Here is a 56,551-nt window from a genome sequence, read left to right as displayed (position 1 = left end):
GACCGGCAGGCTGGTCAGGTACATCCCGGCGAGCAGGATCAGCACGCCGGCGCCCTGTCCGACCAGGCCCAGGGTGAGCTTGGCGCTCGCGGTGAGCCGGCCGGTCAGCGCCTGTGCCACGGCGGCCGCGCCGAAGACCGCGAAGACCAGGCCACCGGCCAGCGCCCGGGACGGGTGGTGCAGGGTGCCGGCCACGAAACCGGGTGCGACCGAGGTGAACAGGCCGAACACCGCGAACGCGGCGAACCCGGCGGCGAGGTAACCGGCGACGGCGCGCTCCGCGGTGATCCGCTGCGGGCGGTAGGCCGGCTTGACCGGGCGCTCCAGCACCGTCTCCGGAGTGAGCGCGACCGCGACCATGGCCACCACGAGCAGGACCGCGAAGACCACGTACGGCGTACGCAACGGGGTGTGCACAAACGAAGCGAGCAGGCCGGCGACCAGCGATCCGGCACCGAGACCGCCCGTGTTCGCCGCGGTCGAGACCACCTCGAAGCGCTGACGCGACGCCCCCGGCCGATGCGCCGCGTGCAGTTCGTGCAGGTACGCGGTGGCCGTCGCGGTGATCATGCCGACGCCGAGCCCGGTCAGGAACCGGGCGGCGAGCAGCACCGGCAGCGTGGTGCCGGCCAGGAAGAGCGCCGCCGCGGCGAGTTCGAGGCCGAGCGCCGGGATCAGGATCTTCTTGCGGCCGACCCAGTCCGAGACGTGCCCGGCGAGCAGCAGGCTGATCACGACGCCGACGGCATAAACGGCGAAGACGACGGTCACGGTGAACGTAGAGAAGCCGTCCCGGGCCACGTAGAGCGGGTAGAGCGGTGTCGGGACGGTGGAGAACGCCATCGCGATCAGGAACGCCGCGGCGATCATCCAGAACCCGGCGCCGTGCCGGGTCTTCACAGGTGTCGCGGTGAGACGCGGAGCGGAAGCCAGAAGTGTCATGCCTTGAGCATCCGCACCAGCAAGCATCACGTCCAACGAAAGAATCAGCTAGCAATCATCAGTATCGGTGATACTTGCGGGCGTGGAGCTACGCCAACTCGAGTACTTCGTCGCGGTCGCCGAGGAACAGCACTTCTCCCGGGCCGCCGCACGCCTGCACGTCGTCCAGTCCGCGGTCTCCGCCGCGATCAAGACCCTGGAACGCGAGCTCGGCGCCCAGCTGCTGGACCGCAACGCCAAGCGGGTGCTGCTCACCGACGCCGGTGCCGCCCTGCTGCCCCGGGCCCGGATCGCGCTGGACGCGGCCCGCGACGCCCGGGACGCGGTCGACGAGGTGCGCGGCGGCCTGCGCGGCACGCTGCGGCTCGGCGTGCTCACCTCGATCCGGCTGCTCGACCTGCCCGCGCTGCTCGGCGAATACCACCGGCGTCACCCCGGCGTGCTGCTGCAGACCAGCGCGGCGCCGTCCGGGTCGGCCGGGCTGGTCGCGGCGCTCACCGAGCACCGGCTGGACCTGGCGTTCGTGGCGCTGCCCGGCCCGCCGCCGCCCGGCGTCCGGCTGATCGACCTGGCCCGGGCGCAGCTCGACCTGGTGGTGCCGGCCGATCATCGGCTGGCCGGGCGGACGACGGTGCCGATCGGGGAGCTGGAGGGGCTGGACTTCATCGACTCGCCGGTGGGGTTCGGAAATCGCGGGGTGGCGGATCGGGCGTTCGCGGCGGCGGGCGTGCGGCGGCGGGTGACGATCGAGATCAGTGACATCGGGACCGGGGTGGCTTATGCGGAGCATGGGCTGGGGATCGCGCTGCTCCCCCGGTTCTTGCTCGCCGAGGTGACGGGGGTGGCGGTGCTGTCGGTGACCGGGGCGGATCTGAGTTGGCCGCTGTCGCTGGCGATCCCGGCGGATCGGGCGGTGGGTGCGGCTACCCGCGCCTTGATCGACCTGGTGCTGGCGGTGTTCCAGATCAAGGGGTAGTCCTGGCACTACCTTTTATCGTGAGGCTGGCCGGATCGAAGTTGATCACTGGGGTGCCTAGCGTTTCTCCCATGCGGACACTTCGACGAATCATCGCGGCGGGACTGCTCACCGCCGTCGCGGCAGCGACCATCGGCGGCCCGGCCATCGCCGCTCCAGCACCCACCCGGGGCTCGCTCCTGGCAGAAAACCCGCTGGCGACGTATGCCACCCCGGGCGAGGTCGACACGCTGCTGGCGGACGGCAAGTTCGATCCGGCCACCGACCGCTACGGCGTCAGCCTCCACCAACTGATCTACCGCACCATCGACACGCGCGGAAGACCCACCACCGCCAGCGGCCTGCTCGTGCTCCCGATCAACGGCGACCGCCGGCTGTCCACGGTCTCGTTCGCCCACGGCACCTCGGTCTACCGCGGCGACGCCCCGTCACTCGGCGAGGACACCTTCCTGACCGGTCCCGCGATCACCTTCGGCTCCGCCGGTTTCGCCGCGGTCGCCCCCGACTACCTGGGCCTCGGCACCGGCACCGGGCCGCACCCGTGGATGGACGTGCCGAGCGAGACCAGCGCGTCGCTCGACCTGCTCCGGGCCGCGCGCACGTTCGCCGCCCGGCAGGGGCGCACGCTGGACCAGGACGTCTACGCCTCGGGCTTCTCGCAAGGGGCGTCGGCGGCGCTCGGCCTGGCCCGGGCGCTGCAGGAGGGCGCCGACCCGTGGTTCCGGCCGGCTGCGGTCGCTCCGATCAGCGGGGCGTACGCGATCCGCCGCGCCGAGATCCCGGCCGTGTTCACCCCCGAGGTGCAGCCGAGGTTGGCGTCGATCTACATGGCGTATCTGCTGACGTCGTACGACCGGCTGCACGACATCTACCGCGACCCGGCGGACGTGTTCCAGAAGGACTACGTCGGGATCGGTGACCTGCTCGACGCCAGCCACCCCGGCGTGGAGGTGCTCGAGGGCGCGCCGCCGACGGTCGGTGACCTGCTCACCGAGCGGGGGCGGGAGTTGCTGTTCCACCCGACACCCCGGTTCGCGGCCGCGCTGCGCGAGGCGGACAGCGTCTGCGAGTGGCGGCCGGGCGTGCCGGCTCGGCTGTACTTCAGCCCCGGCGACGAGCAGGCCGTGAACGCCAACACGACGGCCTGCCGGGACTCCTTCGCCACGCACGGCGTCCAGGTTCCGGTGGTGGACGTGGGGGTGGACACGTCGTACAGCGGCATGGTCCACGAAGGGTCGGAGCTGCTGGCCGTGCCCCGGATCACCCGCTGGTTCACCGAGCTGGCCGGCTCACGCTGACGGACTACCGGCTGTCCACCGGTGGGATTAGATCCCTCGGGTGGACAGCCCTATCAGCACCTTTAACCTGCCCCGCCGCGACCCGGCGCCGGTGGGCGTTCGTCCTGCTGCTCGCCACCACCGCCCTGCTCGGCGACGTCCAGAACGCCGTGTCCACCCCGCACACACCCCCGGCGACCAGCGCCGCCCCGTAATGTGAGTCCATTCCGGATTCGGGGTGGGGGCACGCATGGGTTACGACCTGCACATCAGCCGGGCGATCTTCGATCCGTACGCGGAGCGGTACCCGATCGCCATCGAGGAGGTCCGGCTCCTGGTCAGCCGGACCCCCTGGCTCTCCATGCCGAACGGCACGGTCATCGTGCCCGACGGCAGCGACACGCTCTGGATGTGGCACTTCAACGGCCAAATCTCCGCCAAGAACCCGTCCGATCACCTGAAGCGCCGCATGGTGGAGATGGCCGGTCTCCTCGACGCGTGGGTCACCGGCGACTACGGCGAGCTCTACGAACTTCACGACGGCGAGGTCACCACGCGGGAGGCGACCCCCGACGAGCGGTTCGGGCCGTCGGGCTGTATCACCCGGGGCCGCGGCATCCCCGGCATCACCGAACAGGAGTGGCTGCGCCTGGTCGCCGCCCAGCCCGACTTCACGCTGATGACCACGATCACGGCTCGGCTGCCGTCCGGCCCGAAACAGATCCCCTGCCCACCGGTGCCCTGCTGGACCGCCCACCCGTCCGGCCAGCCGATCCCGTTCTTCTACGACGACCCCGACATCCAGGTCCACCGCCCGGACCCGCCGATCATCCGCCGCATGCGCGACCTGGCCACCCACCTGAACGCCCGCGCCGTCGACGACTGGGACCACGACCTCACCCCTTGACCGCTGTCACTCCCGGTCAACCCGTTTGGCGCCCACTCCCGGTCAACCCTTTTGGCGCCCGCCCGCAGGCCACAAACCAAGCCCCGCCCGGGAGGCCGCGCAACACCGCCCCCACTCGCGGCCGCCACGCGCCTCCCGCCGGCCGGCTGGCTCCTGGGGGTGCCTCACCACGCCGGACACACCCCTGACAACCAGCCCACCGCCGGCGGCTGCCTACAGGCTCGGCGGCTTGACGACCAGCTGACCACCGGCGGCTGGCTTCTGGGGGTGTCTCACGGGGACGGAGGCACCTCTGGCAGCCAGCTCGCGGGTGGGGGCTGGTTGTCAGGGGTGTGTCCGGCGTGGTGAGACACCCCTGGGGACCAGCCGGGGGGTGAGAAGGGTGCGGCCGGGAGCGGGCGGTGGTCTGCGTGGCGGGCGGTGGTAGAACGGCTTGGTGGGTTATGAACTGCACATCTGCCGGTCGGTGAGTCACAGTCACTCGCTGCGTTATCCGATCTCGGCCGCCGAGGTGGAAGCCCTGGTCCAGCGGTCGCCGGATCTGGGATTCACCGACGACCGTCAGGCGATCACGGTGGCCGGGACTGACCGCGTGCTGCACTTCTGGGAGAACTCGCTGGAGGCCAAGCACCCGCCGGATCACCTGATCCGGCGAATGGTGGCGATCGGCGAGGAGTTGGACGCCTGGGTCACCGGGGACGAGGGCGAGATCTACTCCTGGAACGGGCAGGAGATCGAGACCCGGGACCCCGACGAGGACGACGAGCCCGGCGAGGGCGCGGCTTGGATCACCCGGGGTTGCGCGGCGGCCGGGCGCAACGACTTCGCGCCGATCGTCGAGGCGGAGTGGCTGGCGTTCGCGGCCGAGCTTGACGGCTTCGAGGTGCGGAGCGAGATCGGGGCGCGGTTGCCTTCCGGGCCGCGCCCGATCCCCTGTCCGCCGATCGCGATCTGGACCGGTCACCCATCCGGCGAGCCGGTGCCGTTCTGGTTCGACGAGGACCTGCTCGAGATCGACGTCCTGGACGAGCCCACCCTGCGCTGCATGCTGCTGGTCGCCGCCGGGCTCGACGCCGAGGTCCAGGACCGCGACGACCAGCAGCTCACGGTCTGAACGCCGGTCGGGCGCTGGTTACGGCCCGCGGCCCGGCCGGCCGCAGGTCACGATCCGCGGACCGGCCGGCGGTGGGTCATGGGCGGAACACCCGGGCGGGGTCGCCGCGGATCAGGTCGTCGTGGATTCGCCAGCGGGCGGTGATCGTCTCCTGGCCGGCCGCCGCGTCGCCGGCTTCCAGTTTGCGGCGGAGCAGCTGCATGGCCAGGCTGCGGTTCAGGGTCAGCTGGCGTTCGGTGTCGACCACCACCACCAGCCCGGACGGGCGATGCGTGGCACGGACCGCGGTGCTCGCCTTGTTGCGGTGCTGGCCGCCCGGACCACCGGTCCGCACCGCCACCACCTCCACGTCGGACTCGGCGAACGTGGTCCGCGGTGCACCGAACGAGCAGGGCTGCGCCGTCACATACCAGTTCTTGCGCCCCGGCCCGGTCCGATACGGGCTCGGCGCCTGCCAGCACAGCGTCCCGGTCCAGGACGCGGCGAACGCCTCCGCCTCGTCCCCGCTGATTCGCACCAGCACGGAACGGAACGTGCCGGGCCGCTCCCCCGCGACGGTCTCCACCCGCTCGACCGTCACCGAGCGACCGCGGGCGTCCGCCTCCAGCCGCTTCGCCAGCTGGGCGAGCGCCCACGAGCACTCCTGCGGCCCCCGCCCGGCCGACATCAACAGATGCACGCTCATCGCCGACGCTTCCGATCCCGCGACGCGAGATCACGCGGCGCGAGGTCACGCGACGCAAGATCGGGCGACGCAAGGTCACACGACGCAAGATCGGGCGCCGCAAGATCGGGCGACGCAAGGCCGGGCGACGCAAGGCCGCGCGATGCAAGGCCGCGCGACCCAAGACCGCGCGGGGCAAGGCCGCGCGACGCAGGGCCGCGCGGGGCGAGGTCGGCCGTTTTGTACGTGACCAGCGGGACCGTGCTGGCCACCCGGGTCGCCAGGCCGTGGTCGACCAGGTCACCGACCACCTGCTCGATCCGTTTGTACGCCGTCGGCGCCTCCTCGAACAGCAGCTGACGGTCCCCGCAGACGACCAGCGACCCCACCGGCGTACGACGAAGCTCCTCGACCGTGTGTTTGGCCTTGCCGCGCCGCAGGGCGTCGGACCGGGACATCTTGCGTCCGGCCCCGTGCGCGACCGAGAATCCGGCGTCCGAACCGGCGTGCCCGGCCACCAGGAACGACGGCGTGCCGCGGGTGCCGGCGATCAGCACGTCCCGCCCGTCGCCGTTCGCGGCGCCCTTGCGGTGCAGGTAGAAACCGTCCCGGATCTCCACCGAGTTGTGGCACTCGTCGACGATCGGCGCCTCGGCAGGAGCGCCCAGCGCGTCGGCGACCCGGGCGGCCATCAGCCGCCGGTTGAGCGAGCCCCAGCGGACCGCCTCGTCGTGCGCGGCCAGGTACGCCGCCGGGTCGGCGGCCGGCCCCGCGCCGTGCACTTCGGTGTGCGCGCGCAGGATCCGCTCGCCGAGACCGCGCGAGCCGCTGTGCACGATCAGCACGAGGTCACCGGCGCCGAGCCCGAGCCGCTCCGCGTGCGTGGAATCGAAAACGGTCGCGACCCGCGCCAACTCCACGAAGTGGTTGCCGCGGCCAACGGTGCCGAGGCTGTCGGTGTAACCAGCAGGGATATCGACGTCCAGCGCAGCCGGGTCCAGCGGGACGTCCAGATCGGGGAAGCGGGCGGCGATCTTCTCCGGTACCGCGCGCTTGAGACGGAAAGGGAAGACCGCGATGCCACAGCCGATGTCCGAGCCGACCAGGAACGGGTACAGCACGGACGAGGTCATCGCCGCGCCGATCGGTGCGCCCTTGCCGGGGTGCAGGTCGGGCATGCCGGCGACGTGCCGCATGCCAGGCAGCGCGGCGACCTGGTGGCACTGGTCGAGCGCGCTGGACTCGATCCAGCTGGACGGGGAGGCAAAAACGGACACAGTCGCGGAAGGGGACTGATCGGAAGTAGACGGAAAAGACAAAACGAATGCTCCAGGGTGAACCGGCGGCGGGCACAAGCCATCGCCGACAGAGAGAAACAGGACCCGGGGTGGAGACATCAGTAATTCGTCATGCCCGGAAGCCTGCCGGACCGCCGCAATAATCGGCAACCGATTTAGCGCCCATGGGCCAGAATCGATCCCATGGAAAACGCCACCCGGTTCACCGACCCCGGCTACGGGCTGTGGCCGTTCACCGCGGAGATCCTGGTGCGCTGCCCGGCCTGCGAGGGTCTCGCCACGGTCACCAAGGCACCGGATAGCGACAACGGCCGGACCCGCCGGCTGACCTGCACCGGCTGCGGCCACAACACGTCCTGGACCGCACCCACCCTGCCCGGCGGCAACGGCTGGTCGATGCCGGGCGCGCGCGGCCCCTACGATCCGTATTTCCACCGTCCGGTGTGGCTGCGGGCGGGCTGCGGCGGCGGGCACTCGCTGTGGGCGTACAACGTCGCGCACCTGGACCTGCTGGACCGCTTCATCGGGGCTGAGCTGCGCGAGCGCGGCCAGTGGGCGAGCTGTGGCGAGTGGACACTCATCGAGGCGCTGCCGCTGTGGATGAAGGCGGCGAAGAACCGCGACGAGCTGGTCCGGACGATCCAGCGGCTGCGCGCCACACTCCCGGGGTGATCGATTCAGGTCGCGCTCAGCAATCCCTGGCATGATCCACACATGCCGTTGCTCGCAGCGCTGCTTCAGGACGCCGACCTGGCCGACTTCGTCGTCACCCCGGACCGGCGGATAGGCCGCCACGAACTGCTCGGCTGGGCCTGCGGGCTGGCCGCCGAGATAGCCGGGCGGCGGATCGTCGCGGTGCACGCCGCACCCGGGTTGCCGACGATCGTGGCGGTGACCGCCGCGCTGCTGGCCGGGGTCCCGCTCGTCCCGATCCCGCCGGACGCGGGCGCGCTGGAACGGGCGCACATCCTCGACGACTCCCGCGCCGAGCTGGTCCTCACCGACGATCCCGCGCCGTATCGCGATCACGGCGTACCCATCATGAAAATCAGCGGAGTGCGGCCCGGCAGCGTGCCGCCGGACCCCGGCCCCGAGCGGCCCGGTCTGGTCCTCTACACCAGCGGCACCACCGGCGCGCCGAAAGGCGTGGTGCTCTCCCGCGCCGCGCTCGCCGCCGACCTGGACGCGCTCGCCGCGGCCTGGCTCTGGACCCCGGACGACACGCTCGTGCACGGCCTGCCGCTCTACCACGTGCACGGCCTGGTGCTGGGGGTGCTCGGCCCGCTGCGGCTCGGTTCGCGGCTGGTGCACACCATCAAACCAACCCCTTCGGCGTACGCGGGGACTGCCGGCAGCATGTACTTCGGCGTGCCAACGGTCTGGTCCCGGATCGCCGCTGCCCCCGCCGAAGCCCGCGCACTGGCGCCGGCCCGGCTGCTCGTCTCCGGCAGCGCACCCTTGCCGGTACCGGTCTTCGACGCGATCGCCGAGCTGACCGGCCAGTCACCGGTCGAGCGCTACGGGATGACCGAAACCCTGATCACGGTCAGCGCCCGTGCCGACGGTGACCGCCGCGCCGGCCAGGTCGGCCTGCCCCTGGACGGTCTGCACACCCGGATCGTCGACGACATCGGCAACCCGCTGCCCGACGACGGGGTGAGCATCGGCAACCTGCAGGTCTGCGGCCCCACGCTGCTCTCCGGATACCTGCGCGACGGCGAGGTGCGCCCGCCCGAGCTGGTCGACGGCTGGTACCCGACCGGCGACGTGGCCACCATCGGCCCGGACGGCTGGCACCGGATCGTCGGCCGCGCCTCCACCGACCTGATCAAGAGTGGCGGGTACCGGATCGGCGCCGGCGAGGTCGAGGACGCGCTGCTGCTGCACCCCGCGGTGCACGAGGCGGCCGTGGTCGGCACCCCGCACATGGATCTCGGTGAGCAGGTCACCGCGTTCGTGGTGGCCGACCCGGTCACCGCGGAGGAGCTGATCGCGTTCGTGGCCGAACGGCTGGCCGCGCACAAACGTCCCCGTCTGGTGCACCTCGTGCCCCGCCTGCCACGCAACGCCATGGGCAAGGTCCAGAAAAAGCTGCTCACCGCCGGTTAGCGTTTGGCCCGTGAGTCTTACGGTCGACGAGTTCAGCGAGTGGAACCAGAAGCTCCTCGCCAGGCAGCCGGTGACCCGGCGGTCGCTGCTGCTGGTGGCGATGGCGGCCGGCCTGGGCGGGTGTGCGGACCAGCAGCACCGGCTGGCCGAGCGGGCCTTCACCGCCGGTGGTGGCACACCCGGCAAGACCGGCGTGGTGATCTCCGGGCGGCACCTGTCGTTCGTGCCGGGCGCCCGCGACGTGCCCCGGCACGCGATGGCGGTGACCGCGCAGCTGGCCAGCAAGACCGGGTCGCTGCCGGCGAAGCTGCGCGCGTTCGTCGACGTCGGCGACGCGCCGGGCACGTACGGCACCCAGGTTGAAGCCGGCATCAAGCACCTGGTCGGGTTGTACGCGATCCCCGGGGGCCCGGCCGGCAGCCAGTTCTACGCCAAGGCGAAGCTCACCGGGCTCAAGCCGGACACCGTCTACCACTACCGGGTCCGGCTCTCCGACGGCACGGTCAGCGGCGACGCGCACTTCACCACCGCGCCGGAGACCGCCAAGGCGTTCACGTTCACCGCGTTCGCCGACGTCGGCACGCACACCGCGCCGACCGACCCGAAGGCCGCCTGGCACGCCGACCCGGCCACGGTCACCAAGGCCGGCGGCAAGTGGCCGAAGGGGATCTTCGACAACAACGAGTACAGCGCGAGCGACCCGATCGGCGGCAAGGGCGGCACGGATCGCAAACCGGCGGCCAGCATGACCAAGCTGATGAGCACCCAGCGGCCGGCGTTCACCCTGCTCGCCGGGGACATCTGTTACGCCAACCCGTCCGGGACCGGGCTGCCGGCCGACGACACCACGGCGCTGACCACCGGGCGGGCGCCGGCCGGGAAGAACCTGTACAACCCGTACGTCTGGGATGTGTTCCTGAATCAGATCGAGCCGCAGGCGGCCTACACGCCGTGGATGTTCGCGACCGGCAACCACGACATGGAGCCGATCTACGGCGACACCGAGTACCTGGGCGGCAGCCCGGCACACGGGTACGGCGGGCACGTGCAGCGCCTGGACATGCCGGGCAACGGGCCGAAGGGCTGCCCGTCGGTCTACAAGTTCGCCTACGGCAACGTCGGGGTGATCTCGCTGGACGCCAACGAGCTGTCCTGGGAGCTGCAGTCCAACACCGGGTACTCCGGCGGGGCGCAGCTGACCTGGCTGACCGACACGCTGCGGGACTGGCGGGCGGGCGGGTCCGGTGTCGACTTCATCGTGGCCTTCTTCCACCACTGCGCGTTCTCCACCGCGCACAACCACGCCTCGGACGGCGGTGTGCGTGCCGCGGTCGAGCCGCTGTTCACGAAATACCAGGTGGACCTGGCCGTGCAGGGGCACAACCACCTGTTCGAACGTACCGACCCGATCCGGCACGGCAAGCGCACCAAGGCCGCCCCGGACGGCGCGACCGTGCACCCGGCCGAGGACGGCGTGACGTACATCTGCGTCGGCTCCGGCGGCCGGCCCCGCTACCCGTTCCGTCCGGCGCCCGGCGCGGAGGCACCGGCGCCGGCCGGGGTGGTGCCGAAGGGTGAGCAGAAGCTGCGCGAGGGCCAGCGCTATCGCGGCTACCAGCCCGACGGCAAGGAGAACACCGGCTCGACCGTGGTGAACAGCTACTTCTGGGAGAAGGAGAAGGACAAGCCGAAGAAGGGCAAGGGCGCGCCGACCGGTCAGCGGGTGGCCGAGGCGGTGGAGTGGTCCCAGGTGCGCTACGACGGGTACGCGTTCATCGCCGTCGACGTGGCACCGGCGCTGGCGGCCGGGGGCAACACCACGATGACGATCCGCACGCTCGCGGACGCGCTGCCCGGGAGCACCGAGCCGTACACCGAGATCGACCGGATCACGCTCAAGCGCCAGGCCGGGCTGGTGGTCGCGCGCTGAAACGGCCACAGCGGCGACATTGGATCTTCACAACCGCGTCCCGGATTCCTACCGTGTCAGCATGACGCGCACGGCAGAGGTCAACGGGATCACGGTCAGTTTCGACGACACGGGCGACGGGCCCGCGTTCGTGCTGGTGCACGGCCACCCGTTCGACCGTTCGATGTGGTGGCCGCAGGTGGCGGCGCTGACCGCCGAGGGCTACCGGGTGGTCACCGCCGACCTGCGCGGCTACGGCCGCAGCACGGTGGTGCCCGGGCTGACCACGCTGGAGACGTTCGCCCGGGACACGTTCGCCCTGGTCGACCACCTGGAGATCGACGACGAGGTGGTGCTGGCCGGCTTGTCGATGGGCGGGCAGATCGCGATGGAGTGCTACCGGCTGTTCCCGGAGCGGATCGCCGGGCTGGTGCTCGCCGACACGTTCCCCCAGGGCGAGACCCCGGCCGGGCACGCGCACCGCAACCAGGTCGCCGACCGGCTGCTCGCCGAGGGGATGGCCGGGTACGCGGCGGAGAACCTGCCGAAGATGATGGCCGCGTACAACGTCGAGAAGATGCCGGAGGTGGCCGAGCACGTGCACGCCATGATGGCGCACACCGCCCCGGAGGGTGCCGCGGCCGCGCTGCGCGGGCGGGCCGAGCGGCTCGACTACCGGGAGCTGCTGACCACGGTGGCGGTGCCGGCCCTGGTCGTGGTCGGCCGCGACGACGAGTTCACCCCGGTCGCCGACGCCGAGCTGATGCACGGGCTGATCCCGGGGTCGCAGCTGGCCGTGATCGACGGCGCCGGGCACCTGCCGAACCTGGAGCAGCCGGCCGCGTTCAACGCCGCCCTGCACGACTTCCTGGACCAATGACGGTATGGTCCCTCGATCATGAGCGAATCTCCTGACCAGCCGGCCGCGGCCGCCCGCTCCCGCCGCGGTGTGCCGCCCGCCCTGGCCGCCGTGGTGGCGCTACTGGTCGGCGCGGGTGGCGCCGCCGGCGGGCTCTACCTGGCCGGCTGGCGGGAGGTCCCGGAACAGTCCTACAACGTGATGGTCATCCTCAAGCAGGAGGCCACCCCGGAGCAGAAGGCCGCGGTCAAGGCGGTGCTCGAGAAGCTGCCCACCCCCACCGGCCTGCACCTGGCGACCCGGGCCGAGGCGTACGCCGAGGCCAAGCAGGCCTACGCCGGTGTCGACTCGGAGGCCGTGGACGCGCTCACCGAGGAGAGCATGCCGGAGTCGTACCGGGTGACCACCTCGAGCCGGGACTTCGACTGCGCGCCGCTCAAGCCGCTGACCAGCCTGCAGGGCATCTCGAAGCTCTCGATCGTGCGGCCGAACACCGCGGACTCCCCCGGCGCTCAGATCATCTGCTGAGCCCGGGGATCGACCCGGCGCGCCACCGCGGGCGCGCCGGTCAGATCACTTGCGGTCAGACCTCGTCGCCGACGGCCTTGAACAGGGCCGCCTTCTCCGCGTTCGACAGGTGCCGGAAACCGCCGGGACGCAGGTCACCGAGGCGGATCGGGCCCACCGACGTGCGGATCAGGCGGGTGACCGGGTGACCGACCTCCTCCATCATCCGCCGCACGATGTGCTTACGGCCCTCGTGCAGGGTGATCTCCACCTGCGCGGTCTTGCCGATCGCGTCGATCAGCTTGAACGTGTCGACCTTCGCCGGGCCGTCCTCCAGCTCGACGCCGCTCTGCAGCCGCCGGCCGACGGTGCGCGGCAGCGGGCCGACGACCTCGGCCAGGTAGGTCTTGGCGATCTCGTAGGACGGGTGCATCAGCTTGTGCGCCAGGGTGCCGTCGTTGGTGAGCAGCAGCAGACCCTCGGAATCGGCGTCGAGCCGGCCGACGTGGAACAGCCGCTGCTCGAAGTTGACCTGCAGGAAGTCGGCGAGCTCGGAACGGCCCTTCTCGTCGTCGAGGCTGGAGACGACCCCGCGCGGCTTGTTCAGCGCGACGTAGACGAGCTTGGTGTTGGTGATGATCCGTGAGCCGTCGACGTAGATCTCGGCAGTGGCCGCGTCGACCTTGTCGCCGAGCTTGGCGACCCGGCCGTTGACCATCACGCGCTTGCGGAAGATCAGGTCTTCGCAGGCACGGCGGGATCCAACACCGGCCAAGGCCAGGACTTTCTGGAGGCGTTCGGCGGTGTCAGCCTGAGGCATCGAGTACTTCTTCCACATCGTCGGGCAGGAACGGAGCGAGCGGCGGCAGCTGATCGACCGAGTTGAGGCCGAGCTTCTCCAGGAACAGAGCGGTGGTCCGGTACAGGTATGCCCCGGTTTCCGGCTCGGTGCCACACTCCTCGATCAGGCCGCGAGTGACCAGCGTACGCATCACGCCGTCACAGTTCACACCGCGGATGGCCGAGATGCGCGACCTGGTGACCGGCTGCTTGTACGCGACCACGGCGAGTGTCTCCAGCGCGGCCTGGGTCAACCGCACCGACTGGCCGTCCAGGACGAACCGTTCGACGTACTCGGCGTACTCCGGACGGGTGTACAGCCGCCAGCCACCGGCCGCGCGCCGCAGATCGAAGCCGTGCCCGGCCGCGGTGTAGCGCGCGGAGATGTCGTCGAGCGCCCGCGCCACCCGCTCCACCGGCTGCTCCAGCACCTGAGCGAGCTGAAGCTCGCCGGTCGGCTCGTCGACGACCAGCAGGATCGCTTCCAGGGCCGCGGTCAGCTCGGCGTCGTCAAACACCTTTTCGGTACGGTCGGAGTCGTCCGTGACCGGCTCCGCGGCGCGCTCCTTGGCACGCTCCTTGGTGCGCTCCTTGGTGCGCGGACGGACTGCCTGCACGGGCACCGCCGGGGCGGGCGGTTTCTCCGGCGTGACCTCCGCAACGTTCCCGCCGAGCGCGACGGCCGTGTCCGCGTAACCGGACAGACGGGCCGTCGTCTCGGCCTCGGTGCTCTGCTCGATCGGGGCGGACTCGTCGATCGGGGCGGGCTGCTCGATCGGGGCGGGCTCGTCGATCGGGGCGGGGGCCTCCCCCGGCTCGACCGGCGCGGCCACCGGGGCTTCCTCGATCGGCTCGGGCAGCGGCACCTCCGGCTCGATGTCGAGCTCGGCCGGCTCCACGTCGTCACCCGGAATCTCGAGCGGGGCGTCGATCGCCTCCGGAGCGCGCTCGGCCGCCGCCGTCGTCTCCTCCTCGGCTTCCGTCGCGTCCTGGAACTCGCGGTCGGGCTCGTCGCGCTTGCGCTCCCACGGCGGCACCCACGCGCCCATCTGCGAGGCCAGGGACTCCGAACGCTCGTCGCTCACTGCTTCTCCTCCAGGTCCACCGGCTGACCAGCCGTCGCACCCTCGTCATCGTCGGACCCGGCACCCTCCGGACGGTCCGGTTTGTCGGTGATCTTCTCGGGGCTGCCCTCGTAGTCGTCGACCTCGATCTCGGCCGCCACGTCCTCGCCGCCGATCCACCGCACGGTCAACTCGTCCAGCGACACCGGCTGCTCGAAGTCGATCAGGTCCTGCCGGTACAGCTCCAGCAGCGCCAGGAACCGGGCCACCACCTCGAGGGTGTTCTCACAATCCGCGATGAGCAGGCTGAACGTGGCGACACCGGCCCGGCGGATCCGCTCGCGCAGCAGCTCGGCGTGCTCCCGGACGCTGACCCGGGTCTGGTGGATGTGCGCGATCGACACCTGCGGCGGCCCGGGCCGCGGGCTGAACTGCCGGAGCGCCAGCTTGAACAGCCGCTGCGGCCCGATGCCGAGGACCAGCTCGGGCAGCGCCTCCGCATACTGCGCCTCCAGGGTCACCAGCCGTGGCCAGCGGCGCGCGCCGGTCCCCTCCAGCTCGGAGAGGTGCGCGGCGGCCTCCTTGTAGGCCTTGTACTGCAGCAGGCGGGCGAAGAGCAGGTCACGGGCCTCCAGCAGGGCCAGATCCTCCTCGTCCTCCACCTCGGCCGAGGGCAGCAACCGAGCCGCCTTGAGATCCAGCAGCGTCGCCGCGACCAGCAGGAACTCGCTCGTCTCGTCGAGATCCCAGTCGTCGCCCATGGCTCGGATGTAGGAGATGAACTCGTCGGTCACCTTGTGCAGCGCGACCTCGGTGACATCCAGCTTGTGCTTGCCGATCAGCTGCAGCAGCAGGTCGAACGGACCCTCGAAGTTGTGCAGCTTGACCTTGAACTTGCCGGAGTCGGCCTCCGCGGACTTGTCGGCCTCGGCCTGCACGGCCACGCCGACGGCCGCATCATCGGATGCGGCAGGCTCCAGCTCAGGCGGGAGGTCGTCGGCGAACCCCGGCTGGGCAGGCTCTTCAAGCACGTGCCGACCGTAGACCATGCCCATGACACCGTGCTCCGCGCTCACGCCCGTACCAACGGCACAAGTGATCAAGGGTTGCTGTCCGGACGGAGGGTCGACACCCGGGGTGCGTGCCCCGTCCGGCCCGCGGACCGCCGGAATCCGCCAGATCCGCGGCCTGATGATTATCGGTCAGATCTTTTACGGTACGGATGAGAGCACCCGGATCGATCGACCACGGTCATTGTCCCGTCGCCGCACCCTCCACTGCCCCGCCATTGTCCCGCCGCCGTCCCGCAGCCGCGACCGCCGCTGTCCCGCCGCGCATGGTGCAGCGCGTTGCCGCAGGAAGATCGGGCCGCCACGCTCGAAGCGCGGCGGCCCGGAAAGTCACTTCTTCTTGGCTTTCTTGGACTTCTTGTCCTTCTTGTCCTTCTTCGACTTCTTAGCCATAGCCGACCTCCCTCTCGTCAGTAACCGAGCCTGGACGCCCTAGACATTAGATGACCGGAGAGTGAATTCCCCGTTATCGGACCGTAATTGAGACGTTTACCATCAGTGAATCCGGGCATCCCCGAGAACCCCTCACCGCCCCGGCCCAAACGTAGATACCCGCCCAAACCCCAACACCACCCCAAGCGTGTGAAGTTGTGGTGCGGAGCCCACCCAAAGTCCCCACGCAACCCTCAAAACCACGATGCGTGTGAAGTTGTGGCGCGGAGCGCACCCAAAGTCCCCACGCAACGGTCGAACCCACGAAGCGTGTGAAGTTGCGGTGCGGAGCGCACCCAAAGTCCCCACGCAACGCTCGCAACCACGAAGCGTGTGAAGTTGCGGCTCGCTCCGCACCCCAACTCCCCACGCAACGGGGTGGCTGCGGACCTCGGCACGTCTCGCGGGCGCCGCGACCAGCCGGGTCAGCGACCGGCGCCACGAACCGCAACCGGCCGGCTCCCTCTCCTGGCCAGCCAGCCCCAGCCAGCCGCCAGCCGCTACCGACGGGGGGATCGGTCAGGCGCGCGGTTCGGGGTTGTCCGGATGTGACGGGGTGGCATCAGGAAGCGGCGCGGGAGCCTGAGCGCCCGGGGCGGGAGCGCCGGAGGTCGGCATGGTGGCCGGGGAGCTGGGAGTGCTCGGCGGCGGGGCGAATGTGGTGGGCGCGTGGCCACCCGGCGCGGGCGGGGCCGAACTCGGGGGCGCGGACGCGGGCACCCCGCTGACCGGGCCGGTGGGCGCGTAGCCGGGCTGGGGGCCATACCCCGCCTGCGGGCCGCCGGGCGGCGGGCCGTAAGCGCCGCTCGGGTCGGCGTAGCCGGTGGGCGGCGGGCCGTAAGCGGCGTTCGGGTCGGCGTAGCCGGTGGGCGGCGGGCCATAACCGGCGGGCGGGGGGCCGTAGCCCTGGTGCGCCGCCTGCGCGCGCAGGTCCTGGACCGGGACCTCCTGGCCGAAGGCCGACGCCACCGGGACCACGATCCCCTGCGTGGCCACCTCGGCGCCCTCCCGGACCGCGGAGTGCACCGCTTCGCGCAACGCCCGCACCCGCTCGGTGCGCAGCATCGCGAGCGCCGGTGTCACGCGGCCGAACATCCCGCCGACCAGATCCTTCAGGAAGTGACCGATCAGGATCACGCCGCGCCGGCTGCGGGTCAGGGTCCAGCCCAGGTAGAGGCTGCTGCCGTACGGGAAAATGGTGATCTGGATCTGGTAGCCCCGCTCGTGGATCAGCAACCGGTTGTTGACCGCCTCCGGCGGGAGGAGGTCGCTGCGGATCCGGCCCGCGGTCGTCTCCACCGGGACGCCGCGGCGGCGCAGCGTGCCGTAGACCGCGGCGTACGCGGAGTCGGCGCCCTGCCAGCGGTCCTCGAGCAGGGTGTGCCAGCCGGCGACCGGCTCGTCGATCCGGGCGGCCAGCAGCACCACCCAGAAGACGATCACGCTGAGCAGCGAGCCGACCGAGAACACCCCGTCGCCGGGGGTGTCCGCGCTGAACAGGGTCGGCTCCGAGGCGGCGTGCACGAGCAGCGCCAGGAAGACGAAGAAGGCCCAGAGCACAAACGCCGGCACGGCCGCCCACAGCCACAGCCGGATCAGGGTGCTGACCGAAACCGACTCCTCCGCCCCGATCTCCTGGGGGCCGGCCTGCAGGCCCTGCATCCGGTAGGCGACGTCACCGTTGCCCGGCCCCATGGCCGCCCATTGTCGTTGCGGCTCGCCGGTCACGCTCATTCGTCCTCCATCGATCGTCAGGTCAGGGACACCTGGATGCCGTTCGGCGCCGCCTGGGCGCTTCCGTTGATCCGGAACGGGGTGTCGCCGCTCTGCGACTTCGTCGTCCCGCTGTAGTCGGTGTAGCCGGCGCTCCAGTGCACCCGCCCGGCACCGTCGTCGGTGAGCTGCACCGCGCCGGCACCGAACCACATGGTGCTGTCGGCGCGCGCGCTGACCGCCGGGTACGCCGTGATCGACCACCGCACGGTCACCCCCGTGCCGGGCACGTTGAGCCCGAACGGGCAGCCGGGCGGTTGCGCCTGGGCACTCGTCGCGCACTGGTCGAGGGCGGCACGCACCTGGCCCTGAATGGCCTGCTCCGCCCCGGCGGCCAGCTCCGGCGCCCCGAACTGGAGGGACGCGGCATACCCGGAGAGCCCGTTCGGCTGGGCGACCGCCGTGGTGCGGCTCTCGGCCAGCAGGGTGTTCGCGGCCGCGGTGGCCTCGTACGTCCCGGGGAACGCCACGGTCGGCTGGGCCGCCGTGCCGAGCGAGACCCCGTTCACCCGGATCTCCCGGCCGCGCTGCCCGTCCACGCCGAGCACCACGAACGGCAGCCGCAGCCGGAACTCGCCGTCCTCGGGCAGCAGGATCACGTCCTGGCTGACCGTCTGGTCGCCGGTCCGGTACCGGACCTCGACCCGCTGGGCCTGGGAGCCGTACTGCACGGCGCTGCCGGCGTCGCCGACCCGCACGTCCCGCGGCCGCCACCGGTCCTCGGCCAGGGCCGCCGCGGTGAGCAGCGGGTACGGCGAGGGGTCGAAGTGGTCGGCGGTGGCGATCAGCTTCAGGGCCGCGGCGGCGTCGCCGTCGGTGAGCGCGCCGAAGTAGTCCTCGGTGGCCGACTCCGGGGTGCTGCGGGTCAGCCGGGCCACCCCGGCGACCACCCCGCCGGAGAGCAGCAGCAGGCCGACAACGGCGGCCGCGATCAGGGCGGTGCCACGGCGGTGTGCCGGTGCGGGCGGCGGTTCCCAGGGCGGCGGCGGACTTGCCGGCTGCACCCGTGGCGGGGAGCCGACGACCGGCGTGCCGCAGTAGGGACACCACTCCTGGGCTGCGGGGATGTCACCCCCACAGCGGAAGCAGAGGCCGTTCTCCATATCCGCAACTCCTGGGACGGTCACCGCGAGACACCGGAACGGTACCCGAATCGGCGGGTACCGGATACCAGGATCAAGATCGCTCAACCGTACGGGAACCGCCCGCTCCCTACACTGGCGGGCATGCCCGAGCGTGTGTTCCTGGTCGTCGCGTACGACGGCGCGGAGCTGCTCGACATCGCGTGTGTCACGTCGGCCCTGGACATCGCGAACCGGATCGGCGCCGACCCGCCGTACCGGACCGTGCTGGCCACCCTGGGCCGCCGCACCGTGGCCTGCGACTCCGGTCTGCGCCTGGAGTCCGGCGCCGCGCTGGAACGGGTGAACGAGCCGCTGGACACCGTGCTGGTCACCGGCGGCCTCGGTCACGAGCGGGCGGCCGCGAACGTGCACCTGGTCGGGCACGTCCGGCGGCTCGCCCCACTGGCCCGCCGGGTCGCCTCGGTCTGCACCGGCTCGACGGTCCTGGCCGAGGCCGGCCTGCTCACCGGCCGCCGCGCCACCACCCACTGGCTGCACGCCGCGGCGCTGGCCGAGCGGTATCAGGACGTGCTCGTCGACGCGGAGCCGGTGTGGATCCGGGACGGTCACGTGATCACCTCCGGCGGCGTGACCAGCGCCCTCGACCTGGCCCTGGCCCTGATCGAGGAGGACAACGGCCCTGCGGTGGCCCGCGGGGTGGCCCTGGGCACGGTCGCCTACCTGCAGCGGCCCAGCGGGCAGGCGCAGATCAGCATGTTCCTGGCCCGGCGCGGCACCGACGACTTCGTGGTCCGCCGGGCCACCGACCACATCGCCGGGCACCTCACCGACGACCTGACCGGCGGCGCGCTGGCGCACCGGTTCGGGGTCAGCGAACGGCACCTGTCCCGGCTGTTCCGCACGTACGTGCAGCTGACGCCGGCCCGGTACGTGCGCCGGGCGCGCACCGAGGCGGCCGCCCACCTGCTCACCGCGACCGTGCTGCCGCTGCCGGCGGTGGCCCGGCGCTGCGGGTTCGGCTCCACCGAGTCGCTGCGGCAGGGGTTCCTGGAGCGGTTCGGGGTGCCGCCGTCGACGTACCGATCGCAGGGATCCGGCACGGCTGCCCACGGTTCCGGACCGGTGGCCCGCTAGGCGGTGCCCGGGGCGCGTCACGGGCGGCAGCATCGGCGCCATGCAGATCGCGATCGTCCTCTATCCCGATGTGACCGCCCTGGACGCGGTCGGCCCGTACGAAATCCTGCGTTTACTGCCGGAGGCCGAGGTGCGCTTCGTCGGCGCGGCGACCGGGCCGCTGCTGACCGACAGCGGGGTGCTGACCCTCGGCGTCACCCACACGTTCGCCCGGACGCCCCGGCCCGATCTGGTGCTGGTGCCCGGTTCCGGGCCCGGCACCGCCGCCGCGATGGCCGACCGGGAGCTCACCGGCTGGCTGGCCCGGGTGCACGACACCACCACCTGGACCACGTCGGTCTGTTCCGGCGCGCTGATCCTGGCCGCCGCCGGCCTGCTCGGCGGACGGCCGGCCACCACGCACTGGATCGCCCAGGACACCCTCGGCCGGCTCGGCGCGCAGCCGCGCCGGGACGAGCGGATCGTGTGCTCCGGGAGGATCGTCACGGCGGCCGGGGTGTCGGCCGGGCTGGACCTGGCGCTGTGGCTCAGCGGTGAGATCGCCGGCCGCGACCACGCCGAGGCGATCCAGCTGTGGACCGAGTACGACCCGCAGCCGCCGTTCGACGCCGGCCACCCGGCCAAGGCCCGCCCGGAGATCCTCGACCGGGCGAGAGGACTCGCCCCGGTCAGCCCCACACGCGCAGGAAGAAGTTCCCCAGGACGTCCAGGATCAGCGTGATCAGCGGGTAGCCGCCCGGGAACAGGCTGAAGAGCAGCAGCAACAGGACGCCGATGTTCTTGTCCTCGAACCACAGCCGCATCCACTGCATGCCCGCGCCGGGCTTGCGCAGCGCGCAGTAGAGGATGCCGAAACCGTCAAGTGGCGGGATCGGGATCAGCGCGAGCAGTCCGAACGCGAGCAGCCCGCCACCGAAGGCGAGCAGCGCCTGCTCCCAGTACGGCTCGATGGCCACCCCGTGCAGCACGTCGCCGACCCGGATCGCCTGGAACACGTCGGCGTACGGCTCGGTCAGCGCCAGCGCCGCCAGCATCAGCTCACCGGCGAGGATACAGGCCACCGGCCCGGCGGCGAAGACCGCGGCGGCCCGGCCCCGGCCCCGCCAGCGCGGCACGTCGTCGACACTGAGCTGTTTGCCCCAGCCCATCCCGCCGAGCGCGGCGCCGACCGCGCCGAACGGGTCGATGTCGTTGCGCAGGGTGGGCCGCAGGGACTCGTTGCGGTCGGCCAGGCCGACCGTCCGTGCGGTGAACCGGATGGCGACCGCGCGCAGGAGCAGGCCACAGATGAAGGAGACGACCAGCGCGACGAACGCGACCGGTGTCCCGAGCGCGAAGAGCACGGAGCCGGAACCTACCCTCGTTCAACCTTGGCGGCGATGACCTCGCGAGCGAGCTGGCGGTAGTTGCGGGCGCCGGACGACGCCGGGTCCAGCGTAGTGATCGGCGCACCGGCCACGGTCGACTCCGGGAACTTCACCGTCTTCGTGATCACCGTCTGGTACACCTTGTCGCCGAACGCCTCGACCACCCGCTGCAGCACCTGGCGGCAATGCGTGGTGCGGGAGTCGTACATGGTGGCCAGGATGCCTTCAAGCTCGAGGTCGAAGTTGAGCCGCTCGCGCACCTTGTCGATGGTGTCCAGCAGCAGGGCGACACCGCGCAGCGAGAAGAACTCGCACTCCAGCGGGATCAGCACCGCGTTCGCGATGGTCAGCGCGTTGATCGCCAGCAGGCCCAGCGAGGGCTGGCAGTCGATCAGGATGAAGTCGTACTCCTTGCGGACCGAGCGCAGCGCCCGGGCCAGCGCCATCTCCCGGGCGACCTCGTTGACCAGCTGGATCTCGGCCGCGGAGAGGTCGATGTTGGCCGGCAGCAGGTGCAGCCCGGCGATGTTGGTCTTGATGATGACGTCCTCGGTGGCGACGTCGTCCTGCATCAGCAGGTTGTAGACGCTCAGGTCGAGGTTGTGCGGGTTCACACCCAGGCCGACCGAGCAGGCGCCCTGCGGGTCGAAGTCGACGAGCAGCACCTTGCGCCCGTACTCCGCCAGCGCGGCGCCCAGGTTGATCGTGGTGGTCGTCTTGCCGACGCCACCTTTCTGGTTGGCCAGCGCGATGATCCGCGCCGGGCCGTGCCGATCGGTCGGCATCGGCTCGGGGATCGGGCGGCGCATCGTGTACGCCGTGGGGTCGGCCGGACCCAGTTCGGCGCCGAGGTCGAGGGAGTTCTGCTGGTCGCGGAGCGCGGTGGTCCAAGCCTCCGCACGCTGGCCGTGCCCTGACATCGCCCTCGCCCCCCATCCGACTCTAAGTCGGAACCGAAGCCCGACTGTACGCCACCCACGCCGCGCCAACGGGGTCAGCCGTTCGGCGTGTCGCACCTAGGGATGCGTACCTTCTAACGAGCGCGCGGGTGAGAAGTCGCGTAGACCTCCCGCAGACGCTCGACGGTCACCAGCGTATACACCTGCGTCGTGGTGACCGAGGCGTGTCCCAGCAGTTCCTGCACCACTCGCACATCGGCCCCGCCGTCGAGCAGATGCGTGGCGTACGAGTGACGCAGCGTATGTGGACTGACCGCGTACGGGCCGTCGATCGGCAGGCCGGCCACGGTGGCGCAGCGGTGCAGGACGGTCCACGCGCTCTGCCGGGAGAGCCGGCCACCACGGGCGTTCAGGAAGATCGCCGGGGTGCCCCGGCCGGCCTCCGCGAGGGTCGGCCGTGCTCGTACCAAATAGGCCTGTACAGCGGTCCGGGCGTAACCGCCGACCGGGACCAGCCGGGTCCGCCCGCCCTTGCCGCGCAGCAGCGCGGCGCTCTGCTCGCCCAGGTCGAGGTCGTCGATGTCGGCGCCGACCGCCTCGGAGATCCGCGCACCGGTGCCGTAGAGGAACTCCAGCAGCGCCCGGTCGCGCAACCCCAGCGGGTTGTCCGCGGCCGGCACCGCGAGCAGGCGGCTGACCTGATCGACGTCGAGCGCCTTGGGCAGGCGTTTCGGCGGGCTGGGCGGGCGCACCTCGGCGGCCGCGTCGTGGGTCACCAGCCGTTCGCGCAGCGCGAACCGGTGCAGCCCGCGCACCGCGCTGATCGCCCGGGCGGCCGACGACGACGCCAGGCCCTCGGCCCGCAGCGCCGCCAGGTGCCCGGTGACGTCCTTCGGGCGCACCTGCGCCAGCTCGGCGATCCCGGCGGCGGTCAGTTGCTCGGCGTAGCGGTCCAGGTCGCGGCGGTAGGAGGCGAGCGTGTTGCGGGACAGGCCCCGCTCCACGCTCAGATGGTCCAGGTAGGCCTGGATCGTCCGGTCGAGACTCAGCTCAGGACCTCCTCCAGCGATGTCGCCGTCATGCCGTGCGCCTCGGCGACCGGGCCGTAGATCACCTGCCCGCCGTGCGTGTTCAGGCCGGCGGCGAGCGCCGGATCACGCCGCAGGGCGTCGCGCCAGCCGCGGTTGGCCAGTTCCAGAGCGTACGGGAGTGTCACGTTGGTGAGCGCGTAGGTGCTGGTGTGCGGCACCGCGCCGGGCATGTTCGCGACGCAGTAGAACATCGATCCGTGCACCCGGTAGGTCGGATCGTCGTGGGTGGTCGGCCGGGACGCCTCGAAGCAGCCACCCTGGTCGATCGAGATGTCCACCAGCACACTGCCGGGTTTCATCCGGGACACCAGGTCGTTGGAGATCAGCCGGGGCGCTTTCGCGCCGGGCACCAGGACCGCGCCCACCACCAGGTCCGCGTCGAGCACGGCACGTTCGATTTCGTACGCGTTGGAAGCGATCGTCTGCAGGTGCCCGCGGTAGTCCTCGTCGGCCGCGCGCAACCGGGCGATGTTCTTGTCCAGCAGCAGCACCTCGGACTGCATGCCGAGCGCGATCGCGGCCGCGTTCATCCCGGACACTCCCGCGCCGATCACCACGGTCTTGGCCGCGTACACCCCGGGCACCCCGCCCATCAGCACGCCGCGGCCACCGCCCTGGCGCATCAGGTGGTACGCGCCGACCTGTGGCGCGAGCCGGCCGGCCACCTCGGACATCGGGGCCAGCAGCGGCAGCGAGCGGTCCGGTAGCTCGACCGTCTCGTACGCGATCCCGGTGACCTTGTGGTCGACCAGCGCGTCGGTGCACTCCTTGGACGCGGCGAGGTGCAGGTAGGTGAAGAGCACCTGACCCGGGCGCATCCGGTGGTACTCGCTGGCCACCGGCTCCTTGACCTTGAGGATCAGCTCGGCGGCGGCCCACACCGCGTCCCCGTCCGGCAGGATGGTGGCGCCCGCGTCCCGATAGTCGGCGTCGGTGATCGACGATCCGAGCCCGGCGCTGCTCTGCACGAACACCTGATGTCCCGCGCGGTCGAACTCGAACACGCCGGCCGGGGTGATCGCGACCCGGAACTCGTTGTTCTTGACCTCGCTGGGAATGCCGACCTTCACATCATTCTCCCTGCGTCACCGCGACGTTGCGCTGCGCGATATGTCCCTATCTGCCGCAGACTACCGCTGAGCAGCGCATCTTTCCCGTCTGATGGGGCCTGATCCCCTCAATGTCGGCGCAATGCCGACTTACCGGTACGGTCGCCCGATGACCGGCTTCCCCTGGCTTCTCGTCGACCAGAACGTCGACGACGACGACGCGGTGGTGGCGGCCTGCACCGACATCGACGGCCTGTTCACCGACCCGGGCGAACCGCCGGTCGAGCGGTACACGCTGCACGGATGCGCGCCGGCCGGGCTGCTGCGCGCGGCCTGTGACGGCTTCGGCCCGCCGTGGCTGGGCAATATCGGTCTCGAAGCGATCCACCGGCCGGAGTCCAAGCACCCTCGCGAGTGCTGGGAGTGCACCGAGGAGCTGCTCGACCTGACCGTGGTGGAGGCCCGCCCGGCCGGGTTCGGCGTGTTCGACGTGACCGTCGAGGGCCGGCTGCGGATCGACCCGGAGCACCGCAAGCGCCGCCGCCGGCCGTCCCGCGCCCCGGAGGCCGACGGGTACGTGCTGACCGGCATCACCGGCGTGGGCGAGGAGAAGTTCGGCACCTGCCAGGACGTGTCCGGCGTGTTCCGGCCCCGGCCCGAGCCGATGCCGAAGCCGGCCACGCTGATCGGCTGCCGGCCCGAGCCACGGCTGCAGCGGGCCATCGACGCGCTGCAGCGGGGCGCCGCCAAGCACCGCCGCATGATCATCGCGTCGATATACAGCGTCGCGCACGACGGCACCGCCACGCACATGCTGGACAGCGGGCTGGGCGCCGAGGTGTCCGGGGTGCAGCCCTCGGTGCTCGGCGACGGGCTGGTCGACGTGACGTTCGAGAGTTCGTACGGCGACGCGATCAAAGGCGGCCGCTCGACCGGGGCCCGGGAGATCTGGGAGCACTGGCGGGGCGGGCGGCCGACCGAGTCCGGGCTGTGGGCGGCGTACCCGCCCGCGCTGCGGCACGAGTGGGCCGGTGCGGCGCTGGCGCACCACCGGCCGGGACCGGACCGGGCCGCCGGCACGACGTACCACCTGGACGGGCGGCACGTCACCGACGAGGACAGCTTCTACTGCGCGATCGGCGAGGCGATCAACGGGCCCGGTGGGTACTTCGGCTGGAACGCCGGAGCGCTGCACGACTGCCTGCTCGGCGACTGGGGCGCGGCGACCGGGTTCCGGCTGGTCTGGCACGACGCCGAGGTGGCCGCGCGGCACCTGGTGCCCGGTTACGATCAGCGCGACTGGTGCCCGGCGGTGACCATGGACCATCTGCTCGCCTGGCTCGCCGAGGACGGGGTCGAGGTCGAACTCCGTTGATCCGCTGACTACATTGCACCCATGGCCGTCGAGCTGAACACCGCCGTCCCGCACTCCGCCCGCATCTATGACCACCTGCTGGGCGGCAAGGACAACTTCGAGGCGGACCGCGCCGCCGCCGCCGAGATCGTGAAGTCCTCCCCCAGCCTGCCGATCTCGATGCGCGCGAACCGCAACTACCTGGCGCGGACGGCTCGCTATCTGGCCGCGGACCTGGGCATCCGGCAATTCCTGGACATCGGTGCCGGGCTGCCCACCGCACCCAACCTGCACGAGGTGGTGCAGGGCGTCGACCCCACCTCGCGGGTGGTCTACGTGGACAACGACCCGATAGTGCTGGTGCACGCCCGGGCGCTGCTCACCTCGGCGCCGGGGGGCTCGACCGCCTATCTGGACGCCGACCTGAACGACGCCGAGCTGATCATCAACTCGCCGGAGGTGCGGGCGCTCGACTTCAGCCGGCCGATCGCGATCAGCCTGATCGCGGTCCTGCAGTTCGTCACCGACGAGGACCGGGCACACCGGATCATCGACACGCTGATGGCGCCGCTCGCGCCGGGCAGCGCGCTGGCGATCTCCACGGTCACGGCGCACAACGAGCAGGCGGTGCAGGGCGCGAAGGTCTACACGGCCCGCGGCATCCCGGCCAAGCCGCGCACCGACGACGAGGTGGCCGGCCTGTTCCGCGGCCTGGAGCTCGTCGACCCGGGTGTCACGCTGGTCAACCGGTGGCGCCCGGACCCCGCCGCCCCGCCCGTCGACGACTCCCACGTCCAGATGTCCGGCGGCGTAGCCCTCAAACGCTGACCCACCACCCCGCGGACTCCGCACCCAAACTCCCCACGCAGCAAGCAGAACAACCGAGCGAGGGGACTTTCGGCGCGCTCCGCACCCAAAAACCCCACGCAACGCTCGGAACGGCCGAACGTGGGGACTTTCGGCGCGCTCCGCACCACAACTCCCCACACAACGCTCACAACGACCGAGCGCCGGCCGGATCTGCGGGTCGAGAGGGAGCTGAGCACTCCGTGAGGGAACCGGCCGTGGGGTGCCGTCTCCCCACGGCCGGTCGTCTCCCCCTGGGGCGTGTTCCGGACGCCGGTCGGGGCTCCGGCCGGCGTCCGGACAGCCCTAGTCGGACACCCGAGCCAGGCGGTCCTTGAGGCCCTGACCGAAAACGGTCGGAGTGCCGTTGTGGTTGCTGATCAGGGACGGGCCGGTGGCGCAGTCCCAGGTGTTCCAGGTCCAGCCCAGGTAGCCGACCCGGTTCGCGTCCGCCCAGTCCATCAGGCCGTCGATGAAGCCGTGCGCGCAGTCGTTCTCACCGATCTCGCTGAGCGTCAGCGGCACCTGCGCGGCGACCGGCGCCAGCTGGCTGGTCCAGCAGGACGTGTTCGCGCAGGTGTTGAAGTTGTAGATGTGCGCGAACGCGGCCAGGTTGTTCAGCGGGTCGCTCGGCTTGTAGGTGAGCCACTGGCTGAGGTCGTTCGAGTAGGCCAGCCCGCCGATCATGATGATGTTGGTGGCGCCGGTGGCCCGCACGGTGTTCACCAGGCCCTGGAAACCGGCCACCTGGTACCCGATGCCGGCGCAGGTGCCGCCGTCGCGCCAGCACTTCCAGCCGCTCGTCGCGTCGCCGGTGGCCCGCTCCGGGTAGGGCTCGTTGAACAGGTCGAGGATGACCGCGTCGTTGCCCTTGAAGGCGGTCGCCACGCCGGTCCAGAACGCCGGGGCGTACTGGGCGTCGGGCATCGGCTTCTGGCACGTGGCCTTGACGTCGGCGCAGCCGGACGAGGTCCCGGTGTAGAGGCCGTAGTTCCAGTGCATCTCCACGATCGGGGTGATGCCGTTCTTGACCAGCAGGTTCACGTAGTCCTTGACCGCGGCCTGGTAGACGGCGCCACCGTACGCGGCCGGCACGTCGGCGGTGCCGAGCCAGCACTCCTCGTTGAGCGGCACCCGGACGGTGCGGATCTTCCAGGAGCGCATGGCGGTGATCGAGGCCTGGTCCATCGGGCCGTCCCAGATGCCGTTGCCCTGGATGCAGGCGAACTCGCCGCCGGAGCGGTTCACGCCGTAGAGCCGGTGCTCGGCGCCGGCCGCGGTGACGAACTTGTTGCCGGACACCCGCAGGACGGGCGCGGCGCCGCTGGGCGCCGGAGTCGGCGAGGACGTCGGCGAGACCGTGGGGGACACGGTCGGTGAGACGGTCGGCGACGAGGTCGGTGCTGACGTCGGTGCGGACGTCGCCACCGCGCCGGTGCAGGTCACGCCGTTGAGGGTGAAGGCGGCCGGCACCGGGTTGGCGCCGGTCCAGGCGCCGGTGAAGCCGAGCCCGGCCGAGGCGTTCGTGGCGAGCGAGCCGTTCCAGCTCATGCTCGCCGCGGTGACCCGGGTGCCGGACTGGCTCCAGGTGGCGCTCCAGCCCTGGGTGACCTTCTGCCCGGCGTCGGCGAAGTCGAAGCCGAGGGTCCAGGAGCTGAGCGGGTCACCGAGGTTCTTCACGGTGACGTCGCCCTGGAAGCCGCCCTGCCACTGGCTCGCGACCTTGTACGTGACGGTGCAGCCGGCACTGGCCGCGGACGCCGGGGGCAGCGCCGTGACCAGCGTGCCCGCGGCAGCCAGGGAACCGGCCGCGAGCAGCGCCATGGTGCGAAGTCTCATGGGGATGACCAATCGAGGGAAATGGATTGGGAGCGCTCCCATTCTGTCCGCCGGTCACACCCGTGTAAAGAGCCGGAAACATCAGCCGGTCAGCCGGGCCCGCAGCACCGCCACGCCACTGCCCTCGAGCTCGGCCAGCACCACCGGGCGGCCGGTCAGCGCCAGCAGCAGCGCCTCACCGGTCCCGCGCACGGTCAGCCCCTGCCCGCCCTCCCAGTCCAGGTCGGTGGCGATGAACCGCAGCCCGTCCAGCCTGCCACGCGGCACGAACGAGCCGCGGGCCTTCGGGCTGACCAGGAAATCCAGCGACAGCAGCACCCGCTCACCGACCAGCTCGCGGGTCAGCCCGAGCGGGCGGCGGATGTCCTGACCGTGCACCTGCAGGTCGGTGAGCTGCCCGAACAGACCGACCACCGGCGGCGAGAACGGGAACTCGGCGCGCGCCCGCAGCTCCTGGGCGATCTCGTCGGCGCTCAGCTCGACGGCCAGGTCCTGCACCAGCTCGGCGTTCGCCCGGTGCACCCGGAAACCGTGCCGGATCAGCGCCGGCACGATCCGGCCGGCGCCCATCATCCACGGCGAGCACAGGTGCGCCGCGACGTCGTGCACCGTCCAGCCCCGGCACAGGCTGGGCGTCTCCAGCTGGGCCGGTGTCAACGACTCGATCAGCTCCGCCATGCCGCGGCGCTCGTCGGCGATCATCGACAGCATGTCCACGATGGACAAGTTACCGTGCGGAACCGCCCGGCTACCGGAATGCGGCCAGATTGCGTTCCAGCCAGCCGTCGAAGCCGCCGGCCGGCCGGCCCAGCACCCGCGCGACGTCCGGGCTGACCCTCTGCTCGGCCGGGGTGGGCGTGCCGATGATGTCCAGCGTGCCGTCGACCACCGGCGGCGGCATGAACGCCAGCAGCTGCTCCCGGGCCTGCGCGCGGGTCTGCTCGGTGAAGCGCACCGGCTCGCCGAGCGCCGCCGCGATCCGGGCCGCCCGCTGCCGGGGCGTGCTCGGCTCGGGGCCGGTCAGCTCGTAGACGCGGCCGGCGTGGGCCGGGTCACGCAGCGCCACCGCGGCCACCGCGGCGATGTCCGCCGGGTCGACGAGCGGCAGGCCGACGTCACCGAACGGCGCCGCCACCGCGCGCCGCACCCGCACCGGCTCCGCCCAGGCGAACGTGTTGGACATGAACCCGCCGGGCCGCAGCACCGTCCAGCCCAGGCCGGAATCCCGCACGGTCTGCTCCAGCGCGCGCCGCGGGGCGTGCGACGCCGCGTCCGGCCGGGTGCCGGCCGCCTGCGAGGAGAGCAGCACCACCCGGCGCACCCCGCCGGCCCGCACCACGTCCAGGATCGCCGGGCCGTCCAGGTGCGCGCCGGCCCCCGCGACCAGCAGGAAGAACGCCTCGGCGCCGGCCACCACCGGGCGCAGGCTCGCCGGGTCGGCCAGGTCGGCCCGGTGATGTCGCGCCCCGGGCAGCTCCCGCCCGGGATCGGTGCGCGACACCGCCCGCACCGCGGCGCCCGCCGCGGCCAGTGCCGCCACCAGCGGCCGTCCGACGTTGCCGGTCGCACCCGTCACCACGTACATGTCGTCTCCCTCCGGGTCCCTTCCGGACCGCTCGGGGAGACGCTAGTTTCCTGAAGACAGTAGGTACCTAGAGGAAAGTGACCCGCTTGTGAGGAGTGCCACCGTGACGGATCCGGAACAGGCCTGCCCGATCGCGCCGGCCGTCGACATCGTCTTCAGCCGGTGGACCACGCCGATCCTCTGGGCGCTGCACGAGCACGGCCGGCAGCGCTTCGTCGAGTTGCAGCGCCGGCTGCCCTCGATCACGCCGAAGGTGCTCACCGAGCGGCTGCGCCGGATGGAACGCGACGGCCTGCTCACCCGCACCTGGTACGCCGAGGTGCCGCCCCGGGTGGAGTACGAGATCAGCGACCTCGGCCGCAGCCTCAGCCCGGTCTTCGCCCAGCTGGCCACGTGGGCCGGTGACCACCTGGACGAGGTGGCCAAGGCGCGCGACGCCTACGACGCGACGAAGATGCAGAACGTGTGACCGGCCGGGTCGGCATAAACCCGCAGCGGCTCCTCCGGGTCGTGGCTGCGGTCGGAGCGCAGGGTCGCGCCGAGGCTCAGCGCCCGCTCGTGCTGCCGGTCCAGCTCCTCGACCGAGGGCACCGTGGTGTCCAGGTGCAGTTGCTGCGGCACCTCCGGGTCGGGCCAGGTGGTCGGTTTCAGCTTCGGCTCCTGCTGGAACGCCAGCCGGACACCGCCGTCACCGGTCAGGACCAGCCAGTCGGCGCCGTTCACGTCGGGCTCACCGGCGGCCGGCGGCTCGTCGCCGGGGCGATATGTCAGCCCGAGCAACTGGCGATAGAACTCGGCCAGGCCACGCGCGTCCGGAGTGTCCAGCACGATCGATTGCAGCTTCGGGAAACTCACGATCCCTCCTCCACTTTCGGGGCGTCGTCACGCTACTACCGGGGTCCGACAGAATTGCTGCCGTGCTGCTCAAGTGGGTGATCTGCGAGGTCGGCGACGCGGCGCGGTTCACCGCCGGGCAGTCCGGCTGGGGCTCGCTGCGACGGTGGCCGGGCTTTCTGGGGCAGGCCGGCGGCTGGAGCACGCGGGTTCCGGGCCGGGCGCACCTCCTGGGCTGCTGGCGCGACCGGGCCGATTACGGCGCGTTCATGGCCGCCGGGCACGACCGGATCGCGGCCGGTCAGGCGGGCAGCTATCACGGCATCGAGGTGCGCCTGTGCGACGACGCGCGCTCGGTCGGCCGGTCGATTCCGGAGGCGTTCGCCGCGGCCGAGGTGGTGCGGTTCGCGCACGGTCCAGCCCACCACCACACTGCTTATTTCGTACGAAATGAGCAGTCGACCTCGGACGACCGCCTCGTCTGGCAAAGCACGGACCCGGACCCGAGCGGACCTGGTGACGATGTGTTCGCGCTGGTCCCGGAGTGGACCGTGGTGCCGCGCGCGGACTGACCGCTGTCAGACAGCGCTGCTGCGGGCCTGCAGCGCGGCGGTACGCGGGGTGCGCTCGATCCACGCCATCACCGGGCCGACCGCGAACCCGCACGCGGCGAAGATCCCGGTGAGCACCCACCAGCCCCACCCACCGGTCTCGATCACCAGGAACGTCAGGCCCGCCGGACCGGCCAGCCGGGTCACGCCCTGCACCGACTTGTCCAGTCCGACATAGAGGCCACGCTGGGCCGGCGGCGGGATCTCGGCCTGCACGAACCACTGCCCCGCGGAGATCCACAACTCGGTGCCGGTGAACAGGGCGACGGCCACGAACAGCAGCACCACGGTGAGCCAGCCGTGGGTCATCCCGGTGGCCGCGGCGACCGGGCAGGCCAGCGCGGCGCTCACCGCCGCGGCCCGGGTCAGCCGCACCACACCGGGCAGCGAGTCGGCGCCCCGGGTGGCCCGGACCTGGAAAACCACGGCCAGCACGGTGTTCAGCGCGACCAGGCCGCCGAGCACCGGCTTCGGCACGTCGGTACGGGTGATCACCCAGAGCTGCAGCACGTCGTTCCACGCGAACATGTGCAGCCAGAGCACCCCGAACACGGTCGAACCCGCGGTGTACGGCAGGTCGCGCAGCACCCCCCACGGGCTCGGGCGTGGGCCGTCCGCCGCACTCCGCACCGCGGGCAGCCGGGTGACGTACCAGCCGTTGACCGCGGAGGCGCCCGCCGCGACGAAGACCAGCCACAGCAGGCCCGGACGGGAGTCGAGGGCCAGCGCACCGGCGCCGAGCCCGGCACCGACGGTCCAGCCCACGTTCAGGTACGCCCGGCTGAACGCCATCACCCGGACCCGGTCCCGCGCCGGCACCGCGGCGGCGGTGTAGACCACCCGGCCGCTGGTCGACAAAGTCTCCGCGGCCGTCTGAACGCACATCAGCAGCACGAACACCCAGAACTCCCGGCCCAGCGGGTACGCCGCGAACGCCGCCGCCCGCACCAGCGCGCCGATCGTCCAGGCCCGCCGCCCGCCGATCCGGTCGGTCAGGTGCCCGAGCGGCAACGACCCGACCAGCGCGGCGAACCCGGCGCAGGAGAGACCGATACCGATCTGCACCGGGGTGAGCCCGACGTAGAGGCTGTAGAAGACCACGCTGCCGGCCAGGAACGTGCCGGTGCCGACACCCCACAGCGCGTTCTGGGCAGCGAGCATCCGGGGCAGTCCGGGCGCCGGCAGGATCTTTCCGAGGACACCCCGCATATCGATCATCGTGATACATCGGACCATCAAGCGCCCAACGGATCAATGGCTACCACGTTGCGCCAAATATCACCAGATGGGGGACCGCCCGGCCCCGTGGATTCGTGTACCGGCCGCGGGTCCCCTGTACTTTCGTTCCTGTGCTGAACGATCTTGCTTTGGTGGACCCTTTCCTGTGTTGAACGATCTTGCATTGGTGGACTGGGCGGCACTGACCGCGGAGAACGTCCCGGACCTGCTCCGGTCGGTCGCCGCGGGTGACTCCGCCGCGTTCGACGACCTCTTCGGCGAGCTGTGCGACCAGGGCACGCTCGGCGAAGCGACGGCGTCGTCGGTGCCGTTCCTGATCCGGATCCTGGACGCTCCGGCCGCTGACCCGCAGAGCCTGCTGGTGCTGCTGACCGACATCGCGAGCGCCAGCTCCCCCCGCGGGCAGCACCTGACGGCCGCCGCCCGGACCGCGGTCACCGTCGGCCTGCCCAGCTACCTGCGGCTGCTCGCCGCGCACCCGGACGACGAGGTGCGCGCCGCCGCCGCCACCCTGATCGGCGCGCTCGGCCCGGCGGTCGCCGGCGGCGCGTCCGCGGCGCTGCGCACGGCCTCGGTCGCCGACCGCGCCGACCGGGTGCGTGCCGCCGCCGTGATGGCCCTCGGCAGCCGCGGTGACACCGCCGACGACCGGCTGGCCGACCCCGCGCCGCTGGTCCGGCTCGCGGCCGCGCTGGTGCTGTCCGCGGCGGACACCGCGACGCCGCTGCCCGGCCCGGTGGTGCAGATCCTGGAACGGGACGCGCCGGACGCGCTGGAGCTGATCGAGCAGCTGGCCGGAGCCGACTACGACGACGCGCTGGTCTGGGTGCTGCGCCGGCTGCGGCCCCGCTGGGAGCTGCAGGTCCGGCTGGTCACCGGCTGGCTGCGGCACCCGGTGGAAGCGGTCCGGGAGGCCGCCGCGTACGCCGCCGACGAGCCGCTGCTGCTCTGGCGACCGGCGGCGGCGCTGCTGACCGGGCCGCTCGCCGACGCCCTCGACGACCCGGCCGGCAAGGTCAGGTACTGGGCCCGGCAGCACGTGGCGGCGGCCGGCTCGGCCACCGCCGCGATCGCCGACCGGCTGTGGGCGGCGCTACCCAGCGACGAGTACACCGGCCTGCTGACCGCGCTCTGCGCCCTGCACGACCCGCGCGCCGACGCCCACCTCGCGCAGATCATCGCGGCCGGACGCCTCGACCGGCTGGGCGACGCCCTCAAGGAGCTCGGCCCGTGGGCGGTCGCCTGCCGCGGCGTGCTCGCCGCGGCGATCGAGGCCACCCCGCCGGGCCACCGGCGGAGCTCGCTGATCGAGGCGGCGGGGCGGGCCGGCACCCCGGCCGGCGAGCTGATCCCGGTGCTGCGGCGGCAGGCGGCCACCCACCCGGACGCGGTCTGCCAGGTCCTCGGCGACCTCGGGCCGGGCGCCGCGGCGGCGCTGCCCGAGCTGGCCGCGCTGCGGGCCGGTGACAACCACCGGACCCGGTTCCAGGCGGCCCGGGCGATCTGGCGGATCACCGGCGAGCCGGCCGGCGCGCTCGAGCTGCTGCGCGCCGACGCGCACGGTGCCGACGCCCGGGCGCTGATCGGCGACCTGGGACCGGCCGGGGCCGAGTTCGCCGGGGCGCTGCGCGCGCTGTTCGGCTCGGAGGACTACTGGGAGCCGACCGAGGCCGCGATCGCGTACTGGGCGGTCACCGGGGATGCCGGACCGGTCGTCCCGGTGCTGCTGCCCCACCTGGAGTGCAACCCGCGCGGGCGCAAGGCGCTGGCCTGCCTGGCCGAGATCGGCCCGGACGCGGCGGCCGCGATCCCGGTGCTGCGCGCCGCGGTCGACGCGCCGCTGCGCCAGTGGAAGACGTCGGCCGGCAACAACGGGGTGCGGCAGGACGAGGCGTGGCAGGCGGCCTGTGCGGCCGCCCTTCGCTCTTTAGAGGCGGATCGCTCTTAGAGACAGTGCCGCCGCCGGGCACGAGGTGCCCGGCGGCGTCTTTCAGCCGGCGTCGCTTCTCAGCCGGCGTCGCGGAACCGGGCCGCGGCGAGCAGCCCGGCCACCGCGGCCGCATTCGTGATCTCGCCACGCAGCGCCATGGCGACCGCCTCGTCCAGGTCGACCCGGACCACCTCGAGGTCGGCCTCCTCCTCGGTGCGCCGGTGCCGTTCGGGCGCCGGGACCTCGGTCAGGTCCCGGGCCAGGTAGATCAGGACGTGCTCGGTGCTGAACCCGGGCGACGTGTGCAGCTCGACCAGCTTGTCGAAGCGGCCGGCCGCCAGGTCCACCTCCTCGGCCAGCTCGCGGGCCGCGGTCAGCGCCGGCTCCTCGTCCTCGACGTCGCGCAGCCCGGCCGGCAGCTCCCAGATCTTGGCGCCGAGCGGGTGCCGGTACTGCTTGATCAGCACCACCCGGCCGTCCTCGTCGAGCGCCACCACGACGACCGCGCCGCGGTTGCGCACCACGTCGCGCTTGGCGGTGCCGCCGTCCGACATGGTCACCTCGTCGGTGAACACGTCGAAGATCGGACCCCGGTACCGCTCGGTCCGGGTGACCGTCTCGTGCTCGAACGCCATCAAGAGGCCTCGACCGGCTCGACCGGCAGCTCGTCGGCGGCGGCGTAGACCACGGCGGCCCGGACCAGGCCGTCGAAGAGCGGGTGCGGGCGGGTCGGGCGGCTCTTCAGCTCCGGGTGCGCCTGGGTGGCCACGAAGTACGGGTGCACGGCCCGGTCCAGCTCGATGAACTCGACCAGCCGGCCGTCCGGCGAGGTGCCGGAGAAGATCAGGCCGGACTGGGCCAGCTTGTCCCGGTAGTCGTTGTTGACCTCGTACCGGTGCCGGTGCCGCTCGGAGATGTCGGTCGAGCCGTAGACCTCGGCCACGATCGAACCCTCGGTGAGCGTCGCAGGGTAGGCGCCCAGCCGCATGGTGCCGCCCATGTCGCCCTTGCCCGCGACGATGTCCTCCTGGTCGGCCATCGTGGAGATCACCGGGTACGTCGCGGTCTCGTCGAACTCCAGCGAGTTCGCGCCGGCCAGCCCGGCCAGGTTGCGCGCCGCGTCGATGGTCATGCACTGCAGGCCGAGACAGAGGCCGAGGATCGGGATGCCGTTCTCCCGGGCGTACCGGGAGGTGTTGACCTTGCCCTCGATCCCGCGGACGCCGAAGCCGCCCGGGATGACGATGCCGTCGACGCCCTTGAGCGCGGTCGCGGCGCCGGCCGGCGTCACGCAGTCGTCGCTCGGCACCCAGCGGATCTGGATCTTCACGGTGTTGCCGAAGCCGGCCGCCCGGATCGCCTCGGTGACCGAGAGGTACGCGTCCGGCAGGTCGACGTACTTGCCGACCAGCGCGATGGTGATCGTCCGCTTCGGGTGGTGCACCCGCTCCAGCAGGTCGTTCCAGGTCTTCCAGTTCACGTCGCGGAACGACAGGCCGAGCCGGCGCACCACGTAGGCGTCCAGGCCGCCGTCGTGCAGCACCTTCGGGATGTCGTAGATGCTCGGCGCGTCCGGGCAGGCGATGACGGCTTCGACGTCCACGTCGGTGTAGAGCGACAGCTTCTGCCGCATCTTCTCCGGGATCTCCCGGTCGCTGCGGCAGATCAGCGCGTCCGGCTGGATACCGATGTTGCGCAGCGCCGCCACCGAGTGCTGGGTCGGCTTGGTCTTCAGCTCGCCCGACGGCGCGAGGTACGGGATCAGCGACACGTGCAGGTAGAACACGTGATCGCGGCCCACCTCGTGGCGGACCTGCCGGATCGCCTCGAGGAACGGCAGCGACTCCATGTCACCGACGGTGCCACCGACCTCGGTGATCACCACGTCCGGGACGTTGCCGTTCTCGTCCGGATCCGCCATCGCGAAGATCCGGCTCTTGATCTCGTTGGTGATGTGCGGGATGACCTGGACGGTGTCGCCGAGGTACTCACCCCGCCGCTCCCGCGCGATGACCGCCGAGTACACCTGGCCGGTGGTCACGTTCGCCTTGCCGGACAGGTCCCGGTCCAGGAAGCGCTCGTAGTGGCCGACGTCCAGGTCGGTCTCCGCGCCGTCCTCGGTGACGAAGACCTCACCGTGCTGGAACGGGTTCATCGTGCCCGGGTCGACGTTCAGATAAGGGTCGAGCTTCTGCATCACGACGCGGAGTCCGCGGGCGGTGAGCAGATTGCCGAGGCTAGAGGCGGTGAGGCCCTTGCCCAGCGAGGAGGCGACGCCCCCGGTGACAAAGATGTGCCGAGTGTCGCGCACTGTTGAGGCCAAGGCCCGCTCCCGTGGTCGCCGTATTCCGGTTCGTGCAGACCGGGCGTCAGCGCCCATCCACGGGAATTCACCGTAACACTGATTGCCGGGCGCGCGGCGTTCGGGCTGGTCGGCGCGCGTGTCAGCCGGCCGATTCGGTCACTGTCAGTTCACCCTCGTCGGCTTTGCGCAACAACGGGCCGCCCGGACCGTCGCTCTCGCCGGGTGGCGTAGTCCGATCCGCGGCATGCAGCAATACCCGCAAAGCAGTCAAAACGGCCACCGGAACCGCTGTCGCGGCCGCCGCGCCGGCCACCCCGAGGGCGGTGCCGCCGAGGATCCCGGCCGTGATCGACGCCACCGCGGTGCCGGAGATCGCCGCCCGGACCGCCGGGTGCAGCCCGTAGACCCGGTTCAGGCCGCCCCACGGGGAGAACTGGCAGAAGGCCAGCATCACCGCTCCGGCGACGGCCAGCAGGCTCAGCGGGCTGTCCAGCAGGGCCTGCCCGTTCGCCGCGGCGGCGCGCTGCATGGCCGGGCCGGCCGTACCGCTGCCCAGCGCGGACAGGAACCGGCCCAGGGTGCCCTGTTCCAGGGGCGCCCGGTTCAGGTCGAGCACCGCGAACCCGGCGGTCACCGCCAGCCCGGCGACGGCCGACCAGGCGAACCGCGGGAACGTCAGCCAGCCCCCCGAGCTGATCGCGGCCGCCACGCACACCCCGGCGGTCACCGCGATCGCGCCGACCGGGTCGGCGCCCAGGTACGGACTGCCCACCATCACCACACCCAGCCCGCCGAGCAGCACCACCACCACCGGCCGCCAGGTCCGGCCCACGTACTGGGCGACGGAGCCGGCGGTCAGCAGCAGCCCGGCCACGAACACGCCCAGGCCGACACCGCCCAGGCCGGTGTAGCGCACCCCGTGCGTCGCCGAGTAGCCGGCCACGCCGTTGAGCTGCAGCCGCGCCCCGGTCAGCAGATCCACCACGATCACGATGGCGCTGATCGCGGCCACCGCGCCCATCGGCCACAACGTCATCCGGTACCGCGGCGTCAGCCGCACCGCCAGGGTGCCGGCCAGCATCAGCCCGAACGTCGCGCCACCGAACATCCAGGCCGGATGCGCACTGCTCCACCACGGCGCCACGTCGGCGACCAGCGCCGCCGGGATGGCCAGCGCGGCCGCGATCAGGGCCGCCTCGGCGAGCGCCACCAGCCGCGCCGGCGGGCCGGGCGGTGCGGCCGGACCGGCGTGCCGGCGGGCCCGCATCAGCAGCGGCACGATCGCCAGGAACAGCAGCACCTCGATGCCGGCCAGCACGGCGAAGAAGATCGACGCCACGCCCCGCTGGGCGATCGCCCGCTGGTCCGCGTCGTTGCGCCCCTGCATCGCGGTGGCCACGTCGGCCGGGCGGCCGGTGGAGACGCTCGCCGCGTACCCGGCGAACAGCTTCTCCGGCGCGGACCGGCTCAGCGCCGCCAGCACGGTCGGCGCCAGGTCGACCAGTTGCAGGTAGCCGTCCCGGCCGGTGCCGGCCGAGGTGAGCCAGCCACCCTCCCAGCCGTCGCCCTCGGCGATCGCCATGTGCAGCCGCGAGGTGCTCTCGGTGTCGGCCACCCCGGCGATCAGCATCAGCGACCGGTCCGGGCGGGCCGCGAGGATCCGGGCCAGGGTGGCGTCGGCGGCGGCGACCGCGGCCTGCCGTTCCGCGCCGGAACCGGTGATGGTGCCCAGGTCGACGAAGCTCAGCACGCACTCGGAGAGCAGCTTCTTCGGGTCGGCGGGCAGCGTCTCGGCGTACTGGTCGACCCGGCCGAACGGGCGGGCCGCCGCGATCGCCGCGTTCGCGCCGATCGCCACCGTGCAGCGGACCGACTCGGCCAGGGCGCCCGGGGTCGTACCGTAGGGCAGCTTGTCCTGATTGGTGCGCACCACGGCGCGCTGCGCGGTCACGTTCGCGCCGATGGCGTCCGGGCGGGTCACCTCCGGCACGGCGGCCGGGCACTTGCCGTGCACCGCCTGGGTGTCCCAGGCCGCGTAGTTGCCGGCGCCCAGCGTCAGCCAGCCGTCCGACGGGCAGGTCGCCTGGTGCGCCGAGCGCACCGACAGCCAGCCGGTCGAGCCCTTGCCGGCCTCCGCCCAGAGTGCCGGGGTGCGCTGCGGGTCGAGGTCGTCCCAGCGCAGACCGGCCGCGGCGGCGACCACCACGAAGTCCGCGGTGCCACGCTTCGTCTCGCCGGTCGGGCGGATGGTCAGCCCGATCAGGCTGGCCACCGCGACCAGCACGACGAGCAGGTAGGGCACCCAGTCCGCGGCGCGACGATCACGCGGGGCACCCGGCGGGCGGACCCGCTTGATCCGATCGAGGCGGCCGGTCACGACGCGGTCACTTCGGCGTACGCGACCCGGACCGCGGTCACCACGGCCAGCTCGTCCGGCCAGGTCGCGGCCTGCACGGGACCGCGGGCGGCCAGGTCCGCGCGACGCTGCGGATCGTTCAGCAGATCGCGTACGGCCCGGTCCAGCGCGTCCAGGTCCTTCGGCGGGATCAGCACCGCGGCGTCACCGACCAGCCCGGGCAACCCGCCCACGGCGGTGGTGACCAGCGGCACACCGGCCCGCAACGCCTCCTGGGCGAACAGCTGCCGGGCCTCCCAGTCGCTGGTGACCACCGCGAGGTCGGCGCCGAGCAGCAGGTCGGGTACGTCCCCCCGGTGCCCGAGCAGGTGGAACGGGGCGTGTTCGCGCGACGCCCGCTGCGCCAGCGGCATGTAGCTCGGCCCGGAGCCGGCCACCACGACCACCGGCGACGGGTCCAGGTCACGCCACCGGGCGGCCGCGTCGACGAGCAGGTCGTAGTGCTTCTGCGGGTGCAGCCGGCCGACCGACAGGATCAGCGGGGTGTTCCCCTTGATCCGGAACTCGGCGCGGACCGCCTGCCGGGTGCGCTTCGGCGAGCGCAGCTCGGGTGCGGCCACCGGGCCGAGCCGGGCGTTCTTCGCGCCCATCAGCACGGCCCGCTCGACCAGGTCCTCGGAGGCGCCCAGGGTGAGATCGGCGTTGCGCGCCACGATCCGTTCGACCAGCGCGCCGGCCTGACCCCGAAGACCCTTCGCCAGTACGGCGTTGTGCCAGGTCACCACGAGCGGCACCCCGGTGCGGGCCAGGGACACCACGAAGGCGGCGCGCAGCCCGTGCGCGTGGATGACGTCGGCGTCCCGCCCGGCGATCGCGCGGCGCAGCGCCCGGATCGCGCCGGAGTCCTGCGGGCCGGGGTCGGCCGGGATCTCCAGCGGTGAGTACTCCACTCCGGCCGTGGTGAAGCCGTAGTGTTCGTCGTTGGCGGCCGGGCCGCAGACCAGCACCCGGCAGCCGGCCGCGACAAGTCCGCGGGCCAGCGAGAGGACGTGCCCGCCGGTGCCGCCGGTGGCGGAGCCGAGCACCAGCACGACCGAACCGCTCCAGCCGTCGTCGCTGCTCACGAACGTCATACCCCTCTCTGGGCGGATTTCCGCGTCCCGGCAATCCGTCGGACAACCCTCACACGTCCCCGTCCCCGCCCGTTCCCCCGGGGTCCGTCAACCAGCCCACCCACCGCAAGCCGGCTGGCTCTCAGAGGTGCCTCAACCACCGCGACACACCCCTGACAACCAGCCCACTCACCGCTCGTCGGCTGGCTCTCAGGGGTGCCTCAACCGCTGTGACACACCCCTGACAACCAGCCCACCCACCGCTCGTCGGCTGGCTCTCAGGTGTCTATCACGGGCGGGAAAGACCTCTGGGAGCCAGCCGGATCATCTGCGCAACCGTCTCGTCAGCGTGCCGGCCAGCGGGCTGAGGTCCCGCCGGTCCAGCAGGAAAGCCACCGCGACGAAGACCACGACGACCGCGAGGCCGCCCAGCACACCCTCGACCAGGCTGCCGAGGATGCCCGCTGCGGGCCAGAAGGCCGCGGTCAGGCCGGCCACCACACCCCACCCGGCCAGACCGGCCGCAGCGGCTGCGACGACAGCGGCGATGAGCGCGCGCGGAAGCCCGGCCAGCGCGTCCGAGCCGGCCTGCCGCCGCACCGCGAGGACCAGCAGCAACCCGGTCACCGACATGCCCAGCGCGTTGGCCAGGCCCAGCCCGGCGAGTTCGGCCCGGCCCGAGGCCATCGTGGTGACCACCACGACCGCGACCCCGGCGAACAGCCATCCGGTCCCGGACGCGACCGCGGCCGCGACAGTCGCGCCACGCGCGTAGAGCGCCCGGGACAGCAGCGCGAACAACGCGTAACCCAGCAGCCCGGGGGCGAAGCCCACGATGCCCGGCGCCGCGCCGCGAGCGCCCATCAGGACCGCGGCCGGACCGGCCAGCCCGGCCAGCGCGGCAGTGCCGAACCCGGCGAGCAGCACGATCGACCGGGCGGTGCCGGACAGCGCGCCGGCGTAGGCCGCCTCGTCCTTGCGCACCGCGGCATCCGCCAGCCGCGGGTAGACCGCGGTCGCCAGCGGCACCGCGAGCAGCGCCCAGGGCAGCAGGAACGCCGTCTGCGCGCCGGTGTACCGGCCGAGCTGCTGCGCGCCCAGCGTCACGATCAGCGCCACCACCACCTGCTGCGCGCCGACGGTGACCGCGCCGGCCCAGCCGAGCCGGACCGCCTGGCGGCCCTCGTCGCCGGGGAACCGGAGGCCGGGCCGCAGCCGCACCCGCAGCTTGCGCAGCGGGATCAGCAGGCTCAGGGTCAGCACGACCACGCCGAGCGTGGTGCCGACCAAGAGGATCAGCTCGCCGGCGGTGGTCAGCCCGGGGAAGTCGGTGCGCGCGCCGTCGACGGCGGCGTAGGTCAGATAGGCGGCCATCACCGTGACGCTGGACAGCAGCGGCGCGATCACCGGCCAGGCGAACCGGTGGTGCGCGTGCAGCACTCCGGTCAGCACGATGCCGACGCCGTAGAGCGGCAGCTGCGGCGCGAAGATCCGGAGCATCCGGGCGGCGATCTCCTGGTGCTCCGGCGTCACCCCGTCCAGCAGCCCGGTGATCGGGCCGGCCGCCAGAGCGATCACCACGGCGAGCGGGACGGTCAGCACCAGCATCCAGGTGAGCAGCGCGGAACTGATCTGCCCGACCCGGCGACGGTCACCGGCGGCGACCGCGCCGGCCAGCAGCGGCACCACCAGGCTGGCCAGGGCGCCACCCGCGACCAGCTCGAAGATGACGTTCGGCACCGTGTTGGCGGCGAAGTAGAGGTCGGGCAGGTTGGCGTCGCCGCCCTCACCGACGGTGTAGAAGAAGACCAGGGTGCGCCCGAAACCGGCGATCCGGGCCAGCACGGTGAGCAGAGTGATCAGGACGGCTGCGCCGGCGACTTTGGCCGCCGTACCGGAAACGGAGCGGCCGGAAGCGGCATCGGACCTGGCGGCGGGCGGCGAACCGGGAGTGGCGGGGTCGGCCGGCGTCGCGGGGGCGGCGTCGGCGTCGTTCGGGGACGTCACGCCTGCGGAGGCCGGCGGCCGAGCTCGTCGAGGCGCCGCAGCCACGGCGTGTCCTGGATGACCTTGGTGAAGCTGACCTTCTCGCTGGCCGCGGTGAGCGCGGCGAGGGCCGCGAGCGCGGTCAGCCGGCCGAGCGTGCCGGTGCGGGCGGTGAACGCGACGCCGAGCAGCGCGCCGAGGGCGTTCGCCCCGGAGTCGCCGAGCATGATCTCTTCGTTCAGGTCGGCCGGGAGCAGGGCGGCGCTCGCGCCGAGCGTGCCGGCGGTCATCGACGCGCCCCGGCCCACCGCGAGCGGCGCGCCGAGCAGCAGACCGGCCTTGATCGCCCGCCCGGGGCGCAGGTCGAGCAGGTTGAGCAGGTTCGCCGTCCCGGCGATCACGCCGGCGCCGAGCAGCACGTCGGCGCCGCGGCCGAACCGGCCGGTGCGACGGCTGCCGATCAGCGCGGAGGCGACCAGACCGGCCGCGCCCACCCCGCCGATCTTGACGAGGCCGCTGGTGACCCGGCCGTCGCGGAGCGCGCCGAGGTGACCGGCGAAACCCTTCGCGGTCTTCTGCTCCGGGCGGTTGCCGACGATGTCGTCGTAGAGGCCGACCGCGCCGCTGACCGCACCGGCCGTCACCGCGGCGGCCGCGAGCCGGCCGGTCGGTGCGCCGGCAGCCGCGCCGAGGGTGGCGCCGGCCGCCAGGGCCGGACCGCCGGCCAGGGTGACCGTCCGCCCGTGGAAGTTGGTCCGGCGCAGGTCACCGGCGTTCGGGTCACGACGCACCCAGCCGAGCACGGCACGTGCCACAAGCGCGCCGGTCCCGAGCGAGCGGAGGAAGGCCATGGCTGGAGTCTGCCCTACGGGCCCGCCGACGGCACCACCGAGGTGGCTCCCGCGGCGAGGCCGTACTGACCGATCCGGCTCAGCACCAGCCGCTCGTGAGTGGCCATCGCGGTCACCACCTGACCCTGCACGGTGCTCACGTTGTCCACCGTGGAGATCTCCTTGACCAGCGTCGGGTCGCTGCGGACCGCGGCGACCAGGTTGCTGTCCCCGGCGCTGTCCCCGGCCACCACGAGCGGGCGGTGGTTCTTGCTGAACTGGTCGGCCACCTTGACGTTGTTGGCCGCCTTCTTCGAGGCGTCCTGGTCGGTCGCCGGAGCGCCGGCGACCAGCACGACCACCTCGGCGCCGCCGACCGCGTCGTCGTCCACCGAGATGTAACCGGCCTTGGTGAACGCGGTCAGCACCGCGGTCACGTCACCCGGTGCGGCCGGTGTCGCCGGCGCCGTGCTGCTCTGCAGGGTGAGCGCGAGCAGCGCGCTGGCGGTCTCCACGCCGTCGCTGTTCTGCGGCAGGCCCACCGCGCCGATGGTCGGCTGCGACGACTGGTCGGCCAGGTCGAGCAACTCGTTGGCGAAGTTCGGGTCGATCAGCTTGTCCTCGAAGGTGACCCGCGCGGTGATCGTCGCACCGGCCACGTTGAGCATCTTCACGACGCCCTCGACCGAGTCCTTGGCGCCGGGCAGCCCCACCACCGCGACCTTGCGGGCGGTCAGCTTGCCGGCCAGCACGTACGGTGCGATCCCGCCGGCGAACTCCTGGTTCCGGCTGAGCTCGTCCTTGTACTGGTTGACCTGGTCGCGCTTGACGTTGTTGTCCTTGTTGAGCTCGGTGAGCCGGTTCTTCAGGTTCTCCGAGACCGGACCGTTGAGCGCGGCGGTGCCGACCACCAGGCCGATCGCCAGGGCGAGGAATACCGCGGTGAGTGACACCACGTGGTACCGGAAGTTGATCACGACGCCCTCAGAAAAGATTGCCCAGCTGGAAGACGAGATTGTCCCACCACTCGGACACCACGGTCAGATAGGCCTTGCCCACCGTGGAGACCGCCACCGCCGAGGCCATCGCGGCCATCGCCGAGAGGACCAGCAGCAGCAGCGCCGAGCCGGAGATGTTCTGCCGGTAGAGCCGGCTGACGCCCTTGGCGTCGACCAGCTTGCCACCGACCTTGAGCCGGGTCAGGAACGTCGACGCCATGCCGCCACGGCCCTTGTCGAGGAACTCGACCAGGTTGGCGTGCGTGCCGACGGCCACGATCAGCGACGCGCCCTTCTCGTCGGCGAGCAGCATCGCGAGGTCCTCGCTGGTCGCCGCGGCCGGGAAGGTGAGCGCGTCGACGCCCAGGTTGCTGACCCGCTCCAGACCCGGCGCGCGCCCGTCCGGGTACGCGTGGACGACCACTTCGGCGCCGCAGCGCAGCACGTCGTCGGTGACCGAGTCCATGTCCCCGATGATCATGTCGGGGGTGTAGCCGTTCTCCACCAGCGCGTCGGCGCCGCCGTCGACACCGATCAGCACCGGCTTGTACTCCCGGATGTACGGCCGGAGGACGTCGAGGTCCTCCTTGTAGTCGTACCCCCGGACCACGATCAGCACGTGCCGCCCGGCGATCCGGGTCTCCACGTCGGGCACGCCGACCCCGTCGAGGAGCAGGTCACGCTCCTGCTTGAGGTAGTCCATGGTGTTCGCGGCGAACGCCTCGAGCTGCACCGACAGGCCCTCACGCGCCTCGGCCATCGACGCCGCCACGGTCTCCGCGTCCTGCCGGATGCCGGTGGCGACCGGCTTGCCGTCGAGCAGCACCTGGTCGCCCTCGATGCTGATCACCTGGCCCTCGCGCAACCCGGCGAAGACCTCCTCGCCGAGGTTGTCGAGCAGCGCCACGCCGCCCTGGATCAGCACCTCGGGGCCCAGGTTCGGGTACCGCCCGGAGATCGACGGCTTGGCGTTGAGCACCGCGATCACCCCGGACGCGACGAGCGAGTCGGCCGCGACGCGGTCCAGGTCGACATGGTCGATCACGGCGATCTCGCCGGGCCGCAGCCGCCCGGTCAGCCGTTTGGTGCGCCGGTCGAGCCGGGCAACGCCGGAAACCCGGCCCGGCTCGCTGGTGCGCACACGGCGCAAGGTGGGAAGTCGCATCCCGGCCATCCTGACACGCCGCTTCACACGGCCCCCGTTAGACATGCTCTAGCTCATTGACAAAACGGTCTTTTCAACCACGTTTCTCACGCCCGGCGACGGCCAGCAACTCCTCCGCATGGGCGATACCCAGGTCCGAATCCGGCAGGCCGGCCAGCATCCGGGACAACTCCCGCGCTCGCTCGGTCTCCTCAACGATCCGGACACCGCTCGTGGTGATCGCGCCACCGGTGTCCTTCGCCACCACCAGGTGCCGGTCGGCGAACGCGGCGACCTGCGGGAGGTGCGTGACGACAAGGACCTGATGCGTACGGGCGAGCCGCGCCAGCCGCCGGCCGATCTCCACCGCGGCCGTGCCACCGACCCCGGAGTCGACCTCGTCGAAGACCAGCGTTGGCGGTCCACCGGCCCCGGCGAACACCACCTCGATGGCGAGCATCACCCGGGACAGCTCACCACCGGAAGCGCCCTTCTGCAAGGGCAGCGACGGCGCGCCCGGATGGGCCAGCAACCGCAGCTCCACCTCGTCGGCGCCGTCCGCGCCGGCGGCCAGCTCCTGCCCGTCGACCGTCACCGACGGCTCGTCCCGGCTCGGCGCGCGGGTGATGACCGCCACCTCGACCCGGGAGTGCGGCATCGCCAGCCCGGCCAGCTCCACGCTGACCGCCTCGGAGAACCGGACCGCGGCGTCGCGCCGGGCCGCGGTCAACCGGCCGGCCAGCTCACCGACCGTGGCGGCCAGCCGCTGGCGCTCCTTGTCCAGCTCCTCGAGCAGCTCGTCGGAGTTGTCCAGGTCGGCCAGCTTGGTCTTCGCGTTCTCCGCCCAGACGATCACGCCGTCGATGTCGTCGGCGTACTTGCGGGTCAGGCCGCGCAGCGCGGCCCGGCGCTCGTAGATCGCCTCGAGCCGGGCCGGGTCGGCGTCCAGCTCGCTCAGATACGCCGAGAGCTCCGAGGAGACGTCGCCGACCAGGGTGGCCGCCTCCTCGATCCGCAGGGCCAGCTCGCCCAGTTTCGGGTCGACGCCGGACTGCCCCTCCAGCGTGCGCCGGGCGGTGCCGAGCAGGGTGGTGGCATCCGGGGTGTCGTCGGCCGACTCCACGCCGCCGGCGAGCGCCTGAGCGGCCAGGGCGGCGGCAGTGCGCAGCCCCTCGGCGTGCTCCAGCCGCTGCACCTCGGCGCGCAGGTCCTCGTCCTCGTTCGGCTGCGGGTCGACCCGGGTGATCTCGTCGAGCCCGAGTTTCAGCAGGTCGGCCTCCTGCGAGCGCTGCCGGGCGTTGCGCCGGCGGTCGGCCAGGTCGTCGACCACCCGGCGCCAGCGGCTGAACGCCTCGCGATAGCTCTCCACCAGCTTTTCGTGCCCGGCGCCGGCGAACCGGTCCAGCGCGGACCGCTGCTCGCTCGGGCGCAGCAGACGCAACTGGTCGGACTGGCCGTGCACGGCCAGCACCTGCTCGCCCAGCTCGGCGAGCGTGGACACCGGCATGCTCCGGCCGCCGACGTGCGCCCGGGACCGCCCCTCGGCGGTCACCGTGCGGCTCAGCAGCAGCGACCCGTCCTCGTCGGTCTCACCCCCGGCGTCGGTGATCCGGGTGCGGACCGCGTCGCCGAGGGTGCCGCGCAGCTTGAGCCGGCCCTCGACGACGGCCCGCCCCGGATCGGCACGGACCCGACCGGCGTCGGCCCGGCCACCGAACAACAGTCCGAGACCGGTCACCACCATCGTCTTACCGGCGCCGGTCTCGCCGGTGATCACGTTCATACCCGACGTCAGCCGCAGCGTCGTGTCGTCGATGACGCCCAGTCCGGTGATACGCAGTTCCTCCAGCACAGGGCAGAGGGTAGTGGTGCCCCCCGACAATTGCCCAGCGTGGGTGTTTCTGATCAGCGTCGATTACCCCGCCAGCCGACCACCGGCAGCTCGAACTTCGCCACCAGGGTGTCCGTGAAGGGACGCGGGGCCAGGCGGACCAGCCGAACGGGCAGCTGGCCCCGCTCGACGGTCACCTGCGAGCCCGGCGGCAGGTCCCAGGTGCGTCGGCCGTCACAGCAGAGCACGGCAAAAGACGTGTACGGGTCGACGGTCAGCACGAACGTGGACGTGGGCGCGGTCACCAGCGGCTTGCTGAACAACGCGTGCGCGCTGATCGGCACCAGCAGCAGCGCCTCCACCCCGGGCCAGACGACCGGGCCACCGGCCGAGAACGCGTACGCCGTCGACCCCGTCGGTGTGGCACACACCACACCGTCGCAGCCGTAACGGGACAGCGGCCGGCCGTCCACGTCGACGAGCAGCTCGAGCATCTGCGCGCGCTGTCCCTTCTCCACGGTGACCTCGTTGAGCGCCCAGGACTCGGCGATCAGCCGGCCGTCGTATTCGGCGCGCACGTCCAGGGTGAGCCGCTCGTCCACGTCGTAGCCACCGGCGATGATGTCGGCGATCACCTCGTCGATGTGCTCGACCTCGGCCTCGGCCAGGAAGCCGACCTTGCCGAGGTTGATGCCGAGCAGGGGTGCCTTGGCCGGGCGGGCCACCTCGGCGGCGCGCAGGAACGTGCCGTCACCGCCGAGCGCCAGCACGATCTCCACGCCCTCGGCCGCGTCCGGTCCCTCGACCGCGATCACCTCGTCGGGCAACGCCAGGTCAGCCGCCTCGTCGGCGATGACCCGGACGTCGAAACCCGCCGCGATCAGGTCGAGAGCGACCGTACGGGCGTGCTGCGTACTCTGCCGGCGCCCGGTGTGCGTCACCAGCAGGGCCGAGCGGGTCATTTCTCCTCCAAGGTGGCCACCACCGGCTGCTCCGTGCCCGGCTCCACTGCCGGCACCGGCTGATCAATGTGCGCCGCGGGCGCGGGCACGGTCCTCCGACCGGCGGGCGCGGTCACGCCGCGGGCTCCGGGCCGGCGGTCGCCGCAGCGGCAGGCTCCGGGCCCGCGGGCGCAACCGCTTCGACGGCGCCGGGACTGCTGGGTACCCGGATCGCGTTGTTCACCCGTGACCCGGGGGCGGCCTCGGCAGACGGCCCGTCCTCCGGGGTCTCCTCGCCGGACGGGCCGGCGGCGACCACCGCTTCCACGTGTTCCCGGTCGGCGGGCGGGGCGTCCCGGCGGAACCAGACGAAGAACTCGACGTTGCCGCTCGGCCCGGGCAGCGGGCTCGCGGTCACGTCCACCACGCCCAGGCCCAGCCCGGCGGCGACGGCCGCGACGTCCAGCACGGCCTCGGCGCGCAGCCGCCAGTCGCGCACCACGCCACCCGTGCCGACGCGCTCCTTGCCGACCTCGAACTGCGGCTTCACCATCAGCGCCAGGTCACCCTCCGGCCCGGTGCAGGCGGCCAGGGCCGGCAGCACGAGGCGCAGCGAGATGAACGACAGGTCGGCCACGGTCAGGTCGACCGTTCCGCCGATCTTGTCGGGGGTGAGGGTCCGCACGTTGGTCCGCTCGTGCACGTCGACCCGGTCGTCGGTACGGATCGGCCAGGCCAGCTGGCCGTACCCGACGTCGACAGCGACCACCCGCTCGGCGCCGGCGCGCAGCAGCACGTCGGTGAACCCGCCGGTGGACGCGCCGGCGTCCAGGCAGCGCCGCCCCTCGACGGTCAGCCCCTTACGGCCGAACGCGGCGAGCGCGCCGGCCAGCTTGTGACCGCCCCGGGAGACGTATTCGGTCTGCGGGTCCTCCCCGGTGACGAGCACCGGGTCGGCCGGGTCGACCATGGCCGCCACCTTGTGGGCCACGGTCCCCCGGACCTGCACCCGGCCGGCCGCCACGAGCTGGGCAGCCTGTTCCCGGGAGCGGGCGAGCTTACGACGGACGAGCTCGGCGTCGAGACGCGCACGGCGGGCCATCAAGATCCTTTTTTGGTACGTCGGTCAGCGATCGATGCTGGCCAGAGTCTCCTGGAGCACCTGGTGCGCGGCCTCGTACTCGGCGATCTGCTCGCCCGGTACCAGCCGCGCGGCATTGGCGAGCGAACTTAACACCGCGTCCACGGCCGGGTGACCGGTCTCCTCCACCAAGCCGTCCGCGCCGATGCGGTATTGCGGCCCCGGAGCCACCGCCTCAGCCGGCGCATGCGGCATCGGCGGCCGCTGCCCACCCTGCGGCGGACCAGGCCGGAACCCACCACCCGGCTGCCCCGGCCGCACACCTCCGGGCTGCTGCCCCGGGTGTTGCCCCGGCTGCTGCCCGGGCCGCATGCCACCCGGTTGCGGGCCGGGCCGCGCCCCGCCCGGCTGCGGTCCGGGGTAAGGACCGCCCGGGCGCGGCGCGCCGGGCACGGCGTTCGGGAACGTCACAGGATCACGCCTCCGTGCTCTCGGTCCGGCCGGCGTTCTCCGCCACCGGTTGCGCCTCGGCGGGTTGCGCCTGACTCGGCACCTGAGCGGCCTTCTTGGCCGCCCGCCGAACCGGCGCCGCCTTGCTCGCCGCAACCGGTGCCACCTTGCTCGGTGCGGCCTTGCTCGGCGTCGCCTTGGCCGCCGCTGCCTTGCCCGGCGCAGCCTTGCGCCGAGTCGGCTGGCTCGGCGCCGCCTTGCCCGCCGTGCGCGACGACTCCGTCGCGGCCGCCGCTGCCGTGACCGCCGTGGGCGGCAACTCGGTCACGGCCGCCGCCTCCTTGACCTCGCTCACCGGTGACGCCACGGTCCCGGCCGGAAGCGGGCTGCCCACCGGACCCGGAGAATCCGGAACGCTGGAACCAGCCCGCTGGGCCGCTGTCTTCCGCGGCGCCCGCTTCGCCGGAGCCTTCTCGGCCGGAGCCTTCTCGGCCGGAGTCTCCGCAGCCGATGTGAATCCCGGCGCGGTCGCCTTCGCCGACGGACGCGGAGCCGCACTCTTCTTGACCGGCGCAGGCCGCACAGCCTTACCAGCCGGCGCAGCCTTGTCAGCCGGCGCAGCCTTGTCAGCCGGCGCAGCCTTGTCAGCCGGCGGAATCGAAGGCGCGGCCTTCTCAACCGGCGCAGCCTTCTTGATGGGTGCGGCTTTCTTGACCGGCGCAGCCTTCTTCACCGGCGCGCTCGACAGCGCCGCAGAGCCCACCCCAGCAACCGACGCCGCCGCGTTCCCGGGCGGTCCGGCCTGCAACGTCCCGGCCGACGGCATCGCATTCGGCGTCGCCTTCACGGCCTTCTTGGCGATCGCCTTCTTGGCGATCGCCTTCTTGGCGATCGCCTTCTTCGCAGGCCGAGCCGAAGCGGCAGGCCCACCCGACGAGACAGGCCCACCCGACGAGACAGAGCCACTCGACGAGGCAGAGCCACCCGACGACACAGAGCCGGCCGACGAGGCCGGAGACGCGGAGGCACCAGGCGAGGCGGGAGCGATCGGACCACCGAGCCCACCCCCGTCCGCGCGAGCCTGAGCCTCCCGCAGCCGCTTCTCCAGATCGTGGAGGCGTGTGGTCAGCTCGGCCACCTCGTCCGCGGTCGCCAGGCCGACCCGCCCGAGAGCGCGGTCCACCTCATACCGCACGATGTTGGTCAGCGCCTCACGGTTGGCGATGCCCGCCGAGAGCAGGTCCTCGACCAGCCCCTGCACCTGCGCCGCGGTCGCACCGCCCCGGTTGAGCAACTCACCGGCGACCTTCTGCGCCTTCTTCCGGGGCGTCTCGGTCAGCCCGAGGGCCAGGTCCAGATAAGCCCGCCATGCATCCGGCATGATCTCTCCTCCTCTCGCCACGTCGGGTGCCACGCTACCGGGAGCTCCCGACAACTTCCTGGGGTACGGTGCTGGTGTCGCGAGGGGAGATGCCGATGGCCACCGTGGACGAGTGCCGCCAGGCGTTGCACGACCTGGCCGCCAAGCTCGCGGCGAATGCCGAGGCTCGCGGCCGGCTCGACCTCGATCGCACCCTCGCCTGCCGGGTCACCGACCTGGACACCGCCTTCCACGCCCGGATCTCCGGCGGCCTGCTGGTCGACATCGCCGACGGCGACGACCCCAAGGCGAAGATCGCCCTGATCGCCGGCGGCGACGACCTGATCGCGCTGATCCAGGGCAAGCTGGATGTCACCCGCGCGATCGCGTCCCGCCAGGTCACCGTCAAGGCGAACCCGTTCGACCTGCTCAAGCTCCGCAAACTCCTCTGATCACATCTGCGGATACGAGCCGAGACCGCAGATCGTTCAGATCAGGAACGGACACCCCGAAATGATCGGGAACGAGACCCCGGAAATTCGGCTGCCCGCCACACTCCTCGCCCCATAATCTCGCGGAATGCTGATACGCCCCGAGACTCCCGCCGACCACGCCGCCGTCGACCACCTCGTCGCCCGCGCCTTCGGCCATCGGGGCCGAGTCGTCGCCGACCTGGTCACCGCCCTGCGCCGCGACGACCCGGAATTTCACGCTTTGGTGGCCGACGACGACGGCGACCTGATCGGGCACGTGATGTTCACCCGCAGCATCCTGGACGCGCCGGACCAGCTCGTCCCGGTGCAGGTCCTCAGCCCGCTCTCGGTCATCCCGGAGCGGCAGCGCCAGGGTGTCGGCACCGCCCTGATCCGGCACGGGGCCGCCGACATGGACAAGCGCGACGTCCCGCTGGTCTTCCTCGAGGGCGACCCGGCGTACTACGCGAGGCAGGGTTTCGTCGCCGGCGACGGCCTCGGTTTCCGCAAGCCGTCGCTGCGCATCCCGGACCCCGGCTTTCAGGTCATGCCACTCGCCGCGCACCGCCCGGAACTCACCGGCACCCTGGTCTACCTGCACACTTTCTGGGACCTGGACTGCGTCGGGCTGCGTGACGACTAGCCGGCCTTGGCCGCCAGCGCCTCCAGCCCCACCAGCACCTGATCCGCCGACGCCGTCGCCGTGGAGAGCTGCTTGGTCACCTCGGTCAGCACCGCCGCCTGCTCCTCCACCGACGACGCGATGTTCAGCTGCAGCGCGTGGATGCCGTCCACCGACCCGGTCGTCGCGGCGAACGTCTGCGCCACGTCGTCGGTCTCCGCCACGATCGCGGTGATCACCTTGTTCACCCGTTCCACCGACGTCGCGGTCTCCCGGGCCAGGTCCTTGACCTCGCCGGCCACCACCGCGAACCCCTTGCCGACCTCGCCGGCCCGGGCCGCCTCGATGGTGGCGTTCAGCGCGAGCAGGTTCGTCTGGTCGGCGAGCGACGCGATGATCGCGTTCACCGCAGCGATCTCACCGACCGAGCGCTCCAGCGCCCGGACCTTCTCCCCCGCGGACGCCGCCGCGTCCTTGCCGGCCGACGCGGTGCCGGCCGCGGCCGCCGACCGGGCCGCGATGTCCTGGACAGAAGCGGTCAGCGCGGCCATCTCCCGGTCCACCGCAGCGACCGCGGAGATCGCCGCGTGCGCTTCGGCGCTGATCGACGCCACGTCCGCGTTCATCTGCCGGGCCTGCTCGGCCGCTTCCTCGGACCGGATCCGCAGATCCTCGGCGGCCCGCTCGCCCGCCGCCCGCTCGGCCCGTTCGGTCTCCGTCCGGGCCTGCTCGGCGTCCGCAGCGAGTTGCTCGTTCTCCCGCTCCGCCTGCTCCGCGAAGTGCCAGAAGATCACGATGCCGACCACCTCGACGGCGGCCAGCCCGGCGTGCACCGCGACCTGCTCGATCGCCGCGGGCACCCCCATGTGGTGCATGCCGAACACCCGTTCCGGCGCGAGCAGGCCGAGCACCCCGTGGTGCACCACCACGACCACCACGGCCGAGATCAGCGGCGCCCACATCTGATAGAGCGCCACGTAGATCAGAATCGCGTACAGATGGATGTGCGCGGTCATCGAGCCGCCGGACAGCTCGATCGCCACGAACGTGCAGGCGATCAACCCGACGCTGGTGTGCGACGCCTTCGCCTGCGTGCTGGGCAGCACCGGGATCAGCGCCGCCCAGCCGGCCACCGCCGCGGTGAGCAGCACGACCTCCCAGCGCGGCCGCGGCCCGATCATCCCCACTACCAGGAACGCCGGCACGTGGAACCAGAGCAGTCGGCTGATGATGTGGTGCCGGGCACGCCACGACCCCTCGGAGAGCCGGGCACCGCGCGGCAACGTAATTGAGCTCACACCACACCCTTCGACCGCGACCCGGCCTAATTGACCTTTCCTACGCCAATCGCATCATTGCTGGCCTCGCCGCTTCGGCCGGTGCGACGATGAAAGGACAGCGAGCGACCGCCGGACGACGGCCGCCCCGGGCAACTGGGAGGCGATCATGATTCACGTCCGCCCCGACGTCCCGTGCATCGACGGCACGGTCACCGCCGCGAACGTTCACCAACGCGCTGAAAGCGTCGCGGTGCCCGATTTTGATTACATGAGCTCCACCATGGTGGCGATAGTCGACGGCATCTTCCACATCGACCCCGAAGCGCCCTTGCTCCCCCGTCGCCGCCACCAGCCCGACCACCGGCGCTACCACCACTGAGCCCGCCCCCGGAAGGCGGCCCACCTCCCGCTTCACCCTTTTCCGGTACGAATACGGAGCGCCCGTCCGCAGGCTACGAGCCGAGTCCCGCCCGTGAGGCCGACGCGAGACCGCGGCTCCTCCCGGCCGCAGCGCGCCTCCCGGTCTTGGCTGGTTCTCAGGGGTGCCTCCGGCACCCTGAGGCACCCCTCACGCCCAGCCGAGCACCGTGCGCTGACCGGGCACCGTGGCCGGAAATGGACGTAGCCCCGGCCGAAGGCCGGGGCTACGTTGTCGCATTCTGTTCGTCAGCTGGTCAGAGACCCCAGCCGTTCAGCACCTTGGTGGCCTCGTCCGAGTCCGCCGCGATGTTGGCCACCGGGACGCCGTCCCAGGTGACCCCGCACAGCAGACGCAGGGCGTCGACCGGGTCACCGGACCCGGTCAGCACCGCACGGTCACCGTCGCGGGTGACCTGCCAGCCGTCGACCTCCGCGGCCGGCACCCGAGCCTGGTCCGCCGGGCGGAACAGGCCGGACAGGTCGGCGGACACGAAGGTCGGCCGCCGCTCGGCGGACGCGGCCAGCAGATCCGCCGGGCCGCTGACGCCGGTCAGCACCAGCAGGCTGTCCATCCCGGCGCCGACGGCGCCCTGGATGTCGGTGTCCAGCCGGTCCCCGATCGCCAGAGGCTTCTCCGCCTTGGCGAGCGAGGCCGCCGTGGTGAACAGCGCCGGTTGCGGCTTGCCGACCACCACGTCCGGTTCCCGGTCCAGGGCGGTCCGCAGCACCGCGACCAGCGAGCCGTTCCCCGGCAGCGGGCCACGCGGGCTCGGCAGGGTGCGGTCGGTGTTGGTGGCGTACCAGGTGGCGCCCGCACGAACCGCGAGCGCCGCCTCGGACAGGATCTTCCAGCCCACCTCGGGCCCGTACCCCTGAACCACCGCGACCGGCGCGTCGTCCGCCGATTCCACCGGGGTGAGCCCGGCGTCGCGCACCTCGCCACGCAGTGCCTCCGCGCCCACCACCAGCACCGGCGAACCGGCCGGTACATGTTCGGCGATCAGCGCGGCGGCCGCGCCGGCCGAGGTCAGGACCTCGGCCGACTCGGCGCTCACACCCATGCCGTTGAGCAGCGTGGCGACGTCGGCGGCGCGACGGGACGCGTTGTTCGTCGCGTACGCGATCGACGTCCCGTCCGCGCGCAGCCGCTCGACCGCTTCGGCCGCGCCCGGGATCGGCTTGTCGATCAGGAAGACGACGCCGTCCAGATCGAAGACGGCCAGGTCGTAACCGCCGGCGAGGTGGTCACTCATGCCTGCGACCGGTCGTCCTCACCGCCGGTGACCTCATCGGCGGCCTTCTCGTCCGTGGCCGGCTCGGCCTTCGCCTTCTTCGACTTCGCCTTCACGGGCTCGGCCTCGACGGCCTCGTCAGCGTCAGCGTCGTCCTCGTCAGCGTCGAACGTGCCGGCGTCGACCTTCTCGACGGTCAGAGCGTCGGTGTTGACGTCGGTCTCGGCCACCGCGGCCGGCACCTCGTCGTCCTCGTCCTCATCATCGTCGTCTTCGTCGTCATCGTCGTCGTCGAAGTCCTCGTCGTCCTCTTCGTCCTCGAGGTCGTCTTCGTCGTCGTCGTCCGTGTCGGCGGCGGCAGCGGGCTGGTCGCCCTCGGCCTTGGCCTCGTCGTCCTGCTCCTCGTCCTCGTCGTCGTCACCCTCGATGGTGACGCCGTCGAGCTCGAGCACCCGGTCCGCCGCGTCGGTGAGCTGGTCCTCGTCGACCGTGGCCGTACGGACGAACCACTCACGCGCCTCGTCCCGACGACCCGCCGCGAGCAGAGCGTCCGCGTAGGCATACCGCAGTCGCGCCGCCCACTCGGCAGTCTCCTCCGCGGTCAGTTCCTTGACCTGGAGCATCGCGACGGCCGCCTCGTGCTGACCGAGGTCACCCCGCGCGCCGGCCGCCACGATCAGCAGCTCGATCGCACCGGCCTTCTCCAGCTTCGCCACGTCGGCGCCGCGGAACAGGTCGATCGCCCGCTCCGGCCGGCCCAGGGCCCGCTCGCAGTCGGCCAGCTCGGCCAGGTGCGTCTGCTTGCCACTCATCCGGTGGTACGTGCGGAGTTCGGCGATCGCCGTCGTCCAGTCGCCGGCCGCGTACGCCGCGAGGCCGACAGCTTCCCGGACCACAGCGATCCGCGAGGCCAGCCGCCGCGCCGCGAGGGCGTGCTGCAGAGCCAGCTCGGAGTCCTCGTCGATGATCTGACCGGCCGCCACCAGGTGCCGGGCGACGGACTCGGCCATCTCCCGGGAGAGGCTCACCAGCTCGGCGCGCACGTCCTGGTCCAGGTCGGTCGCGACGATGTCGTCCGGGATCCGCGGGGCCTGGAACGAAGGCTGTCCGCTCTCGTCCTGTACACGCTCGGTCTCCCGGCCCTGCGGCGCGGAACCCTGGTAGCCGCCACGGTCACGGTCGCCACCACGGGAAGCCCCACGGTCGCCGCCACCCTGGTACGCCGGACGGTCACCGGTCGGCCGGTCACCAGCGGGACGGTCACCGGTGGGACGGTCACGGTATCCACCGCGGTCGCCGCCACCCTGGTAACCGGGACGGTCACCGGACGGACGGTCACCACCGCTACGGAAGCCGCTACGGTCGCCACCACCCTGGTAGCCCGGACGGTCACCGGACGGACGGTCCCGGTCGCCACCACGGAAGCCACCGCTCTGCGGACGGTCGCCACGGTCCCGGTAGCCGCCACCACTACGGTCGCCGCCACCCTGGAAGCTCTCCCGCGGGCCACCGGTCCGGTCGCCACC

General features: G+C 72.1%; 51 protein-coding genes and 1 pseudogene (1 of these 52 cut by a window edge). 19 read left to right on the top strand and 33 right to left on the bottom strand.

Annotated features, from left to right (window positions below; genetic code table 11):
* Positions 1-942, bottom strand: partial view of an MFS transporter gene (locus Apa02nite_RS40470; RefSeq protein ID WP_203829779.1) — the 5' portion only. 270 nt of this gene lie to the left of the window's left edge; only the first 942 of its 1,212 coding nucleotides appear in the window; the start codon lies at positions 940-942; the stop codon falls past the left edge of the window.
* An 82-nt stretch (positions 943-1,024) separates the two neighbouring features.
* On the opposite strand from Apa02nite_RS40470, the gene Apa02nite_RS40465 reads away from it, so the two are divergent.
* The 4 genes from Apa02nite_RS40465 to Apa02nite_RS40450 all read left to right on the top strand — a co-directional run bounded on the left by Apa02nite_RS40465 (position 1,025) and on the right by Apa02nite_RS40450 (position 5,216).
* On the top strand, positions 1,025-1,918 hold the full coding sequence (locus tag Apa02nite_RS40465) for a LysR family transcriptional regulator (RefSeq protein ID WP_203829778.1): 894 nt from the start codon (positions 1,025-1,027) through the stop codon (positions 1,916-1,918).
* Positions 1,919-1,989: 71 nt separating this feature from the next.
* Positions 1,990-3,216 carry an alpha/beta hydrolase family protein gene (locus tag Apa02nite_RS40460; RefSeq protein WP_203829777.1) on the top strand — a complete coding sequence of 409 codons (1,227 nt, stop codon included), beginning with the start codon at positions 1,990-1,992 and terminating at the stop codon, positions 3,214-3,216.
* A 229-nt stretch (positions 3,217-3,445) separates the two neighbouring features.
* Positions 3,446-4,102, top strand: coding sequence for a hypothetical protein (locus Apa02nite_RS40455; RefSeq protein ID WP_203829776.1), 657 nt, complete (start codon positions 3,446-3,448; stop codon positions 4,100-4,102).
* Positions 4,103-4,538: 436 nt separating this feature from the next.
* Positions 4,539-5,216 carry a hypothetical protein gene (locus Apa02nite_RS40450; protein ID WP_203829775.1) on the top strand — a complete coding sequence of 226 codons (678 nt, stop codon included), beginning with the start codon at positions 4,539-4,541 and terminating at the stop codon, positions 5,214-5,216.
* A 76-nt stretch (positions 5,217-5,292) separates the two neighbouring features.
* Here the strand turns inward: Apa02nite_RS40450 and prfH are convergent, their stop codons facing one another.
* Both prfH and Apa02nite_RS40440 read right to left on the bottom strand, forming a co-directional pair.
* Positions 5,293-5,901: a peptide chain release factor H gene (gene prfH, locus Apa02nite_RS40445; protein ID WP_203829774.1), complete on the bottom strand. Its 609-nt coding sequence runs from the start codon at positions 5,899-5,901 to the stop codon at positions 5,293-5,295.
* A gap of 164 nt (positions 5,902-6,065) precedes the next feature.
* Positions 6,066-7,199 (bottom strand): annotated as a pseudogene (locus Apa02nite_RS40440) (RNA ligase RtcB family protein); the annotation flags it as partial.
* A 162-nt stretch (positions 7,200-7,361) separates the two neighbouring features.
* Here Apa02nite_RS40440 and Apa02nite_RS40435 point away from each other — a divergent pair.
* The 5 genes from Apa02nite_RS40435 (at position 7,362) to Apa02nite_RS40415 (ending at position 12,583) form a co-directional block, all read left to right on the top strand.
* Positions 7,362-7,850, top strand: coding sequence for a hypothetical protein (locus Apa02nite_RS40435; protein WP_203829773.1), 489 nt, complete (start codon positions 7,362-7,364; stop codon positions 7,848-7,850).
* 42 nt (positions 7,851-7,892) lie between these two features.
* Positions 7,893-9,287 carry an AMP-binding protein gene (locus tag Apa02nite_RS40430; RefSeq protein ID WP_203829772.1) on the top strand — a complete coding sequence of 465 codons (1,395 nt, stop codon included), beginning with the start codon at positions 7,893-7,895 and terminating at the stop codon, positions 9,285-9,287.
* Between the two features lie 10 nt (positions 9,288-9,297).
* Entirely contained in the window at positions 9,298-11,217 is a 1,920-nt protein-coding gene (locus Apa02nite_RS40425) for a metallophosphoesterase (RefSeq protein WP_239164886.1), read from the top strand.
* 61 nt (positions 11,218-11,278) lie between these two features.
* Positions 11,279-12,076, top strand: coding sequence for an alpha/beta fold hydrolase (locus tag Apa02nite_RS40420; protein ID WP_203829771.1), 798 nt, complete (start codon positions 11,279-11,281; stop codon positions 12,074-12,076).
* An 18-nt stretch (positions 12,077-12,094) separates the two neighbouring features.
* A complete protein-coding gene (locus tag Apa02nite_RS40415; protein WP_203829770.1) occupies positions 12,095-12,583 on the top strand; it encodes a permease-like cell division protein FtsX in 489 nt (162 codons plus the stop codon).
* 55 nt (positions 12,584-12,638) lie between these two features.
* Here Apa02nite_RS40415 and Apa02nite_RS40410 read toward each other — a convergent pair whose 3' ends face one another.
* The 5 genes from Apa02nite_RS40410 to Apa02nite_RS40390 form a co-directional block, all read right to left on the bottom strand.
* The gene (locus Apa02nite_RS40410) at positions 12,639-13,400 is read right to left on the bottom strand and encodes a pseudouridine synthase (protein ID WP_067694558.1); all 762 of its coding nucleotides are present in this window, start codon (positions 13,398-13,400) and stop codon (positions 12,639-12,641) included.
* Positions 13,369-14,487 carry an SMC-Scp complex subunit ScpB gene (gene scpB, locus Apa02nite_RS40405; protein WP_203829769.1) on the bottom strand — a complete coding sequence of 373 codons (1,119 nt, stop codon included), beginning with the start codon at positions 14,485-14,487 and terminating at the stop codon, positions 13,369-13,371. The genes Apa02nite_RS40410 and scpB overlap by 32 nt, the downstream gene beginning before the upstream one ends.
* Positions 14,484-15,515, bottom strand: a complete 1,032-nt coding sequence (locus Apa02nite_RS40400) for a segregation and condensation protein A (RefSeq protein WP_203829804.1) — start codon at positions 15,513-15,515, stop codon at positions 14,484-14,486. Before Apa02nite_RS40400 ends, scpB begins: the two co-directional genes overlap by 4 nt.
* Before the next feature lie 972 nt (positions 15,516-16,487).
* Complete coding sequence (locus Apa02nite_RS40395) at positions 16,488-17,702, bottom strand: adhesin (RefSeq protein WP_203829768.1); 1,215 nt, start codon at positions 17,700-17,702, stop codon at positions 16,488-16,490.
* A 17-nt stretch (positions 17,703-17,719) separates the two neighbouring features.
* The gene (locus Apa02nite_RS40390) at positions 17,720-18,844 is read right to left on the bottom strand and encodes a zinc ribbon domain-containing protein (protein ID WP_203829767.1); all 1,125 of its coding nucleotides are present in this window, start codon (positions 18,842-18,844) and stop codon (positions 17,720-17,722) included.
* A gap of 123 nt (positions 18,845-18,967) precedes the next feature.
* Between Apa02nite_RS40390 and Apa02nite_RS40385 the strand changes: the two genes are divergently transcribed.
* Together Apa02nite_RS40385 and Apa02nite_RS40380 are read left to right on the top strand one after the other, a co-directional pair.
* Positions 18,968-19,960: a GlxA family transcriptional regulator gene (locus Apa02nite_RS40385; protein ID WP_203829766.1), complete on the top strand. Its 993-nt coding sequence runs from the start codon at positions 18,968-18,970 to the stop codon at positions 19,958-19,960.
* 40 nt (positions 19,961-20,000) lie between these two features.
* Positions 20,001-20,681 carry a DJ-1/PfpI family protein gene (locus tag Apa02nite_RS40380; RefSeq protein WP_203829765.1) on the top strand — a complete coding sequence of 227 codons (681 nt, stop codon included), beginning with the start codon at positions 20,001-20,003 and terminating at the stop codon, positions 20,679-20,681.
* Here Apa02nite_RS40380 and Apa02nite_RS40375 read toward each other — a convergent pair.
* The 4 genes from Apa02nite_RS40375 to ald all read right to left on the bottom strand — a co-directional run bounded on the left by Apa02nite_RS40375 (position 20,629) and on the right by ald (position 24,387).
* Positions 20,629-21,303 (bottom strand): zinc metalloprotease, encoded by a 675-nt coding sequence (locus Apa02nite_RS40375; protein ID WP_203829764.1) that lies wholly within the window; start codon positions 21,301-21,303, stop codon positions 20,629-20,631. The genes Apa02nite_RS40380 and Apa02nite_RS40375 overlap by 53 nt on opposite strands.
* Positions 21,304-21,314: 11 nt before the next feature.
* Positions 21,315-22,247, bottom strand: a complete 933-nt coding sequence (locus Apa02nite_RS40370) for a ParA family protein (protein ID WP_067694538.1) — start codon at positions 22,245-22,247, stop codon at positions 21,315-21,317.
* A gap of 113 nt (positions 22,248-22,360) precedes the next feature.
* A complete protein-coding gene (xerD, locus tag Apa02nite_RS40365) occupies positions 22,361-23,296 on the bottom strand; it encodes a site-specific tyrosine recombinase XerD (RefSeq protein WP_307872026.1) in 936 nt (311 codons plus the stop codon).
* Positions 23,272-24,387: an alanine dehydrogenase gene (gene ald / locus Apa02nite_RS40360; RefSeq protein ID WP_067694532.1), complete on the bottom strand. Its 1,116-nt coding sequence runs from the start codon at positions 24,385-24,387 to the stop codon at positions 23,272-23,274. The genes xerD and ald overlap by 25 nt, the downstream gene beginning before the upstream one ends.
* Before the next feature lie 148 nt (positions 24,388-24,535).
* On the opposite strand from ald, the gene Apa02nite_RS40355 reads away from it, so the two are divergent.
* Both Apa02nite_RS40355 and Apa02nite_RS40350 read left to right on the top strand, forming a co-directional pair.
* Complete coding sequence (locus tag Apa02nite_RS40355) at positions 24,536-25,741, top strand: barstar family protein (RefSeq protein WP_203829763.1); 1,206 nt, start codon at positions 24,536-24,538, stop codon at positions 25,739-25,741.
* Between the two features lie 21 nt (positions 25,742-25,762).
* The gene (locus Apa02nite_RS40350; RefSeq protein ID WP_203829762.1) at positions 25,763-26,548 is read left to right on the top strand and encodes an SAM-dependent methyltransferase; all 786 of its coding nucleotides are present in this window, start codon (positions 25,763-25,765) and stop codon (positions 26,546-26,548) included.
* Positions 26,549-26,872: 324 nt separating this feature from the next.
* Here Apa02nite_RS40350 and Apa02nite_RS40345 read toward each other — a convergent pair whose 3' ends face one another.
* The 3 genes from Apa02nite_RS40345 to Apa02nite_RS40335 all read right to left on the bottom strand — a co-directional run bounded on the left by Apa02nite_RS40345 (position 26,873) and on the right by Apa02nite_RS40335 (position 29,990).
* Complete coding sequence (locus Apa02nite_RS40345; RefSeq protein ID WP_239164885.1) at positions 26,873-28,405, bottom strand: cellulose binding domain-containing protein; 1,533 nt, start codon at positions 28,403-28,405, stop codon at positions 26,873-26,875.
* A gap of 81 nt (positions 28,406-28,486) precedes the next feature.
* Positions 28,487-29,116, bottom strand: coding sequence for a maleylpyruvate isomerase family mycothiol-dependent enzyme (locus tag Apa02nite_RS40340; protein ID WP_239164893.1), 630 nt, complete (start codon positions 29,114-29,116; stop codon positions 28,487-28,489).
* A 37-nt stretch (positions 29,117-29,153) separates the two neighbouring features.
* Positions 29,154-29,990 carry an SDR family oxidoreductase gene (locus tag Apa02nite_RS40335; protein WP_203829759.1) on the bottom strand — a complete coding sequence of 279 codons (837 nt, stop codon included), beginning with the start codon at positions 29,988-29,990 and terminating at the stop codon, positions 29,154-29,156.
* Between the two features lie 103 nt (positions 29,991-30,093).
* On the opposite strand from Apa02nite_RS40335, the gene Apa02nite_RS40330 reads away from it, so the two are divergent.
* A complete protein-coding gene (locus Apa02nite_RS40330) occupies positions 30,094-30,459 on the top strand; it encodes a winged helix-turn-helix transcriptional regulator (protein ID WP_203829758.1) in 366 nt (121 codons plus the stop codon).
* On the opposite strand, the gene Apa02nite_RS40325 is transcribed toward Apa02nite_RS40330, so the two are convergent.
* The gene (locus Apa02nite_RS40325; protein ID WP_203829757.1) at positions 30,429-30,845 is read right to left on the bottom strand and encodes a VOC family protein; all 417 of its coding nucleotides are present in this window, start codon (positions 30,843-30,845) and stop codon (positions 30,429-30,431) included. The two genes, Apa02nite_RS40330 and Apa02nite_RS40325, sit on opposite strands and share 31 nt — an antisense overlap.
* Positions 30,846-30,907: 62 nt before the next feature.
* Between Apa02nite_RS40325 and Apa02nite_RS40320 the strand changes: the two genes are divergently transcribed.
* On the top strand, positions 30,908-31,396 hold the full coding sequence (locus tag Apa02nite_RS40320; RefSeq protein ID WP_203829756.1) for a DUF4937 domain-containing protein: 489 nt from the start codon (positions 30,908-30,910) through the stop codon (positions 31,394-31,396).
* 6 nt (positions 31,397-31,402) lie between these two features.
* Here Apa02nite_RS40320 and Apa02nite_RS40315 read toward each other — a convergent pair whose 3' ends face one another.
* The gene (locus Apa02nite_RS40315) at positions 31,403-32,653 is read right to left on the bottom strand and encodes an MFS transporter (protein WP_203829755.1); all 1,251 of its coding nucleotides are present in this window, start codon (positions 32,651-32,653) and stop codon (positions 31,403-31,405) included.
* A gap of 169 nt (positions 32,654-32,822) precedes the next feature.
* Between Apa02nite_RS40315 and Apa02nite_RS40310 the strand changes: the two genes are divergently transcribed.
* Positions 32,823-34,622, top strand: coding sequence for a hypothetical protein (locus tag Apa02nite_RS40310; protein ID WP_203829754.1), 1,800 nt, complete (start codon positions 32,823-32,825; stop codon positions 34,620-34,622).
* 59 nt (positions 34,623-34,681) lie between these two features.
* Here the strand turns inward: Apa02nite_RS40310 and Apa02nite_RS40305 are convergent, their stop codons facing one another.
* The 13 genes from Apa02nite_RS40305 to Apa02nite_RS52085 form a co-directional block, all read right to left on the bottom strand.
* Positions 34,682-35,239, bottom strand: coding sequence for an NUDIX domain-containing protein (locus Apa02nite_RS40305; protein WP_203829753.1), 558 nt, complete (start codon positions 35,237-35,239; stop codon positions 34,682-34,684).
* Positions 35,239-36,927 carry a CTP synthase gene (pyrG, locus tag Apa02nite_RS40300; RefSeq protein WP_067694501.1) on the bottom strand — a complete coding sequence of 563 codons (1,689 nt, stop codon included), beginning with the start codon at positions 36,925-36,927 and terminating at the stop codon, positions 35,239-35,241. The genes Apa02nite_RS40305 and pyrG overlap by 1 nt, the downstream gene beginning before the upstream one ends.
* A 121-nt stretch (positions 36,928-37,048) precedes the next feature.
* Positions 37,049-39,286 carry a hypothetical protein gene (locus Apa02nite_RS40295; RefSeq protein WP_239164884.1) on the bottom strand — a complete coding sequence of 746 codons (2,238 nt, stop codon included), beginning with the start codon at positions 39,284-39,286 and terminating at the stop codon, positions 37,049-37,051.
* The gene (locus tag Apa02nite_RS40290; RefSeq protein ID WP_203829752.1) at positions 39,283-40,398 is read right to left on the bottom strand and encodes a glycosyltransferase family 4 protein; all 1,116 of its coding nucleotides are present in this window, start codon (positions 40,396-40,398) and stop codon (positions 39,283-39,285) included. Before Apa02nite_RS40290 ends, Apa02nite_RS40295 begins: the two co-directional genes overlap by 4 nt.
* A 303-nt stretch (positions 40,399-40,701) precedes the next feature.
* Positions 40,702-42,384, bottom strand: a complete 1,683-nt coding sequence (gene murJ, locus Apa02nite_RS40285; protein ID WP_203829751.1) for a murein biosynthesis integral membrane protein MurJ — start codon at positions 42,382-42,384, stop codon at positions 40,702-40,704.
* A complete protein-coding gene (locus tag Apa02nite_RS40280) occupies positions 42,381-43,214 on the bottom strand; it encodes a hypothetical protein (protein ID WP_203829750.1) in 834 nt (277 codons plus the stop codon). The genes murJ and Apa02nite_RS40280 overlap by 4 nt, the downstream gene beginning before the upstream one ends.
* A 14-nt stretch (positions 43,215-43,228) precedes the next feature.
* The gene (locus tag Apa02nite_RS40275) at positions 43,229-44,170 is read right to left on the bottom strand and encodes a copper transporter (RefSeq protein ID WP_067694492.1); all 942 of its coding nucleotides are present in this window, start codon (positions 44,168-44,170) and stop codon (positions 43,229-43,231) included.
* 7 nt (positions 44,171-44,177) lie between these two features.
* Positions 44,178-45,356, bottom strand: coding sequence for a putative cytokinetic ring protein SteA (gene steA / locus Apa02nite_RS40270; protein WP_203829749.1), 1,179 nt, complete (start codon positions 45,354-45,356; stop codon positions 44,178-44,180).
* Between the two features lie 73 nt (positions 45,357-45,429).
* Positions 45,430-47,187, bottom strand: a complete 1,758-nt coding sequence (gene recN, locus Apa02nite_RS40265) for a DNA repair protein RecN (protein ID WP_203829748.1) — start codon at positions 47,185-47,187, stop codon at positions 45,430-45,432.
* 53 nt (positions 47,188-47,240) lie between these two features.
* Positions 47,241-48,128: an NAD kinase gene (locus Apa02nite_RS40260; protein ID WP_203829747.1), complete on the bottom strand. Its 888-nt coding sequence runs from the start codon at positions 48,126-48,128 to the stop codon at positions 47,241-47,243.
* A gap of 112 nt (positions 48,129-48,240) precedes the next feature.
* Complete coding sequence (locus Apa02nite_RS40255; RefSeq protein WP_239164883.1) at positions 48,241-49,209, bottom strand: TlyA family RNA methyltransferase; 969 nt, start codon at positions 49,207-49,209, stop codon at positions 48,241-48,243.
* Positions 49,210-49,233: 24 nt separating this feature from the next.
* A complete protein-coding gene (locus Apa02nite_RS40250; RefSeq protein ID WP_198170960.1) occupies positions 49,234-49,443 on the bottom strand; it encodes a hypothetical protein in 210 nt (69 codons plus the stop codon).
* Between the two features lie 220 nt (positions 49,444-49,663).
* Entirely contained in the window at positions 49,664-51,052 is a 1,389-nt protein-coding gene (locus Apa02nite_RS52085; RefSeq protein WP_275412876.1) for a hypothetical protein, read from the bottom strand.
* Between the two features lie 62 nt (positions 51,053-51,114).
* Here Apa02nite_RS52085 and Apa02nite_RS40240 point away from each other — a divergent pair, with 62 nt between their 5' ends.
* Both Apa02nite_RS40240 and Apa02nite_RS40235 read left to right on the top strand, forming a co-directional pair.
* Positions 51,115-51,450 carry an SCP2 sterol-binding domain-containing protein gene (locus Apa02nite_RS40240; RefSeq protein WP_067694678.1) on the top strand — a complete coding sequence of 112 codons (336 nt, stop codon included), beginning with the start codon at positions 51,115-51,117 and terminating at the stop codon, positions 51,448-51,450.
* Positions 51,451-51,577: 127 nt separating this feature from the next.
* Positions 51,578-52,114 (top strand): GNAT family N-acetyltransferase, encoded by a 537-nt coding sequence (locus Apa02nite_RS40235; RefSeq protein ID WP_203829746.1) that lies wholly within the window; start codon positions 51,578-51,580, stop codon positions 52,112-52,114.
* Here Apa02nite_RS40235 and Apa02nite_RS40230 read toward each other — a convergent pair.
* Positions 52,111-53,391: a methyl-accepting chemotaxis protein gene (locus Apa02nite_RS40230; RefSeq protein ID WP_203829745.1), complete on the bottom strand. Its 1,281-nt coding sequence runs from the start codon at positions 53,389-53,391 to the stop codon at positions 52,111-52,113. The genes Apa02nite_RS40235 and Apa02nite_RS40230 overlap by 4 nt on opposite strands.
* A 148-nt stretch (positions 53,392-53,539) precedes the next feature.
* On the opposite strand from Apa02nite_RS40230, the gene Apa02nite_RS40225 reads away from it, so the two are divergent.
* Entirely contained in the window at positions 53,540-53,752 is a 213-nt protein-coding gene (locus Apa02nite_RS40225) for a hypothetical protein (RefSeq protein ID WP_203829744.1), read from the top strand.
* Between the two features lie 295 nt (positions 53,753-54,047).
* On the opposite strand, the gene Apa02nite_RS40220 is transcribed toward Apa02nite_RS40225, so the two are convergent.
* Positions 54,048-55,046 carry an HAD-IIA family hydrolase gene (locus Apa02nite_RS40220; RefSeq protein WP_067694468.1) on the bottom strand — a complete coding sequence of 333 codons (999 nt, stop codon included), beginning with the start codon at positions 55,044-55,046 and terminating at the stop codon, positions 54,048-54,050.
* On the bottom strand, positions 55,043-56,035 hold the full coding sequence (locus Apa02nite_RS51495) for a tetratricopeptide repeat protein (RefSeq protein WP_239164892.1): 993 nt from the start codon (positions 56,033-56,035) through the stop codon (positions 55,043-55,045). The genes Apa02nite_RS40220 and Apa02nite_RS51495 overlap by 4 nt, the downstream gene beginning before the upstream one ends.
* Positions 56,036-56,551: the final 516 nt, after the last annotated feature.

Source organism: Actinoplanes palleronii (assembly GCF_016862315.1).
Classification (GTDB): Bacteria; Actinomycetota; Actinomycetes; order Mycobacteriales; family Micromonosporaceae; genus Actinoplanes; species Actinoplanes palleronii.
This window is presented reverse-complemented; position numbering and strand designations above follow the sequence as displayed.

Bases quoted from the DNA above. Each gene is read 5' to 3' on its own strand.
- Apa02nite_RS40460 (WP_203829777.1), top strand. From the start codon at position 1,990: ATGCGGACACTTCGACGAATCATCGCGGCGGGACTGCTCACCGCCGTC.
- Apa02nite_RS40455 (WP_203829776.1), top strand. From the start codon at position 3,446: ATGGGTTACGACCTGCACATCAGCCGGGCGATCTTCGATCCGTACGCG.
- prfH (WP_203829774.1), bottom strand. From the start codon at position 5,901: ATGAGCGTGCATCTGTTGATGTCGGCCGGGCGGGGGCCGCAGGAGTGC.
- Apa02nite_RS40435 (WP_203829773.1), top strand. From the start codon at position 7,362: ATGGAAAACGCCACCCGGTTCACCGACCCCGGCTACGGGCTGTGGCCG.
- Apa02nite_RS40430 (WP_203829772.1), top strand. From the start codon at position 7,893: ATGCCGTTGCTCGCAGCGCTGCTTCAGGACGCCGACCTGGCCGACTTC.
- Apa02nite_RS40420 (WP_203829771.1), top strand. From the start codon at position 11,279: ATGACGCGCACGGCAGAGGTCAACGGGATCACGGTCAGTTTCGACGAC.
- Apa02nite_RS40415 (WP_203829770.1), top strand. From the start codon at position 12,095: ATGAGCGAATCTCCTGACCAGCCGGCCGCGGCCGCCCGCTCCCGCCGC.
- Apa02nite_RS40410 (WP_067694558.1), bottom strand. From the start codon at position 13,400: ATGTGGAAGAAGTACTCGATGCCTCAGGCTGACACCGCCGAACGCCTC.
- Apa02nite_RS40400 (WP_203829804.1), bottom strand. From the start codon at position 15,515: ATGGTCTACGGTCGGCACGTGCTTGAAGAGCCTGCCCAGCCGGGGTTC.
- Apa02nite_RS40395 (WP_203829768.1), bottom strand. From the start codon at position 17,702: ATGAGCGTGACCGGCGAGCCGCAACGACAATGGGCGGCCATGGGGCCG.
- Apa02nite_RS40390 (WP_203829767.1), bottom strand. From the start codon at position 18,844: ATGGAGAACGGCCTCTGCTTCCGCTGTGGGGGTGACATCCCCGCAGCC.
- Apa02nite_RS40385 (WP_203829766.1), top strand. From the start codon at position 18,968: ATGCCCGAGCGTGTGTTCCTGGTCGTCGCGTACGACGGCGCGGAGCTG.
- Apa02nite_RS40380 (WP_203829765.1), top strand. From the start codon at position 20,001: ATGCAGATCGCGATCGTCCTCTATCCCGATGTGACCGCCCTGGACGCG.
- Apa02nite_RS40370 (WP_067694538.1), bottom strand. From the start codon at position 22,247: ATGTCAGGGCACGGCCAGCGTGCGGAGGCTTGGACCACCGCGCTCCGC.
- Apa02nite_RS40355 (WP_203829763.1), top strand. From the start codon at position 24,536: ATGACCGGCTTCCCCTGGCTTCTCGTCGACCAGAACGTCGACGACGAC.
- Apa02nite_RS40350 (WP_203829762.1), top strand. From the start codon at position 25,763: ATGGCCGTCGAGCTGAACACCGCCGTCCCGCACTCCGCCCGCATCTAT.
- Apa02nite_RS40345 (WP_239164885.1), bottom strand. From the start codon at position 28,405: ATGAGACTTCGCACCATGGCGCTGCTCGCGGCCGGTTCCCTGGCTGCC.
- Apa02nite_RS40340 (WP_239164893.1), bottom strand. From the start codon at position 29,116: ATGCTGTCGATGATCGCCGACGAGCGCCGCGGCATGGCGGAGCTGATC.
- Apa02nite_RS40335 (WP_203829759.1), bottom strand. From the start codon at position 29,990: ATGTACGTGGTGACGGGTGCGACCGGCAACGTCGGACGGCCGCTGGTG.
- Apa02nite_RS40315 (WP_203829755.1), bottom strand. From the start codon at position 32,653: ATGATCGATATGCGGGGTGTCCTCGGAAAGATCCTGCCGGCGCCCGGA.
- Apa02nite_RS40305 (WP_203829753.1), bottom strand. From the start codon at position 35,239: ATGGCGTTCGAGCACGAGACGGTCACCCGGACCGAGCGGTACCGGGGT.
- Apa02nite_RS40290 (WP_203829752.1), bottom strand. From the start codon at position 40,398: ATGACGTTCGTGAGCAGCGACGACGGCTGGAGCGGTTCGGTCGTGCTG.
- Apa02nite_RS40280 (WP_203829750.1), bottom strand. From the start codon at position 43,214: ATGGCCTTCCTCCGCTCGCTCGGGACCGGCGCGCTTGTGGCACGTGCC.
- steA (WP_203829749.1), bottom strand. From the start codon at position 45,356: ATGCGACTTCCCACCTTGCGCCGTGTGCGCACCAGCGAGCCGGGCCGG.
- Apa02nite_RS40260 (WP_203829747.1), bottom strand. From the start codon at position 48,128: ATGACCCGCTCGGCCCTGCTGGTGACGCACACCGGGCGCCGGCAGAGT.
- Apa02nite_RS40255 (WP_239164883.1), bottom strand. From the start codon at position 49,209: ATGGCCCGCCGTGCGCGTCTCGACGCCGAGCTCGTCCGTCGTAAGCTC.
- Apa02nite_RS40250 (WP_198170960.1), bottom strand. From the start codon at position 49,443: ATGCCGCATGCGCCGGCTGAGGCGGTGGCTCCGGGGCCGCAATACCGC.
- Apa02nite_RS40240 (WP_067694678.1), top strand. From the start codon at position 51,115: ATGGCCACCGTGGACGAGTGCCGCCAGGCGTTGCACGACCTGGCCGCC.
- Apa02nite_RS40235 (WP_203829746.1), top strand. From the start codon at position 51,578: ATGCTGATACGCCCCGAGACTCCCGCCGACCACGCCGCCGTCGACCAC.
- Apa02nite_RS40225 (WP_203829744.1), top strand. From the start codon at position 53,540: ATGATTCACGTCCGCCCCGACGTCCCGTGCATCGACGGCACGGTCACC.
- Apa02nite_RS40220 (WP_067694468.1), bottom strand. From the start codon at position 55,046: ATGAGTGACCACCTCGCCGGCGGTTACGACCTGGCCGTCTTCGATCTG.
- Apa02nite_RS51495 (WP_239164892.1), bottom strand. From the start codon at position 56,035: ATGGCCGAGTCCGTCGCCCGGCACCTGGTGGCGGCCGGTCAGATCATC.